At 64.9% G+C, this 57,671-nt stretch carries 43 protein-coding genes (2 of these 43 cut by a window edge); 23 read left to right on the top strand and 20 right to left on the bottom strand.

Annotated elements, in window-relative coordinates; translation table 11 throughout:
- Positions 1-300, top strand: partial view of a lysophospholipid acyltransferase family protein gene (locus ACRECX_RS06335; protein ID WP_431557975.1) — the end only. It extends 402 nt beyond the left edge of the window; only the last 300 of its 702 coding nucleotides appear in the window; its start codon lies off the left edge, out of view; it ends in the stop codon at positions 298-300.
- 167 nt (positions 301-467) lie between these two features.
- Positions 468-2,648 carry a DUF6600 domain-containing protein gene (locus ACRECX_RS06330; protein ID WP_431557974.1) on the top strand — a complete coding sequence of 727 codons (2,181 nt, stop codon included), beginning with the start codon at positions 468-470 and terminating at the stop codon, positions 2,646-2,648.
- 72 nt (positions 2,649-2,720) lie between these two features.
- Here ACRECX_RS06330 and ACRECX_RS06325 read toward each other — a convergent pair whose 3' ends face one another.
- Together ACRECX_RS06325 and ACRECX_RS06320 are read right to left on the bottom strand one after the other, a co-directional pair.
- Positions 2,721-3,587, bottom strand: coding sequence for a prephenate dehydratase (locus tag ACRECX_RS06325; protein WP_431557973.1), 867 nt, complete (start codon positions 3,585-3,587; stop codon positions 2,721-2,723).
- Between the two features lie 26 nt (positions 3,588-3,613).
- On the bottom strand, positions 3,614-4,354 hold the full coding sequence (locus ACRECX_RS06320) for a 3-deoxy-manno-octulosonate cytidylyltransferase (RefSeq protein ID WP_431557972.1): 741 nt from the start codon (positions 4,352-4,354) through the stop codon (positions 3,614-3,616).
- A 155-nt stretch (positions 4,355-4,509) separates the two neighbouring features.
- On the opposite strand from ACRECX_RS06320, the gene ACRECX_RS06315 reads away from it, so the two are divergent.
- From ACRECX_RS06315 to ACRECX_RS06305, 3 genes are all read left to right on the top strand, one after another.
- A complete protein-coding gene (locus ACRECX_RS06315) occupies positions 4,510-6,138 on the top strand; it encodes a c-type cytochrome (protein WP_431557971.1) in 1,629 nt (542 codons plus the stop codon).
- Positions 6,139-6,352: 214 nt separating this feature from the next.
- Positions 6,353-8,206, top strand: coding sequence for an extracellular solute-binding protein (locus tag ACRECX_RS06310; RefSeq protein WP_431557970.1), 1,854 nt, complete (start codon positions 6,353-6,355; stop codon positions 8,204-8,206).
- Positions 8,206-10,185: an extracellular solute-binding protein gene (locus ACRECX_RS06305; RefSeq protein ID WP_431557969.1), complete on the top strand. Its 1,980-nt coding sequence runs from the start codon at positions 8,206-8,208 to the stop codon at positions 10,183-10,185. The genes ACRECX_RS06310 and ACRECX_RS06305 overlap by 1 nt, the downstream gene beginning before the upstream one ends.
- 18 nt (positions 10,186-10,203) lie before the next feature.
- Here the strand turns inward: ACRECX_RS06305 and ACRECX_RS06300 are convergent, their stop codons facing one another.
- Positions 10,204-10,644: a cache domain-containing protein gene (locus ACRECX_RS06300; RefSeq protein WP_431557968.1), complete on the bottom strand. Its 441-nt coding sequence runs from the start codon at positions 10,642-10,644 to the stop codon at positions 10,204-10,206.
- A 247-nt stretch (positions 10,645-10,891) separates the two neighbouring features.
- On the opposite strand from ACRECX_RS06300, the gene ACRECX_RS06295 reads away from it, so the two are divergent.
- The 4 genes from ACRECX_RS06295 to ACRECX_RS06280 are packed head-to-tail and all read left to right on the top strand — an operon-like array spanning position 10,892 to position 15,732.
- Positions 10,892-12,007 carry a microcin C ABC transporter permease YejB gene (locus tag ACRECX_RS06295; protein ID WP_431557967.1) on the top strand — a complete coding sequence of 372 codons (1,116 nt, stop codon included), beginning with the start codon at positions 10,892-10,894 and terminating at the stop codon, positions 12,005-12,007.
- 4 nt (positions 12,008-12,011) lie between these two features.
- Positions 12,012-13,175, top strand: a complete 1,164-nt coding sequence (locus ACRECX_RS06290; RefSeq protein ID WP_431557966.1) for an ABC transporter permease — start codon at positions 12,012-12,014, stop codon at positions 13,173-13,175.
- An 8-nt stretch (positions 13,176-13,183) separates the two neighbouring features.
- On the top strand, positions 13,184-14,104 hold the full coding sequence (locus tag ACRECX_RS06285) for a cation diffusion facilitator family transporter (RefSeq protein WP_431557965.1): 921 nt from the start codon (positions 13,184-13,186) through the stop codon (positions 14,102-14,104).
- Positions 14,101-15,732, top strand: a complete 1,632-nt coding sequence (locus ACRECX_RS06280) for an ABC transporter ATP-binding protein (protein ID WP_431557964.1) — start codon at positions 14,101-14,103, stop codon at positions 15,730-15,732. The genes ACRECX_RS06285 and ACRECX_RS06280 overlap by 4 nt, the downstream gene beginning before the upstream one ends.
- A gap of 130 nt (positions 15,733-15,862) precedes the next feature.
- On the opposite strand, the gene ACRECX_RS06275 is transcribed toward ACRECX_RS06280, so the two are convergent.
- Together ACRECX_RS06275 and ACRECX_RS06270 are read right to left on the bottom strand one after the other, a co-directional pair.
- Positions 15,863-16,762: an NlpC/P60 family protein gene (locus ACRECX_RS06275; RefSeq protein ID WP_431557963.1), complete on the bottom strand. Its 900-nt coding sequence runs from the start codon at positions 16,760-16,762 to the stop codon at positions 15,863-15,865.
- The gene (locus ACRECX_RS06270; RefSeq protein ID WP_431557989.1) at positions 16,759-18,165 is read right to left on the bottom strand and encodes a leucyl aminopeptidase family protein; all 1,407 of its coding nucleotides are present in this window, start codon (positions 18,163-18,165) and stop codon (positions 16,759-16,761) included. Before ACRECX_RS06270 ends, ACRECX_RS06275 begins: the two co-directional genes overlap by 4 nt.
- A 71-nt stretch (positions 18,166-18,236) precedes the next feature.
- Here ACRECX_RS06270 and ACRECX_RS06265 point away from each other — a divergent pair, with 71 nt between their 5' ends.
- Positions 18,237-18,929: a glutathione S-transferase family protein gene (locus tag ACRECX_RS06265; RefSeq protein WP_431557962.1), complete on the top strand. Its 693-nt coding sequence runs from the start codon at positions 18,237-18,239 to the stop codon at positions 18,927-18,929.
- 121 nt (positions 18,930-19,050) lie between these two features.
- Positions 19,051-20,100 (top strand): tetratricopeptide repeat protein, encoded by a 1,050-nt coding sequence (locus tag ACRECX_RS06260; protein ID WP_431557961.1) that lies wholly within the window; start codon positions 19,051-19,053, stop codon positions 20,098-20,100.
- Between the two features lie 102 nt (positions 20,101-20,202).
- On the opposite strand, the gene ACRECX_RS06255 is transcribed toward ACRECX_RS06260, so the two are convergent.
- From ACRECX_RS06255 to ACRECX_RS06220, 8 genes are all read right to left on the bottom strand, one after another.
- Positions 20,203-21,180: a type II secretion system F family protein gene (locus ACRECX_RS06255; protein WP_431557960.1), complete on the bottom strand. Its 978-nt coding sequence runs from the start codon at positions 21,178-21,180 to the stop codon at positions 20,203-20,205.
- A 9-nt stretch (positions 21,181-21,189) separates the two neighbouring features.
- Complete coding sequence (locus tag ACRECX_RS06250) at positions 21,190-22,182, bottom strand: type II secretion system F family protein (protein WP_431557959.1); 993 nt, start codon at positions 22,180-22,182, stop codon at positions 21,190-21,192.
- Positions 22,169-23,704, bottom strand: a complete 1,536-nt coding sequence (locus ACRECX_RS06245) for a CpaF family protein (protein WP_431557958.1) — start codon at positions 23,702-23,704, stop codon at positions 22,169-22,171. Before ACRECX_RS06245 ends, ACRECX_RS06250 begins: the two co-directional genes overlap by 14 nt.
- A 9-nt stretch (positions 23,705-23,713) precedes the next feature.
- Entirely contained in the window at positions 23,714-25,024 is a 1,311-nt protein-coding gene (locus tag ACRECX_RS06240) for an AAA family ATPase (protein WP_431557957.1), read from the bottom strand.
- Positions 25,024-25,785 carry a CpaD family pilus assembly protein gene (locus ACRECX_RS06235; protein WP_431557956.1) on the bottom strand — a complete coding sequence of 254 codons (762 nt, stop codon included), beginning with the start codon at positions 25,783-25,785 and terminating at the stop codon, positions 25,024-25,026. Before ACRECX_RS06235 ends, ACRECX_RS06240 begins: the two co-directional genes overlap by 1 nt.
- A 21-nt stretch (positions 25,786-25,806) precedes the next feature.
- Complete coding sequence (locus ACRECX_RS06230; protein WP_431557955.1) at positions 25,807-27,393, bottom strand: type II and III secretion system protein family protein; 1,587 nt, start codon at positions 27,391-27,393, stop codon at positions 25,807-25,809.
- A 44-nt stretch (positions 27,394-27,437) separates the two neighbouring features.
- Positions 27,438-28,226 carry a Flp pilus assembly protein CpaB gene (cpaB, locus tag ACRECX_RS06225; protein WP_431557954.1) on the bottom strand — a complete coding sequence of 263 codons (789 nt, stop codon included), beginning with the start codon at positions 28,224-28,226 and terminating at the stop codon, positions 27,438-27,440.
- A 193-nt stretch (positions 28,227-28,419) separates the two neighbouring features.
- A complete protein-coding gene (locus ACRECX_RS06220; RefSeq protein ID WP_431557953.1) occupies positions 28,420-28,926 on the bottom strand; it encodes an A24 family peptidase in 507 nt (168 codons plus the stop codon).
- 243 nt (positions 28,927-29,169) lie between these two features.
- On the opposite strand from ACRECX_RS06220, the gene ACRECX_RS06215 reads away from it, so the two are divergent.
- Entirely contained in the window at positions 29,170-29,664 is a 495-nt protein-coding gene (locus ACRECX_RS06215) for a pilus assembly protein N-terminal domain-containing protein (RefSeq protein WP_431557952.1), read from the top strand.
- Between the two features lie 86 nt (positions 29,665-29,750).
- Here the strand turns inward: ACRECX_RS06215 and ACRECX_RS06210 are convergent, their stop codons facing one another.
- Complete coding sequence (locus ACRECX_RS06210) at positions 29,751-31,253, bottom strand: pilus assembly protein TadG-related protein (protein WP_431557951.1); 1,503 nt, start codon at positions 31,251-31,253, stop codon at positions 29,751-29,753.
- Positions 31,254-31,495: 242 nt separating this feature from the next.
- On the opposite strand from ACRECX_RS06210, the gene ACRECX_RS06205 reads away from it, so the two are divergent.
- Together ACRECX_RS06205 and ACRECX_RS06200 are read left to right on the top strand one after the other, a co-directional pair.
- Positions 31,496-32,107 carry a TadE/TadG family type IV pilus assembly protein gene (locus ACRECX_RS06205; protein ID WP_431557950.1) on the top strand — a complete coding sequence of 204 codons (612 nt, stop codon included), beginning with the start codon at positions 31,496-31,498 and terminating at the stop codon, positions 32,105-32,107.
- An 11-nt stretch (positions 32,108-32,118) separates the two neighbouring features.
- Entirely contained in the window at positions 32,119-32,688 is a 570-nt protein-coding gene (locus ACRECX_RS06200; RefSeq protein ID WP_431557949.1) for a TadE/TadG family type IV pilus assembly protein, read from the top strand.
- A gap of 167 nt (positions 32,689-32,855) precedes the next feature.
- On the opposite strand, the gene rimO is transcribed toward ACRECX_RS06200, so the two are convergent.
- Entirely contained in the window at positions 32,856-34,232 is a 1,377-nt protein-coding gene (rimO, locus tag ACRECX_RS06195; protein WP_431557948.1) for a 30S ribosomal protein S12 methylthiotransferase RimO, read from the bottom strand.
- A 167-nt stretch (positions 34,233-34,399) separates the two neighbouring features.
- Between rimO and ACRECX_RS06190 the strand changes: the two genes are divergently transcribed.
- From ACRECX_RS06190 to ACRECX_RS06180, 3 genes are all read left to right on the top strand, one after another.
- Positions 34,400-35,014 (top strand): invasion associated locus B family protein, encoded by a 615-nt coding sequence (locus ACRECX_RS06190; RefSeq protein ID WP_431557947.1) that lies wholly within the window; start codon positions 34,400-34,402, stop codon positions 35,012-35,014.
- A gap of 191 nt (positions 35,015-35,205) precedes the next feature.
- Positions 35,206-38,577 carry an autotransporter outer membrane beta-barrel domain-containing protein gene (locus tag ACRECX_RS06185; protein WP_431557946.1) on the top strand — a complete coding sequence of 1,124 codons (3,372 nt, stop codon included), beginning with the start codon at positions 35,206-35,208 and terminating at the stop codon, positions 38,575-38,577.
- Positions 38,578-38,799: 222 nt separating this feature from the next.
- Complete coding sequence (locus ACRECX_RS06180; protein ID WP_431557945.1) at positions 38,800-39,978, top strand: TIGR03032 family protein; 1,179 nt, start codon at positions 38,800-38,802, stop codon at positions 39,976-39,978.
- On the opposite strand, the gene ACRECX_RS06175 is transcribed toward ACRECX_RS06180, so the two are convergent.
- The 4 genes from ACRECX_RS06175 to ACRECX_RS06160 form a co-directional block, all read right to left on the bottom strand.
- Positions 39,975-42,383 carry an AsmA family protein gene (locus ACRECX_RS06175; RefSeq protein WP_431557944.1) on the bottom strand — a complete coding sequence of 803 codons (2,409 nt, stop codon included), beginning with the start codon at positions 42,381-42,383 and terminating at the stop codon, positions 39,975-39,977. The two genes, ACRECX_RS06180 and ACRECX_RS06175, sit on opposite strands and share 4 nt — an antisense overlap.
- 107 nt (positions 42,384-42,490) lie before the next feature.
- On the bottom strand, positions 42,491-43,903 hold the full coding sequence (locus ACRECX_RS06170) for a di-heme oxidoredictase family protein (protein WP_431557943.1): 1,413 nt from the start codon (positions 43,901-43,903) through the stop codon (positions 42,491-42,493).
- Between the two features lie 174 nt (positions 43,904-44,077).
- Positions 44,078-45,391, bottom strand: coding sequence for a carbohydrate porin (locus ACRECX_RS06165; protein ID WP_431557942.1), 1,314 nt, complete (start codon positions 45,389-45,391; stop codon positions 44,078-44,080).
- 218 nt (positions 45,392-45,609) lie between these two features.
- The gene (locus ACRECX_RS06160) at positions 45,610-46,899 is read right to left on the bottom strand and encodes an imelysin family protein (RefSeq protein ID WP_431557941.1); all 1,290 of its coding nucleotides are present in this window, start codon (positions 46,897-46,899) and stop codon (positions 45,610-45,612) included.
- Positions 46,900-47,167: 268 nt separating this feature from the next.
- Here ACRECX_RS06160 and ACRECX_RS06155 point away from each other — a divergent pair, with 268 nt between their 5' ends.
- The 3 genes from ACRECX_RS06155 (at position 47,168) to pbpC (ending at position 55,638) form a co-directional block, all read left to right on the top strand.
- On the top strand, positions 47,168-48,088 hold the full coding sequence (locus ACRECX_RS06155) for a LysR substrate-binding domain-containing protein (protein WP_431557988.1): 921 nt from the start codon (positions 47,168-47,170) through the stop codon (positions 48,086-48,088).
- A gap of 123 nt (positions 48,089-48,211) precedes the next feature.
- Positions 48,212-53,437, top strand: coding sequence for an alpha-2-macroglobulin family protein (locus ACRECX_RS06150; RefSeq protein WP_431557940.1), 5,226 nt, complete (start codon positions 48,212-48,214; stop codon positions 53,435-53,437).
- Positions 53,434-55,638: a penicillin-binding protein 1C gene (gene pbpC, locus ACRECX_RS06145; RefSeq protein ID WP_431557939.1), complete on the top strand. Its 2,205-nt coding sequence runs from the start codon at positions 53,434-53,436 to the stop codon at positions 55,636-55,638. The genes ACRECX_RS06150 and pbpC overlap by 4 nt, the downstream gene beginning before the upstream one ends.
- On the opposite strand, the gene ACRECX_RS06140 is transcribed toward pbpC, so the two are convergent.
- The gene (locus tag ACRECX_RS06140; RefSeq protein WP_431557938.1) at positions 55,639-55,863 is read right to left on the bottom strand and encodes a DUF3008 family protein; all 225 of its coding nucleotides are present in this window, start codon (positions 55,861-55,863) and stop codon (positions 55,639-55,641) included. It abuts the gene before it with no gap.
- A 98-nt stretch (positions 55,864-55,961) separates the two neighbouring features.
- Between ACRECX_RS06140 and ACRECX_RS06135 the strand changes: the two genes are divergently transcribed.
- The 3 genes from ACRECX_RS06135 to miaB form a co-directional block, all read left to right on the top strand.
- Positions 55,962-57,014 (top strand): ATP-dependent DNA ligase, encoded by a 1,053-nt coding sequence (locus tag ACRECX_RS06135; RefSeq protein ID WP_431557937.1) that lies wholly within the window; start codon positions 55,962-55,964, stop codon positions 57,012-57,014.
- Between the two features lie 82 nt (positions 57,015-57,096).
- Positions 57,097-57,309, top strand: a complete 213-nt coding sequence (locus tag ACRECX_RS06130) for a hypothetical protein (protein ID WP_431557936.1) — start codon at positions 57,097-57,099, stop codon at positions 57,307-57,309.
- A gap of 101 nt (positions 57,310-57,410) precedes the next feature.
- On the top strand, positions 57,411-57,671 hold the 5' portion of the coding sequence (miaB, locus tag ACRECX_RS06125) for a tRNA (N6-isopentenyl adenosine(37)-C2)-methylthiotransferase MiaB (protein WP_431557935.1). The gene runs 1,137 nt beyond the window's last position; the window shows 261 of its 1,398 coding nt (coding positions 1-261); its start codon is at positions 57,411-57,413; its stop codon lies off the right edge, out of view.

The following is a 57,671-nucleotide window of genomic DNA, read 5'->3' as shown; positions in this document are numbered from 1 at the left end:
TCGGGCCGGCCCATCGTCCCGTTCGCGGTCGCCACCTCGCGCTACCGGGCGGTGAACTCGTGGAGCCGCATGACCATCAACCTGCCTTTCTCCACGGTCGGCATCTGCATGGGCGACCCGATCTACGTGCCGCAGGACGCGCCGCGCGATGTCCTGGAGAAATACCGGGAGCGGGTCGAGCGCGAGCTGAACGAAGTGACCGCAAAGGCCTACGCCACAGCGGGCGCTGATCCGGCGCGGGCCACGCCGCCACCATTGGGATCTGCCGAGACAAAGGCAAGCGCATCGACGAGGTCATAGCGGTGGCGGCAACGTTCGGCGGAGGCCGACAGTGACCAGCCACCCTTGACGACACAATCGGTTGCGTCACACCGCGATGCCATCTTGGCTCGCAATAGGGAGATCGAACTCCACGGCCCACTGCGCGTTAGTCGCTTAGCCGATCAATAATCAAAGGGCCAAGAGTGATGCGTTCATACAGATTCGCGGTCTCCTGTTTTGTGGTTGTAGCGGCGGGATTTCTTGCAACGCCGGTAATTGCGCAGGAGCCAAACGGCTTTCCCATCACCAACGTGAATCTGCGCGCAGGTCCGGGGACCCAGTATCCCGTCATCGTGACCGTTCCGGCCGAGGCGCCGATCACCATTCTCGGCTGCCTGCCGGACTACACGTGGTGCGACACCGTCTTCCACGACAGTCGCGGCTGGATGAGCTCGATCTATCTCTCAGGCTATTACGAGGGCAGCTATTACTCGCTTGGCGACTATGCCCCGCGCCTCGGCTATCAAACCGTGACGTTCGACGTCGAAGCCTATTGGGATGCCTATTATCGCGACGAGCCGTTCTATGGCGAGCGCACGCGGTGGGGCGGTCCGCGCGATATCGGCTATGTTGACGATGCCGTGTTCTACGACCGGCTGTCGCCCCACGGACAGTGGACCTGGATCCAAGGCCGGTATGTCTGGGTGCCGGGCGGCGTCGACCGCGCCTGGCGTCCCTATACGCGCGGGCGCTGGGTCTATACCGAGCAAGGCTGGATGTGGGTCTCCAACGAGCCATTCGGCTGGGCCACGTATCACTATGGCCGCTGGGGCTTCTCCGACCGGATCGGCTGGTTCTGGGTGCCAGGCAATCGCTGGGCGCCGGCCTGGGTGTCATGGCGGCAGTCCGACGACTACCTCGCATGGGCCCCGCTGCCGCCATCCCACGACGATGGCATCAACATCACCATCTCGTTCGGCAGTGTGCCTAACTATTACTGGCAAGTCGTGCCGTCAGCCGATTTCCTTGCGGACGATCTTCCACGGCACGTCCTTTACGATCGCGATCGCTGGCGCCCGGCTCTCGAGCGCACCCGTCCCATCGGTCATACGACGATCATCAACAACAAGACGGTCGTGAACAAGGTCGTCAACGTCAAATATGTCGAGCAAAAGACGAACAAGAAGGTCGTCAAGCGGAAGGTCGTGAAGAAGGCCGACGAGGCGCAGCAGATTGCCAAGGTCGAGAACGATGTCGTCGAAGTGTACGAGCCAAAACCGGACGAAAAGCCCGCCAAGCTGGCGCCGCCCGAGCCGAAGGAGGTCGAAGAGGTAGCGAAGGCGAGCGAGACCAAAGAGCAAGCCGAAGGCGAGGCGACGACCGAGGAGATGCTCGCGCCGCCTGAGGTGAAGGAGGCGGTCACGCAGCGCAAGGGCAAGGGAAGGAAGGGCAAGACGGCCGAAGCAAAAGCGGATCTCGACCCATCGCTGCCGAAGGGCGGCGAGGCCGACGCGCCACCGCCTCTGGCCGACGCCCCCAAGCCTAAGCCCGTCCCGGCCGAGGATCTTACGCCGCCTGCGGCGGATAAAGGCGAGAAGGCCGCGACCGAGCCAAAGCCTAAAGAGGCTCCTGCGACCGCCAAGGAGACAACGCCTGATGAGACGCCGCCGCCGGCGGCGGCCGATACCGAGGCGAAGCCTCGGCCAGAGTCCAAGAAGGCTACCGCGGCTGGCGCGAAGGATAAGCCAGGCGGCAAGAAGTCAAAGACGTCCGAGAAAAAGGCCGGGGGCAAGAAGTCCGCGGCGCCTGAGGGCGAGGAAGCGGCCCCCGCCGAGGACACAGGCAGCATCCCTTCGGTCGAGGAGCCCGCGGCGGCAGCGCCTCCAGTCGAGGAGACTCCGCCTCAAGCAAAGCCTGAAGCGCCACCCGCCCCGGCAAAGCCTGCCGAGATGAAACCCGAGCCAGTCGAGCCGGACGCGAAACAGGAGGCGGAGGGTGAGCCAGAGCAGCCGGCCGGCGCGGCGAAGGGGCCCGCGGCGCTGCAAGATGAGGCAGCGCCTGAGCCAAAGGCGAAGGCAAAGGTGGAACGGTCAAAGAAGCCGCCCCGGGATAAACCTAAGGCCGAAAAGCCGCAGGGCCCGCCTGAAGCGAAGTCAAAGAAGCAAGGCGCGAAGGACCAGAAGCTGGATGATAAAGCGGCGGCTAAGAAGGCTCCCCCCAAACCAAAGGAGGCCGGCGGCCAGGGTGCCGAGCTAAAGCAGCGGCCCAAACCTGAGGAGCCTAAAGCCCCCGCCGAGGCGAAGGCCAAGCAAGGCGGGAAGAAGGCCGAGGCAAAGGACAAACGGGCTGAAAACTCGAAGGGGAAACCCGACAAGGGTCAGAACTGAGAGGATCGCCCTGCGCGATTGAAGTGCTCACTCGCTCTTGCCTACGCCAAGCTGTGAATTGACCTTGGCGGCTCAGCCTTCCAGAGCCTTGAGCTCGGCGCGGAACGGACTCGCAGGGTAAGAGCCGAGCACGATCACCTCGCTCGAGAAGAAGTGCAGCTCCTCCATGGCGAGTTTCACCGGGCGTTCGGCCGGGTGGCCTTCGATATCGGCATAGAACATGGTGGCGTTGAACGAGCCTTCGAGCTGGTAGGACTCCAGCTTGGTCATGTTGACGCCGTTGGTGGCGAAGCCACCGAGCGCCTTGTAGAGCGCCGCCGGCACATTTCGCACGCGAAACACGAACGTGGTGATGATGGGACCGTCGCCGGCCTTGGTCTTGATCGGCTTTGCGGCGAGCACGACGAAGCGCGTGGTGTTATGAGCCGCGTCCTCGATGTCCTTCTTGGCGATCCTGAGACCATAGATCTCGGCGGCGAGCTTGGAGGCGATGGCCGCGCGCGTCGGATCGCCCAGCGCGCGCACATGTTGGGCAGCACCAGCCGTGTCGGCCTCGACCACGGGGGTGAGCTTCAGCGCGGCGATCGCCTTGCGGCATTGGCCGAGCGCCATGATGTGGCTGTGCACGGTCTTGAGGCCGGTCAGCTTGGCGCCGGGCAGCGTCAGCAGCTGATGGCGCACCCGCTCGAAGTGCTCGGCGACGATATGGAGGCCAGAGTCCGGCAGGAGATGGTGGATGTCGGCGACCCTCCCGGCCACCGAGTTCTCGATGGGGATCATGGCAAGCTTCGCCTTGCCGCTCTTCACCGCGGCAAGCGCATCCTCGAAGGTGGCGCAAGCGAACGCCTCCACGGCGGGATAGGCGTCGCGCGCGGCCAAGTGCGAGTTGGCGCCAGGCTCGCCTTGGAAGGCGATTTTGTTCAAGCGTGATCTGGCCATGGTCTATTTGCGGGAAAGGACGCGTTTCAGCTGCGGGTCTCAAGAATTTCACGCGCCCGGGCAAGGTCGGCCGGAGTATCGACACCGAGCGGGACAGTGTCAACGAGGCCGACATGGATGTGCATGCCGGCCTCCAGCGCACGGAGCTGCTCAAGCCGCTCCCGGACCTCGAGCGGCGACGGCGGCAGTTTGATGAAGCGCTCGAGCGCGGCGCGGCGGTAGGCGTAGATGCCGATATGGTGGTAGAGCGGGCCGTCCCCGTAAGGGGCGGTCGCCCGCGTGAAGTAGAGCGCCTTGAGGATGCCGCCGCGGCCGAGCGGCGAGCCGATGACCTTCACCACGTTTGGGTCGGTGCGTTCCTCCTCGCGGGTGATGGTGGCGGCAATGGTGCCGATATCCGCCTCTCCCTCCTTGAGCGCGGCAATGCAGGCGCGCACCAGGCTCGGATCCAAGGTCGGTAGATCGCCTTGCAGATTGACGATCGTGTCCGCGCTCCGGTCCGGATCGAACTGCGTGACCGCCTCGTAGATGCGGTCGGAGCCGCTGGCGTGGTCGGGGCGGGTCATGAGCGCCTCGCCGCCGGCTCGCGCCACGGCATCGCGTACGGCGTCTGAGTCCGTGGCGACCAGCACTGGACCGCACTCCGCCTCGACCGCGCGGCGCCACACATGGACGATCATTGGCTCGCCCGCGATCACCGCCATGGGCTTATCCGGCAGCCTTGTCGCCTTCAATCTGGCAGGAATGACGATGAGGGAATCCGCCATGATTTTCCGCTGGTTAGCTCGGGAAGATTTCCCTGACGATGTGGCCATCCGCGACAATTCTCTGAGTTGCCACGGCCCGGCAGCCTCTATAGTCTCTCGCCCGCGTCGCAAGAGCTACAGAGAAGTAGCCTCTGCCTGGCTGGGGGACATCCATCATGAAGTATTACTACCTCAACAAAATCGCTATGGCGGTGCTTGTTGCACTGCTCCTCTTCTTCGGCACAAGAACCCTCATCAATATTGCCTTCGAAGAGCACCCCCCGGAGAAGCCAGGCTTCGAGGTCGCCGGAACCGAAGAGAAGACGGACGGCAAAGAGGAGGCGCCCGACGCCGCGGCGGAGTTCATCGCCGCGCTGCACAAGGCGGACCCGGCCGCTGGCGAGACCGACGCGGCGCTGTGCAAGGTCTGCCACACCTTCGACAAGGGCGGCGCCACGCTGATCGGTCCCAATCTCTACGGCATTGTCGGCGAGAAGATCGCCTCGCATGAAGGCTTCACCTACACGCCCGCGCTGAAAGCCAAGGAAGGCGATTGGACCTTCGAGAACCTCGATGCCTGGCTCACCAATCCGCAAGCCTTCGCATCCGGAACGACCATGGCGTTCCCCGGCATCCCCGAACTCCAAAAGCGCGCCAACGTGGTCGCCTACATGAACAAGAACAGCGACAACCCCTTGCCGCTGCCAGAGGTGCCCGAGGCGAAGGCGCCAGCCAAACAGGAGCCCGCCGCCGACGCCGGCGAGAAGCCTGCGGGCCAACCGGAGATCCTCACGCTGCTTGCCTCCGCCGATCCCGCCAAGGGCGCGGAAAGCGCGGCGCTGTGCAAAGTGTGCCATACGGTCGACAAGGGCGGCGCCACGCTCATTGGCCCGAACCTCTACAACGTGGTCGACGCGAACATCGCGGGGCACGCGGACTTCAGTTATTCGCCGGCGCTCAAGAGCAAGGACGGCAAGTGGACCTACGAGAACCTCGATGCGTGGCTCGCCAACCCGCAAGCCTTCGCGGCGGGAACGACGATGGCCTTCCCCGGCATTCCGGACGCCAAGACGCGCGCCGACGTGATTGCCTATCTCCGCTCGCTTAGCGACAGCCCGGCGCCGATTCCGGAAGCGGCCGACAAGCCGGCGGAAGAGGCACCGGCGGCCGCCGAGGAACCTGCGCCCGCAGAGGAACCCGCGCCCGCCGAAGAGCCGGCGGCTGAAGAGCCTGCCGCAGAAGAGCCGGCGGCAGAGGAGCCCGCCCCTGCAGCGGAAGAGCCTGCGGCGGAAGAGCCCGCGGCAGAGGAACCGGCGGCCGAGGAGCCCGCCGCAGAGGAGCCGGCCGCTGAAGAGCCTGCTGCCGAGGAGCCCGCAGCCGGGGAAGCGCCGGAGGAGACGACCGATGAGACCATCGTCGATCCACCCTCGGCCTCGGAGGACGCGCCGTCCGAGCCACATATGGGAGAGCCCGCCTCGGAGTCGCAGCCGCAGCCGGTTTATCCAGACGGCGAGCCGGGAGCGGCGCCGGCGGAGGAGCCCGCCGCCGAAGGCACCACGGGAGACGCCACGGACGAGACCATCGTCAGCCCGCCGACGGTCTCCGAGGATGCGCCGTCGGAGCCTTCCGCGGGCGAGCCGGCATCGGAGTCGCAGCCGCAGCCCGTCTACCCGGACGGCGAACCCGGCATGGACGACAGTTCAGATGACAAGGATAGCACCGGATCGATCGAACCCTCAGACGATGGCTATCTCTCCTCGCAGCCGCAGCCGGTCTATCCCGACGGACCGCCCGAGGGCCTATAGGCCTCAAAGCTCTCTAGTAGAGCCCGCTGAACTTGGGGAATTTCGGGCGATTTTCCCGTCGAATCCCGTCGGTCGGCCGTAGCCGACATGACCGATATTTCATTTGGTCATCGGGGCTACCGTGCTAGCTTTCCTTGGCCTTTTATGGCGCTTTTGGCGCTTCTTGCGCTGTGGCGACAGGCCAATTCACCAAACCGGAGCCCAATCCCCGCCCATGACCTTGCTTCGCGTTGCGTTCGCCGCCGCCCTCACGGGCCTCTTCCTCGGCCCCGCCGCGGCCGCGAACGCAGCCACCTGCCATCATGCGTTGTCGCTGATCGGCGAGCCGAAATATCCAGCCGGCTTCACCCATTTCGACTATGCAAATCCCGACGCGCCGAAGGGCGGCATGGCGCGCCTTGCCGATATCGGCGGCTTCGACAGCCTCAACCCGGTTCTCTACCGGGGCGAGCAGGCGTCGGGGCTCGGCCTCGTTTATGAGAGTCTAATGAGCGACAGCATCGACGAGCCGTCGACCTCATATGGACTGATCGCCGAATGTGCGACTTACCCCGATGATTATTCCTCGGTCACCTTCAAGCTTCGCGACGAAGGGCGCTGGCACGACGGCAAGCCGATCACCACGGACGACGTGATTTACAGCCTCGAAGTGAACAAGGCCGCCAATCCGCGCATGGGGCTCTACTACAAGAACGTCACCCGCGCCGAGGCAACCGGCGACAACGAAGTCACCTTCTATTTCGACACCAAGGGCAACCGCGAGCTGCCCATGATCATGGGCCAGCTCACCATCCTGCCCAAGCATTACTGGACGGGGAAGGACGCAAGCGGCGCGGCGCGCGACCCCATGAAGACGACGCTCGAGCCGCCGCTCGGTTCAGGCCCCTACCGCATCAAGAACGCCAAACCCGGGCGCTCGATCTCTTACGAACGCGTGCCCGACTATTGGGGCAAGGACTTGTCCGTAAACAAGGGGCAATGGAACTACGACGAGATCCGCTTCGACTACTACCGCGATGAGACGGTCGCGTTCGAGAGCTTCAAGGCCGGCAATCTCGACTATTGGCAGGAGACGAGCGCCAAGAACTGGGCGACGTCCTACGACTTTCCAGCGGTACGCAACGGCTATGTCAAGCGGCAGGAAGTCGAGATCAAGCGCACGCAGCCGATGCAGGCCTTCGTGTTCAACCTGCGACGCCCGCAATTCCAGGACCGCCGCGTGCGCCAGGCGCTCAGCCTCGCCTTCGACTTCGAGTGGGCCAACAAGAACCTGTTCTACGGACAGTATGAGCGGGTCGGCAGCTACTTCGAGGGCAGCGAACTTGCCGCGCCGAAAGATTTGCCGACAGGGCGCGAGCTCGAAATCCTGAGCGAGGTGAAGGACCAGGTGCCGCCCGAAGTGTTCACCGAGGTGCATCAGAACCCGGTGAACGACAGTCAGGACGACATGCGCAGCAACCTTCGCAAAGCAGTGACGCTGCTCAAAGAGGCCGGCTGGGAGGTCAAGGGCGGCGCCCTCACCAATGTGAAGACCGGCCAGCACATGAGGATCGAGTTCCTGCTCGTGTCGCCGCTGTTCGAGCGGATCGTTCAGCCGTATTTGCGCAATCTTGAGCGGCTCGGCGTCAAAGGCACCATCCGCCTGGTCGATTCGGCACAGTATACGCGCCGCCTCAACGTGTTCGACTACGACATCATCGTGTCGAGCTTCGCGCAGTCGGATTCTCCCGGCAACGAGCAGCGCGACTTCTGGGGCACCGAGGCGGCCGACCACGAAGGCAGCATGAACCTGATCGGCATCAAGGACCCGGCGATCGACAAGCTGGTGGATCAGATCATCTTCGCCAAGGACCGGGACGAGCTTGTCGCCGCCACCCGCGCGCTCGACCGCGTGTTGCTGTGGCACGAATTCGTGGTGCCGCAGTGGTACTCGCCCACGGTGCGCATCGCCTATTGGGACCGCTACGGCCAGCCTAAGACACTGCCGGGGTTGACGCCGGGCTTCCTCCAGGTGTGGTGGTACGATCAGAAGATGGCCGAGCGGCTGCCGGCGCCGTCGAAGCTTTGATGAGCGGCGTGAGTGGGTTCTTCGCGCGAGCCGGGTGCGGTTCCCTTGTTCTCTTGGCGCTGCTGGTGGCGCCCGTCGCCGCGGCGGAGCGCAGGCACGGGCTCTCCGCTTTCGACGACCTCGCCTATCCGGCGGATTTCCAGCACTTCGCCTATGCGAATCCCGACGCACCGAAAGGCGGCACGTTCTCGCTGGTGGGCTGGGGCGGCGTCACCACGTTCAACAGCCTCAACAACTACATTCTCAAGGGCGACGCCGCGCAAGGCCTCGAGCTTCTGTTCGACTCGTTGATGACCCGGGCGGTCGACGAGCCCGACGCGGTCTACGGGCTCGTGGCGGAAAGCGCCGGGGTCGCCGATGACGGAATGTCGGTGACGTTTCATCTCCGCCCCGAGGCGCGCTTCAACGACGGCAGCGCGCTCACCGCCGAAGATGTCGTGTTCTCGTTCGACACGCTGAAGGAGAAGGGCCACCCGATCTTTCACCAAATGCTGCGTGACGTGGTGAAGGCGGAAGCGCTCGATCCCGCCACGGTGCGCTACACGTTCCAAGGCGAGCTGGTGCGCGATCTGCCGCTCACCGTGGCCGCGCTGCCGATCTTTTCCAAGGCTTACTACGCGACAAAAAAATTCGACGAGACGACGCTCGAGCCGCCGCTCGGCTCAGGCCCCTACCTCGTGGACAGCTTCGCCCAGGGACGCACCATCGTCTATCGCCGCAATCCCGGCTATTGGGCGAAGGACCTGCCCGCGAGTCGCGGGAGGTTTAACTTCGACAAGATCCGCTACGAGTATTTCCGCGACCGCACGGCGGGCATGGAGGCGTTCAAGGCCGGCTTTTACGATTTCCGCGAGGAATTCACGTCGAAAGTGTGGGCGACCGAATACGACTTTCCGGCGATCCGTGACGGACGGGTGAAAAAGGACGTGCTGCCAGACGAAACGCCGTCGGGCACGCAAGGCTTCTTCATCAATACGCGGCGTGAGGCGTTCAAAGACCCGCGGGTGCGCGAAGCGCTGGCGCTCGCTTTCGACTTCGAGTGGACCAACCGCAATCTGTTCTACGGCCTCTACGACCGCACGCAGAGCTTCTTCGAGAACTCGCCGATGAAGGCGGAGGGCGAGCCTTCGCCGGAGGAGCGCGCGCTGCTGGAAGGGCTTGACGCCGACGTCTCGGAAGCCGCGCTCGGGCCGGCGGTGCTGCCGCCGGTCAGCGATGGCTCGGGTCAAGACCGCAAACTCCTGCGCCAGGCGGGCCAACTGCTCGATGACGCCGGCTGGCGGGTCAAGAACGGGGTCCGCGTCAACGACAAGGGCGAGCAACTCAAGGTCGAGTTCCTCACCTTCGAGCCATCGTTCGAGCGCATCATCGCCCCCTACGTGAAGAGTCTGAAGCTGCTCGGCATCGCCGCCCGCATCCGCATGGTCGACCCCGCGCAGTATCAGCAGAGGCTCAAGGACTTCGACTTCGACATCACCACCCAGCGCTATGTCATGCGCAGCACGCCGGGCATGGAGCTCCGGAGCTATTTCGGCTCGGCTGCGGCGGACCTCGACGGCTCGCTCAACCTCGCCGGCATCAAAGATCCTGGGGTCGACGTGCTCATCGAGCGGGTGGTCGCGGCGAAAACCCGCGATGAAATGACCACCGCGGCGCGCGCGCTCGATCGCGCGCTTCGCGCGGGGCATTACTGGGTGCCCCATTGGTACAAGGCCTCGAACCACGTCGCCTATTGGAACAAGTTCTCGCAGCCGGAGACGAAGCCGAAGTTCGACCGCGGCATTCTCGACACGTGGTGGTTCGACGAGGCCAAGGCGGCTCAGACCGCGGTCAAAAAGTCATCGGCCGGCGCGGCCGCCGCCACTGGCGAGGAGACGGAGGATCGCGGCTCGCGGACCTGGCTGATCCTCGGCGGAATCGTGCTCGCCCTTTTGGCCGTCACGCTGTTCCTGCGCGGGCGCCGCAAGGCACTGCGTTAGGCGAGGCGCCTCCAGCACTCACTTGTAGTAGCCGACGCCGCAAATCTGATTGCCGACCTTTGTGATGTAGGACGCTTTCGGGGATGCGTCCTTTTCGCCGGGGCGCGGCCAGGCATACTCGACGACGTTGAATGCGCCCTCCTCGGCCACGGCGTAGAACTCCTCGCCGTACGGTTTGCCGTTCACGTCGACCTGCTCGCGCAAGCTAGCCTTTCCAGCGCGCCAGGGCTCCACCCCATGGGCGCTCGACATGCCGTCGTCTACGTTGCCGCAGAACACATAGAGATCCTTCTCCTTGAAGCCGTCGGCGCCGGCACTGAAGGCGGCAAGGGCTGCCGCCTCGTCCCGCTGAAGCGCGGCTACGGCCCGCTCCAGCATGGCTCTGGCCTCCTCGGGCGTGGCGTGTTCGGCCGCCGACGCCGGCGTGGCGGCAAGAAGTCCAAGCAAAACGAGACACAAGACTGCCCCGCAGAAGCGTCTCCACGATCCCATCATGGTCCAATCCATTGTTCGCCTGGGGGGAGCCTAGCAATGTCGCCTTCCGGCCACAATCGACACGAGCCGCGCTACCTTTCCGATTTGCAATGAACCGGAGGACCTGTGTCGGGTTCCCCATATGGCCAGAATCCAGTAAGCATCAGGGGTAATCCGGACCGCAAGGCGGGAAAGCGGCCCCGGGACCCTCAACGACAGGAATTCGCACGACTTGGCCGCCTATATTCTTCGCCGCCTTCTGCTGATCATTCCCACCATGCTTGGCATCATGCTGGTGACGTTCGCCATCGTGCAGTTCGCGCCGGGCGGACCGGTGGAGCGGCTGATCGCGCAGCTTGCCGGCACCGATCCCGGCGCCACCGCCAAGTTCAGCGGCGGCGGCGATTTCGCCGGCGGCGCCGGCGGGCAACAGGGCATGCCGGGCGACGTGTCGGCGGCGCCGTCCAAATATCGCGGCGCGCAAGGCCTCGATCCGGAGTTCATCGCCAGCCTCGAAAAGCAGTTCGGCTTCGACAAACCGGCCTATGAGCGCTTCGGCCTGATGATCTGGAACTACCTCCGCTTCGATTTCGGTGAGAGCTATTTCCGCGACACGAGCGTGCTCACGCTGATCGTCGAGCGCATGCCGGTGTCGATCTCGCTCGGGCTATGGATGACACTGATCGCCTACGCCATCTCCATTCCGCTCGGCATCCGCAAGGCGGTGCGCGACGGCTCGCGCTTCGACGTGTGGACGTCGAGCGTCATCGTCATCGGCTACGCCATTCCCGGCTTCCTCGTCGCCGTGTTCCTGATCGTGTTGTTCGCCGGCGGCTCGTTCTTCCAGATCTTCCCGTTGCGCGGGCTCGTCTCGGAGAATTTCTGGTCGCTGCCATGGTATGAGAAGATCTTGGATTACTTTTGGCACTTGGTGCTGCCGCTTACGGCCATGGCGCTGTCGGCGTTCGCCACCACGACCTTCCTTACCAAGAACTCGTTCCTCGAGGAGATCAGGAAGCAATATGTGACGACGGCGCGGGCAAAGGGACTGACCGAGCACCAAGTGCTCTACGGTCACGTGTTCCGCAACGCCATGCTGATCGTCATCGCCGGCTTTCCCGGCGCGTTCATCGGCGCGTTCTTCGCCGGGTCGCTCCTGATCGAGACGATTTTCACGCTCGACGGGCTCGGGCTGCTCGGCTTCGAGGCGATCGTGAACCGCGACTACCCCGTGGTGTTCGCGACGGTCTACATCTTCTCGCTGCTCGGCCTCTTCATCAATCTCCTCTCCGACCTCACCTATACGTGGGTCGATCCGCGCATCGACTTCGAAACGCGGGAGGTGTGACGCCATGGACGCCCCCACCGACGTCAGCGTCGTCGAGGAAGTCGCCGCCCACGGTATCCCGAAGCCGCGGGCACGATTCTCGGTGCTCAACCGGCGGCGATGGGAGACGTTCAAGGCCAACAAGCGTGGCTTCTGGTCGTTGTGGATCTTTCTGATCCTGTTCGGCATCAGCCTGTGCGCCGAATTCATTGCCAACGACAAGCCAATCCTGATCGAATATGAGGGCCGATACTATTGGCCGATCTTCCAGTCCTACCCGGAGACCGATTTCGGCGGCGTGTTCGAGACCGAGGCTGACTATCGCGATCCCGTGGTGCAGGACTTGATCACCTCGAAGGGCGGCTGGATGCTGTGGCCGCCGATCAGGTTCTCCTACAACACGCAGAACAAGAACCCGCCGATGGCCTTCCCGGTGAAGCCAACCTGGCTCCTCACCGACAAGGACTGCGAGCTTGCGGTGGAGCGCGGGTTTCACCCGTGCGACGCAAGCCTAGAGTGGAACTGGCTCGGCACCGACGACCAAGGCCGCGACGTGGTGGCCCGCATCATCTATGGCTTCCGTATCTCCGTCTTGTTCGGGCTGGCGCTCACTCTCTTCGCTTCGATCATCGGCGTCGCCGCCGGCGCGGTGCAGGGGTATTTTGGCGGCTGGACCGACCTCCTGTTTCAGCGCTTCATCGAGATCTGGACCAGCGTGCCGCAGCTCTATCTGCTCATTATCGTGGCCGCGGTGATCGAGCCGAATTTCTGGATCCTGCTCGGCATTCTGCTCGCCTTCTCCTGGGTGGCGCTGGTGGGCGTGGTGCGCGCCGAGTTCCTGCGGGCGCGCAATTTCGAGTATGTCACCGCCGCCCGTGCGCTCGGTCTTTCCAACATGCGCATCATCTTCAAGCACCTCCTACCCAACGCCATGGTGGCGACACTGACCTTCATGCCGTTCATCCTGAACGGCTCCATCACGACTTTGACCTCGCTCGACTTTCTCGGCTTCGGCTTGCCGCCGGGATCGCCGTCGCTCGGCGAGCTCCTGGCGCAAGGCAAGGACAATCTGCAGGCGCCGTGGCTCGGCCTGACCGCGTTCTTCGTCATTGCTGTCATGCTCTCCCTGCTCATCTTCGTCGGCGAGGCGGTGCGCGACGCGCTCGACCCGCGCAAGACCATGGCCTGAGGTTAAGGATGCACGGTTCGCACGACCATAGTAGCGGCTCCGACGAAGTCCACGCCAACAACGAACGGCGCATGGGGCTCGCGGCACTGCTCACCGGCGGCTTCATGTTCGCCGAGGTGGTGGGTGGGATTATTGCAGGGTCGCTGGCGCTGCTCGCCGACGCCGGCCATATGCTCACGGACTTTGCGTCGCTGGCGCTCGCCTGGTTCGCCTTCCGCCTGGCGCGGCGCCCGGCGGACTGGAAACGCACCTATGGCTTCGACCGCTTCCAGGTGCTGGTCGCCTTCGCCAATGGGCTGACGTTGTTCGCCATCGCCGCGTGGATCGTCTACGAGGCGATCGAACGGCTCGGGGCCGGCGCGCCGCATGTCTCGGGCGGCATCATGGTGGTCGTGGCGAGCGCCGGTCTGCTGGTGAATATCGCCGCGTTCTGGCTGCTCCGGGGCGCCGACCGGGAGAACCTCAATGTGCGCGGCGCCGCCATCCATGTGCTCGGCGACCTTCTGGGGTCCGTGGCAGCGCTCGTCGCCGGCGCGGTGATCCTGCTCACCGGCTGGACGCCCATCGATCCCCTGCTGTCGCTCGTGGTCGCCGCGATCATCGTGCGGAGCGGCTGGCAGGTGGTGACGGCCTCGAGCCATATCCTCCTCGAAGGCGCGCCGCAGGAGCTCGACACGCGGGAGATCGGTCCCGATCTGATCGCCAACGTGAGCGGCGTGGAAGGGGTTCACCACGTGCATGTGTGGTCGATCACGCAGTCGCGGCGCATGGTGACCTTGCACGCCAAGGTCTGCGATACCGAAGATTCCGATCTGATGGTGCAGGGCATAAAGGCTCGGCTCAAGGAGCGTTTTGGCCTCGATCACGCCACGATCGAGATCGAGCGCGCTGCTTGCGCCGACGAACCGGCTAAACGGGCCAAGGCATGACCGATCAACCCCTCGTCTCCGTCGAAGATTTGTCCGTCGATTTCGGCGCGGGCGACAGTGCCGTCCACGCGGTCAAGAAGGTGTCATTCGACATCGGCGAGGCCGAGACCGTGGCGCTCGTCGGCGAGTCCGGGTCGGGCAAGACGGTCACGGCGCTGTCGATCCTGAAGCTCCTGCCCTACCCCGCGGCATCGCACCCGTCAGGCGCGATAAGATTCAAGGGCGAGAATTTGCTCGCGCTGCCGCTCGACGGTCTGCGGCACGTGCGCGGCAACAAGATCTCGATGATCTTCCAGGAGCCGATGACTTCGCTCAACCCGCTGCACACCATCGAGCAGCAAATCACCGAGGTGCTGAAGATCCACATGGGCCTGTCGGGCGCGCCTGCCCGGGCCCGGGTGATCGATCTTCTCACCAAGGTCGGCATCGACGATCCCAAGGGCCGGCTCGCCTCCTATCCGCACCAGCTCTCCGGCGGCCAGCGGCAGCGCGTGATGATCGCCATGGCGCTCGCCAACGAGCCGGACCTGCTCATCGCCGACGAGCCGACCACGGCGCTCGACGTCACCATCCAGGCGCAGATCCTCCAGCTCCTGCTCGACCTCAAGGCCGAATTCAACATGGCGATGCTGCTGATCACCCACGATCTCGGCATCGTGCGCAAGATGGCCGACCGGGTGTGCGTCATGAACAGCGGCGAGATCGTCGAGCGTGGGCAGACGCGCGAGGTGTTCGCCAAGCCACAGCACCCCTACACGAAGCATCTGATCGCGTCCGAGCCAAAGGGCTCGCCGCCGCCGGCCAACGCCGGCGCCAAGGTCATCCTCAAAACCGACGATCTGCGCGTGTGGTTTCCTATCAAACGCGGCTTCTTGCGCAGCACCGTCGGCTACATCAAGGCGGTCGACGGTATCGATCTCGAAGTCAAAGAAGGACAAACGCTCGGCGTAGTGGGCGAGTCAGGGTCCGGCAAGACGACGCTCGGGCTGGCGCTGCTCAGACTAATCTCGAGCGAGGGACCTATCGTTTATCTCGGCAACCGAATCGACGGCTACGATTCGAAGCGCATGCGCCCCTTGCGCCGTGACTTGCAGATCGTGTTCCAGGATCCTTACGGCTCGCTCAGCCCACGCCTCTCGGTCGGCCAGATCATCGAGGAGGGACTGAATATCCAGAACCCCGGGCTTCCCCGGGCCGAACGCGAGGCGCGGGTGGCCCGGGCGCTGAAGGAGGTTGGGCTCGATCCCTTAGCCCGCGACCGCTACCCGCACGAATTCTCCGGCGGCCAGCGCCAGCGTATCGCTATCGCCAGGGCGCTCGTGCTCGAGCCGAAGTTTCTCATTCTCGATGAGCCGACGTCGGCGCTCGATGTGTCGGTGCAGGCGCAAATCGTCGATCTCCTGCGCGAGCTACAGCGCCGCCACAAGCTCGCTTATCTCTTCATCAGCCACGATCTCAAGGTGGTGCGCGCGCTCGCCAATTCCATCATCGTGCTTAGGCACGGCAAGGTGGTGGAGCAAGGCACGGCGCAAACCGTGTTCGCCAAGCCGAAGACCGACTACACCAAGGCGCTGCTCGCCGCCGCCTTCGAGCTCGAGGCGACAGACGGGTCCGTGGTCTCGACGTAAAGCCCGCCGCTGCGAGTGGTTGGAACCAAGCGCCGGTCCTCACGTTTGTACCTTGCACAATGGAGGACAGGACGATGCGAGGCGTTCTTTTGTGGCTGATTGGGATTCCGATTCCCATTATCATTCTGCTCTACCTTTTTGGCGTCCTCTGACCTGATCGCGCCGACGCCGAGATTCGCGGCAAGCGCCGCACACTAGTCACCTCAAAACCGGCCACCTTGATGCGCTCCTTCGCTTCGGCGAAGGGCTCGCGCTGGACGGCCATATGGTGGGCATTGGCATGGAGGATGGTCCTCGGACTCGTCATGATGCCGACATGGCCTTCCCAGAACACGAGGTCGCCGCGCCGTAACGCCGCTCCCTCGCGCCAGGCGACGACGCGGCCTGCCTCAATCGCCTGCATATCGGCGTCGCGCGGCAGGCGATGGCCGGTCGCCTCGGCGGCGAGTTGGACGAGCCCCGAGCAATCGAGACCGACGCTGGTGCGCCCGCCCCACAGATACGGCGTGCCGAGAAAAGCCTCCGCAACGGCGACGAAGTCGGATGCAACCTCCCCGACGGGCCGCGCGTGTTGGGCGTAGAGGAAGCCGCCGTTTTGCAGTTGGAGGAACCTTCCCTGCTCCTCGGCCATGGCGACGCCGGCGTTCAGACTGAGCATCGCCAGCGGCGGGGATTTGGTGTCCGGCTCGGGAAACACATAGGTGCGCAGCACAGAGACGCGATGGGTCAGCGGCGTGATGACCGGGACCAGCCCATCGCTCGGCATGTACCCAACATAGGAATCGCGGTCGAGCTGCACCCAGGCCCACCCTTCCCGCTCCTCATAGACCGTCAAGGTCTCACCGAGCAGCGCTTCGGTATCGAGCGTCGAATCGAAACGCGGCTCGCGCCGCAACGGCAGCGACGGCGCCGCTACCTGACGCGGCTCGCCCTCTGCGTAGCGCTCGGCCTTGATGATGCCACGCAAAGCCTCGGCGGCGAGATCGGGCCGATAGGCATGGCGGCGCGGGTCGAGCTTGGATTTGGTCACGTCGAGCCGAGCTCTTGCCGAAAGAACTGGTAGAGCGCGCGGGCAGCTTGCGGCTCGCCGCCTTGCGGGCGGCCGGGCTGGTCGCGCGGCACCCAGGCATAGATGTCAAGATGGGCGAAGCGCTTGGCGTCCTTGACGAAGCGCTTGAGGAACAAGGCCGCCGTCACCGACCCGGCGAAAGGGCCGTCGGAAATGTGGCTGAGGTCGGCGACAGAACTCTTGAGCAGCTTGTCGTACGGTGCCCAGAACGGCATGCGCCACAAATGATCGCCGACGGCGCTCGCGCAGGTGAGGAGCTTCGCGGCGAAATCCTCGTCGTCGGTATAGAGCGGCGGCAGCTCGGGGCCGAGGGCCACCCTGGCGGCGCCGGTCAACGTGGCGAGCGTGATGAGATAGTCCGGCGCCTCCTCGTCGGCGAGGCTGATGGCGTCGGCGAGCACGAGGCGACCTTCGGCATCGGTGTTGCCGATCTCGACCGTCATGCCGTTGCGGCTCGCCAGCACGTCGCCAGGCCGGAACGAATTCCCGGAGATGGCATTCTCGGCGGCGGGAATCAGCACGCGGAGCCGCAACGGCAGCTTTGCCCGCATGACGAGAAGTGCGAAAGCGAGCGCCGAGGCCGCGCCCCCCATGTCCTTCTTCATCAGCCCCATGGCACTCGACGACTTGATGTCGAGGCCGCCGGTGTCGAAGCAGATGCCCTTGCCGACCACGGTCACCTTCGGGGCGTGATCGGAGCCCCAGCGTAGATCGATGAGGCGCGGCGGCCGGTCGCTCGCGCGGCCTACCGCATGGATCATGGGAAAGTTGTCCGATAGCAGGCTCGAACCCTCGGTGACCTTGACGCTCGCGCCGAACGTATTGGCAAGCTCGCGCGCGGCGGCCTCGAGCTCGGCGGGCCCGAGGTCGTTGGCCGGCGTGTTGATGAGATCACGGCCGAAGTAAAGCGCCTCGGCGAGCGCCAGGACCTGCTCCCGGCTTGCGCCTTCGGGCAGAACGAGGCGTCGCACCTCCTTGTCGTCGTTGGACTTGTAGCGGCTGAAGCGATAGGAGCCGGCGAGGAAGCCGAGCGCAGCGAGCTCGGGGTCGGGAGGCGGCGAGGAGAAGCGATAATCGCCAGGCGGTAGCGCGCCAGGCAGAGCGCCGGTAAGCAAAGCCGCTTCTGTCATCCCTCCCACCCCACCGGTGGCGAGCAGCACCTCGGCGATGCCCGCTTCCGCATCGGGCAGGATGAGGACGGCTCCCTGCTTCGGCTTCCAGCCGCGTACCTCGACGAACCGCCGCGACATGTCGTCGAGTCCGGCAAGGTCATTCTCCGTGGCAATAAGCCTGATGGGAACGGTTTCGGCGGCAGGTCCGAGGAGGAGGCCGTCGAGATGGCGGCGCGTGGTCTCGAGCGTCATCGCTTTGGTGGGCATGGAGAATCCGGGAGCTTCTTGATGCGACCGCGCATTAATGGCAGGGGAGCAGAAGCATGACAATGGCGGAAGGCGCTACGATGGCGAACACGGACTACATCATCGTGATCGGCGACAAGAACTACTCGTCGTGGAGCTTGCGGCCGTGGCTCGCGCTCAAGCACTGCGGCGTGCCCTTCACCGAGGAACGCATCAGGCTCCGCCAGCCGGATAGCAAGGCGGAGATATTGCGCAACTCGCCGTCCGGCAAGGTGCCCGTGCTCAAGACGAAGGCCGGCCTCGTTTGGGACAGCCTCGCTATCTTTGAGTACCTCGCCGAGCAGCACCCTGAAGCCGGTCTTTGGCCCTCGGATCAGGAAGCGCGCGCCGCCGCGCGGTCGATCTCGGCCGAGATGCATGCGGGCTTCGTCACCTTGCGTAACGACATGCCTATGGACCTCTTGTCGCGGCTCCCGGCGCCTCCTCTGAGCCCGGCGCTTGAAGCCGATATTGCGCGCGTCGTGGCGATCTGGACGGAGGCGAGACACCGAGCGGCCGATCGAGGCCCATTCCTGTTCGGTGCCTTCTCCAACGCGGACGCCATGTACGCGCCGGTGGCGACCCGGTTCCGCACCTATGGGGTCGATCTTGGCCCCTTCGGCGACGACGGCTCGGCGGCGGCCTATGTCGACACCATCTTCGCCATGCCGGCCATGGCCGAATGGACGAGGGGCGCCGAGGCCGAGATGCGGGCACGAGCCGGCACCTGAGCGGCCGCAGGTTAAGAGCCTATCCATCATGGTTAATACTTTTTTGACGCCTGTCTCACATCATGACGGCAATGAAACCCGGACAGCCGGCCGCTCGCGCCGGTTAAGGATTGCTTAAGGTATGGCACACGCTTTCCGCCCACGCCGTTCCATGGTCCTTGCCCTACTCGCCACCACGGCGGCGGCGTCGCTGCTTGGCGCGTGCAGCCAGACGGGAAAGCTGTTCTCGCGCGACAGCGGCTCCGAGGCAGTCCAGATGACCGCCGCGGAGGCGGCAGGCGCCACCTCGAAATGGGCGGCCGCCTACTCCAAGAACCCGCAAGACCCGGAAATGGCCCTCGGCTACGCCAAGACCTTGCGAGCAATCGGCTCCAAGGACCGGTCGCTTGAAATTCTGAAAACGGCTTACCGGGCCAACCCCAACAATGGCGAGGTCGCGGCTGAGCTCGGCCGCGTCGCCCTCGACATGGGGCGGCTCGACATCGCCGCGCACGCGCTGAAATCAGCCGAGTCGCAAAGCGTCACCGACTGGAAGACGCTGTCGGCGCAAGGCACTTTGCACGCCAGAAAGGGGCAGCATGGCGAGGCCCAGCAATATTTCCTCGCGGCGTTGCAACAGAAACCGGACTCGGTCTCCGTGATCAACAATTTGGCGCTCTCCTACGCGCTCGACGGCAAGGCGGCGGAGTCCGAGGAGCTGTTGAAGAAAGCGGTCGCGAGCGGAAACGAGGACCAGCGGGTCCGCCAGAACCTCGCCCTCGTGCTTGGCCTACAGGGCAAGTTCGACGAGGCGCGGCAGGTCGCCGCCGTCGACATGACGGAAGCTCAGGCGAAATCAAGCATGGCGTATTTGCGCAACATGCTGTCCTCGCCGACGCAGGTCGCAGAGGCCGCGTCCGCGACGCCAAGCAACGCACAGGCTTCCGCTGAGGATTGGTCGCCGTTCGCTTCCAACGCGGCCGATAAAGAGGCGCCCAAGGTCCAGACCGCCGCTAACGCCGCGCCGGCCCCGCAGCCGCCGAAGGTGCAAATGGTGACGCCGGTCGACGAAATCGAACCCGCCAAAATCGCCCAAGCGCAGACGGCGAAGGCGCCCGGGCAAAAGTCCTCGGCCAAGCCTGCCGCGCCGACTCAGATCGCGCCCGCCAATCTGCTCAGAGCAGGCCAGTAGTCGCCGGAAATGAGAAGTCAGAAGTCGGATAAGCGTTCCGACTTTCCGATTTGACTTCCGATTTGACTTCCGATTTCTGACTTCCGACTTCTTATTTTCCGATCAGCCGCGCATGGCCATAAACTGCATCGCCGCCGGTCCAAGGATGACGATGAACAGCACGGGCAGAAAGAACAGGATCATTGGCACGGTGAGCTTGGGCGGCAGCGCCGCAGCCTTCTTCTCGGCCTCCGCCATGCGCATGTCGCGGCTTTCTTTCGCCAGTACCCGCAAGGCCTGGCTGATCGCCGTGCCATAGCGCTCTGCCTGGATGAGGCTCGTGCCGACGGCTTTCACCACCGCAATCCCGGTGCGCTTGCCGAGGTTCTCGTACGCCTGCCGCCGCTCCTGAAGATAGGACAGTTCGGCCGTGGTGAGGCTGAATTCCTCTGCGAGCTCGATCGAGCGGGAACCGATCTCGCTCGCCACCTTGTTCATCGCTGCTTCGACCGACATGCCTGCCTGGACGCAGATCAGGAGCAGGTCGAGCGCGTCGGGGAAGACCCGCTTGATGGACTTCTGCCGGCGCTGAATGAGATTCGAAATGAAGATATTGGGAAAATAGAAGCCGAGATAGGCGCCGCCGATGGACAGGCCGAGGCGCACGATGGGCGCCAGCCCGAAGTCATCGATGAAGAACAGATAAAAGAAGACGATGGCGAAGCCGAACGGCGGCAGGATGGCCCGGAAAAAGAGGAAGGCCACGACCGGCGCCTGGCCGCGGAAGCCGGCCATCTTAAGGCGCTCGCGCGTGCCCTCGGTCTCCAGGGCCTTGCGCAGATTGAGCTGCTCGACCACCTGCTTCATGAAGCTCTTCGGCTCCCGCCTAAGCTTCGCCTGACGCTGTTCCTCGGCGAAGTTGGCCAAGCGCTCGGCGCGCAGGCGCTCGCGTTCGCTCGCCACATATTTCATGCGTGCGTCGAGACGGTTGCCGGTCAAGAGCGGCAGCACGAAGGAGGCAACGGTGGCGAACGCGGCGACCGCCGCCAACACCATGACCACGAATTGCGGGTCGAGCAGATACTGGATGAGTGTGGACATGGGAGGCGCCTAGTAGTCGAAGTTGATCATCTTGCGCATGACGAGGATGCCGAGGAGCATCCAGGCCGCGCCCGCGGCGAGCATCATCTGGCCGAGCTTTTCGGTCCACAGCAGCGAGATGTAGTCGGGTGAGGTGACATAGACGATGCCCATCACGAGAGGGGGCAACGCGCCGATGATCATGGCGGAGGCCTTGGCCTCGGCGCTGAACGACTTCACCTTGGCCTGCAGGCGATACCGGTCGCGCAGGACTTGCGACAGATTGGACAGCGCCTCGGCCAGGTTACCGCCGGTCTGCGCCTGGATCGCCACGACGATGGCGAAGAAGTTCACTTCTTGTAGCGGCATGCGGTCCGACATGCGCTCGAAGGCGCGCGACAGCGGCACGCCGACCTTTTGCTGTTCAACCAGATCGACGAACTCGCTACGGACGGGCTCCGGTGTTTCGCTTGCGATCACCTGGAGGCAATCGGTGAGCGGCAGACCGGACTTGATGCCGCGCACAATGATGTCGATGGCATTGGCGAACTCGGTGAGGAACTTGGCTTGGCGTAACTTGAGTCGCCGCGACACGTACCAGCGCGGCAGGCCGAAGCCGCACGCGATGGCGGCGAGCAGCGAGATCAGCGGCGAGGAGCCGGTCGCGAGCACGATGAAGCCGCCGAGAAGGCCGGTGGCCGCGCAAAGCATGTAATAGACACGCGGCCTGATGTTGATGCCGGCGCGCATGAGCTTGGTCCGGAGCGAGATGCGCTTTTTCGCCTTTTGCTTCGCCTCGATGTCGCGGATGGTGTCCTGCACCTGCTTGCGGCGCATCTGCAGGGGTTGCGGCACGCCGATCCTGGTGCGCGCCCGCGTCTGGCCCTGAGCGACGGTGGCGACCCGCTTGCTCACTTTGCGCTCGTCGCTGAGATACGGCATGACCAGCACGTAGACGATGCCGCCGACGGACAGAGCGGCGAGCGCGATGGCGGCCAGCTGGACGATTTCAGGGCTGAGCATAGCGTTCTCCCAGTGGGCGCCCATGCTCGTCTTGCACTTCGCCCGCCGATAGAACCTCGGTCAGCCGCTTGTCCTCGCCAAAATAGCGCGCCTTCTCGTAGAAATAGGGCCGCGCGATGCCGGTGGTACGATGCCGGCCGCTAACGCGGCCGTTGGCATCCTCGCCGAACACATCGTAGACGAAGAGATCTTGCAAGGTGACGACGTCGCCCTCGAGACCGACCACCTCGGTGACGTGGGTGATTTTGCGCGTGCCGTCACGCATGCGCGCGGCCTGAATGATGATGTCCACCGACGAGGTGATCATTTCCCGGATGGTCTTGCCGGGAAGGTTGTAGCCGCCCATGAGGATCATGCTCTCGAGACGGCTGAGGCACTCGCGCGGCGAGTTGGAGTGCAGCGTACCCATCGAGCCGTCGTGACCAGTGTTCATGGCCTGAAGCAGATCGAAGGCCTCAGGTCCGCGCACTTCGCCGACGATGATACGGTCAGGACGCATACGCAGGCAGTTCCTGACGAGATCGCGCATGGTGACCTCGCCCTCGCCCTCGAGGTTCGGCGGTCGCGTCTCCAAACGCACGACATGCGGCTGCTGGAGTTGCAGCTCGGCGGAGTCCTCGCAGGTGATGACGCGCTCGTCGGGCTCGATGTAGGCAGTCATGCAGTTCAGCAGGGTCGTCTTGCCCGAGCCCGTGCCGCCGGAGATGACGACGTTGCACCGGACACGGCCGATGATGGCGAGAAGCGTACGGCCCTCAGGGCTGACCGAGCCCATCTTGACCAGCTGATCGAGCGTGAGCCGGTCCTTCTTGAATTTGCGGATGGTGAGCGTGGGGCCGTCGATGGCGAGCGGCGGCGCAATTACGTTGACGCGGCTGCCGTCGGGAAGGCGCGCATCGCAGATCGGGCTCGACTCGTCGACGCGGCGGCCGACCTGGCTGACGATGCGCTGGCAGATATTCATCAACTGCGCGTTGTCGGCAAAGCGGATCGGCGCTGGCTCCACCTTGCCGTTCACCTCGATATAGGTGATGTCGGCGCCGTTGACCATGATGTCGGCGATGTCGTCGCGGGCGAGCAGAGGCTCAAGCGGCCCGTATCCGAGCACGTCGTTGCAGATATCCTCGAGCAGCTCTTCCTGCTCGGCGATCGACATCACCACGTTCTTGATGGCGACGATCTCGCCGACGATGTCGCGGATCTCTTCGCGCGCCGCGTCGGGATCGAGCTTGGCGAGCTGTGTCAGGTCGATCGTGTCGATGAGCGCGTTAAAGACGGTCGTCTTGACGTCGTAGTACTCCTCCGAGCGGACGCGCTCGACGGGCTTGCGCTCGGTCTTAACCGTTGGCGGCGGCGGGGGCTGCGGCGCCGCGCGGGGCGCGGGCGGCGAACCTTCGGCTTGGCCGTTTTGGTGCGAAGCCGACGCCGCACCGTGCCCGTCGAGGCGCGGCGGCTCCGGCGCCGGCCCCGGCTCGGGACGCGGGGCGGGTGCAGGTGAAGTCGTACTCCGTTTGCCGAACATGGTCCTTCGCTAAGCGCGCGCTTTGGTTAGCCTGAGCCGGCCAAGAAGGGGGCCGAGCAGCGACTGGCGCTCATTCTTCTGCTCGGATCGGTCGGTGAGCAAATTGACCAAGCTACGAAAGGCGTCCGCCGCCTTCGACTTGTCCGAGACTTCCTCGATCATCTGGCCGTTATTGGCCGCCGCGCCGAACAGCTGTGCATCGAAGTCGATGACGATCTTCGGCTCCAGTTCGATGGCGTGGCCGAAATCCTTGACGGAGATCTCTGGCCGCTTCGGCAGGCCGACTTGGTTGAGCACGAGGAGCGGCGGGCGATCGTTGGGGCGCGCGGCCTTGAGTTGATCGACCATGTTCTTGGTGTTGCGCAGGCTGGCGAGGTCGGGCATCGCCGTGAGCACGACATGGTCGGCCTTGAGTACGGCCTCCTTGGCCCAGGCGGTCCACAGATGCGGGACGTCGACGGCGACCCACGGCACGTTCTCCCGCACGACATCGAGCACCGTCTCGCAGGCGCTTGGATCGACGTCATAGGGCCGGTCGAGCGAGGTCGGCGCGGCGAACAAGCTCAAATGATCGGAGCACCGCGACAGCAGCCGGTCGAGCAGAACCTCGTCGAGGCGCTGAGGCGAGGCCAAGGCGTCGGCGATCCCTTGTAACGGGTCCTGATTGAAATCGAGCCCTGCAGTGCCGAACGGCAGGTCGAGATCGGCGATGACAACGTCGCTCTGCAGCATGCCGGCGATGGTGAATGCCGTGTTGTGACAGACCGTGCTGGACCCGGCGCCGCCCTTGGCGCCGACAAAGGCGATGACCTGGCCCACGGGTCCCGTTTCCGGATCGGTATAGATCGTCGAAATGCTCTCGATGACCTGCAACACCTTCACCGGCGCCACCACATACTCGCTGACGCCGCGGCGCAGCAGCTCACGGTAGAGCAGCACGTCGTTGACGTGGCCAATGGCGATCACCTTGGTGCCTGCGTCGCAGACCTCGGCGAGCCGCTCGAGGTCGGAGAGCATCTCCTTTCGGTCGAGCAGGGACTCGATGATGATCAGGTTTGGCGTCTGCGCGTTGCGGTAGAAGGCAGTCGCGGCTTCCACGCCGCCCATCTGCACCGTGACGTGGGCCTTGGCGAGACGCCGGTCCTCGGACGCCTTTTGGATGATCGCGGCGGTCTCCTGGTCCTCGCAGAAGGCCTGGATGTTGACGCGCGGGATCGGCCGCGCGCGCGGCTCCTCGGCTGCTGCGGGCTCGTGCTCACGCCCGCCGGGTGCATCGCTCTCGGCAGTCGAGACTCGCGAGTATGCCGCGTCGCCGATCATCAATTTGCTCCTTCTGGAGCGATTTCGCTGGCGGTGGCACGCTCAGGCAGAGGCCGATCGTCCGGAGACCATTTGGACCCGGTCGACTCGCCGGCAACGTACTTCTTCCACACCACGTCGCGGCGCTCGCTCGGGCGCGGGCTTTCGCCCCGTGGCCCCAGGAAATCCTGAGGATCGGCGACCATGGCGGCAAGGTTCTTCTGCATGGCGCAGCCCATATTCGGCCACGGCAAGTTCTGCGGATCGCGGGCGAGGTTCTCCGACCAATCGGGGCAGTCCGGGCCTTCGGCGACATATTCCAGATAGGACAGCCGGAGCGGCGCCGCCGGATCCCACTTGGCGAAGTAGGGCTCGAGCAGAACTTCGTTCGGGCTAATGCCGACGCGGCGCATGGCGTGGCGTACGTCCTCATAGGCGCGCTTGGCGGCTTTCTCGTTGGCGCTGCCCGTCGGCACCCTGATGATCAGGCTCGCGGAGGCGCGCTCCCGATAGCCGGTGAGATAGGCGTAGAGTTGGCCCCATTGCTCGCGGCTCAGGCCCTGCGAGCGGCTCGACACGGCAAGGTCGAGCAACGCCTCGCCCTGCTTGACGGCAATCGGATGTCGTTCATAGCCGTTGGAAAGGGTAAACGGCGCCTGCATCCGCGGGCTGCTTTGCCAACACCCCCCTGCCGGCACCGCGATCATCAGCACCGCGAGCAGACTGATCGCGGGCCGCGCGGCGCGCACGAGGATCGGCGATCCTTGTAGTGCTGATGCCATGATACTCTTCCCCTCCATCCCCTACTCGACGATAAAGCCGACGTCCCCGGTGAAGTTGCCAATCGGGGCACGCTCGGGGTCGCGGCCGTAAATGCGGTTCATCTGTCCCATCAGGTCCGAGTTCACGTCGGAAGCCCAGGCGAAGCCATCATCGGGCAGCGCCAGTTGCTGGCGCGCCGCAGGCTTGACGACATAGGGCGTGACCAGGACGACGAGCTCGGTTTCATTCTTCAAGAAGTCGCGGCTGCGGAACAGGGTGCCGATGACAGGGAGGTTCTTGAGCCCCGGGTAGCCGCTCATGGCCTGCTTCGATTGATCCGAGAGCAGGCCGGCGATCACCAGGGAGCCGCCGCTCGGAAGCTCGACCACGGTCTCGGCGCGGCGCACTTTCAGCGCCGGGATGGTGATGAAGTTCAACACGACGGCGCCTTCGTTGGTGAGCTCGCTCACCTCGGTGGAAATCTTGAGGCTGATGAGCCCCTCCGACATGACCACCGGCGTAAACGCCAGGCCGATGCCGAACTTCTTGAACTCGACCGAGATCTGGAAGTTGTCCTGGGAGACCGGGATCGGGAACTCGCCGCCAGCGAGGAAATTCGCCGTCTCGCCGGAGATGGCGGTGAGGTTCGGCTCGGCGAGCGTGTGGATCAAGCCGTCCTGCTCGAGCGCACGCAGCACGCTCTGGACGCGGTTGTTCTCTGTTTGCCAATTCACACCGAGGACGGCGTTGCTGCCCGCTGCACCCGGTGGGAAGAAACCACTGTTAAGCCCCGGACTGTTCGGCAGAAATGGCGCGGCTTCGCCGATCGCGCCCGCGGCGGAGCTGAACGGGAAGGGCAGGCTCGACAGCGCCGCGAAGGCGAAGTTGCCCGAGTTCACCAGCGCGGCGAGATCGACACCGAATTGCTTGATGATGTTGCGCTGCATCTCCACCACCGAGACCTTGAGCAGGACCTGCTCGCGGCCCTCCACCGTGATCATGTTGATGATCTTGCCGCCTTCGGTCGCGCCGACAGGGGTGGTAGTCGAGCTGCTTTGAGTCGCGCCACCAGCGCCTGCGGTGCTGCTCCCTTGGGTCACGCTCCCCGCCGGTCGCCCCTCGGCCACGAAGGCTTCGGCGATCTCCGCCGCCCGCGTGGCGTCGATCGGCGTTGGGACGCGCCCGGTGAGGACGATGCTCCCATTGATCGACTCGACGTGAACCTGAGCGCCGGGAACGAGCCGGGCGATGAGGCCGCTCAATGCAGAGAAGTCGCGCTCGATCATGACTTCTAGGATGGCGATGTGTTCGCCGTTTTGATCAATGAACAGGATATTTGCCTCGCCGGCCTCCTTGCCGATCAGAAAGGCGCGCCTGGCGCTCTGCATCACGGCGTCGACCTGCTTCGGGTTGGATACCATCACCTCGCGCACGTCGCGCGGCAGCTCGACGATCATCGACTTGTTGAGACCGAGCTTGATCTGGCGCGGGCCGCCCTCGTTCGGCGCCACGCGCAGGAGCGAGTAGTGCTGCGCCAGGCCCGTTCCCGGCGCGACGGCGGAGAAGCCGAAGGCTAGGACGGCAAGCGCGACCAGCGCGGCCAGGGTTTGAAGGAGAGAGCGACGCATCCAGTTGCCTTTTCGATTATGGAGCCTGCCATCGGTTCGCATCTTCAGTTGACGCCAAAGGTACGAGACGGCACGCCGTATTTGAGAATCTTGACCGAACCTGAATTATTGTCGCCGATGTTCGCCGTCGGCTCCTGTCCAGGGACGGAGTCGGCGAGGCTGCGCAAGGAGAGCGAGATCTCGCCCATGGATTGGGCGAGCGCCAGGACCTCCGCCTGACGCGGGGTCAGCTCGAGCGTGGCGGTCTTGCCGGTGGCGACCTTCTCGCCGTCCTTGTTCTCGAGCGCCTGACCGATGGCGAGCACGCGCACATTGCGCAGCACCGCCTCGCTGACGGGCTCTTCCTTGTCGCCGATGCGCATTTTGTAGGAGAGAATGACGTCGACCCGGTCGTTGGGGAGAATGAAGCCGCCGGCCGCGGTCTCCTCGCGGATCGGAGTCGAGATGGCGCGCATGCCCGAAGGCAGGATGGCGGCCATCACGCCGCCCTCGGAAATCTTGATCAGCTTCTGTTCCTTGATGGGCTCGCCGACGATGAACGGCGCGCGGGCGACGGCGCCGGACAGATCGGCCGCCGCGTTGGGTTGGGCGTCCTTGGTGATCAAGCCCGGGGTGACGCCTTCGACCGGCCATTGCTGCCACTTGAAGTCCTCGGCGCGGACGGAATCGCCGAGATTGATGTCCGTGGCGGCGACCAGAACGTCCGTCGCGCCTACGGTTTTCTCGACTTGTTGGACCTCTCGGGGACCCGAGACGATCGCCCGCGCGATCCACGCCGCGGCCAAAGCTGCGGTGATAGCGATGGCGAGGACGATCACTCTTGCTCGCTTCATGACGGATTTCTCTCTTTTGAACGCCCCACGTCCCGCGAAGTTGAGATTCACTGTGACGGCGAAATCTCAACGCGAAGTTAATGGACGTGCCAAATTGGCTGTCGGCCGGGCCTTTCGTGGCCGAAAAAGCACAGTCGCGGGAGCCCCCGGGGAGGCCGGCCCAGGGCTTAACAAATAGCGAAAAGGGGGACGATCAGGCGCCGAGCGCCGCCATGAACGGCGTCTTGGGATAGACGAGGAGCCCGGCCGCCGCCAGGGCGATGCCGTAGGGCACCCCCTCCTTGGCGTCATGCAGCCTGACGAGCCAGCCCTGCGAGTTGAGCATGGCCGGGAGCGGTACGCCCCGCAAGAACAGGATCAGCAGCGTGAGCGCCCCGCCGATCAGGGCGGCGTAGATGGCGTAGACCAGGATCCCTCCTGGCCCGAGCCAGAGGCACGTGGCGGCGAACAGCTTGGCGTCGCCGCCGCCGATCCAACCGAAGGAGAACATGGCGAAAGTGACCACGAGGGCGCCGATGGCGAGCGCGACGTGTAGCCCGATATCGGCCCAGCCGAGGCCGACCAGTGGCGCCAGTACGGCGAAGCCCACAACCAGGAGGAGCGCGATGCGGTTCGGCACCGTCATGGTGAAAAGGTCGGTCGCCGCGGCGAGCGCCATGCCGGCCGGAAAGATCGTGACGATGAGAAGATCGGTGATCATCTGCCCTTTGCCTCCCCCGCCCCGCCCTTCTCCGGGCAAGTTCTGAACGCGCGCGTTACCTTGAGGCGCCGTTGCTATCAGCCGCGGAGCGGCCACGTCCTGAAGGGTAGCCGAGGCGGCGTTACGCGCGGGTTAAACCCGCAGCGCCGAACCCCGCCGATTTGCCAATCCTTCATCTTTTGCGGGTGAGATGAAGCGGACGGACTTCCTCGCATTCAGTTCAGCGTAAGGGGTAGGGCGCCAATGGTTTTCCGGTTCCGCCCGGAGCGGCCGCGCCGCGGGCTCATTCTGGCTACGGTTCTTGCCGCCGGCGCAAGCCAGACTGCGGCAGCCGCAGATAAAGACATCCAAGTCCTGATGGATCAGGCCACACTGGTGCGCCTCGAGCGGCCGATCGCGGAGATCGTGGTCGGCAATCCCTCCATCGCCGATGTCGCCGTGCAGAACAGCACCGGGCTCGTGCTCACCGGCAAGTCGTTCGGCGAGACAAATCTCATTGTGCTGGACGCGGAGGGCAAGGTGATCATCAGCCGGCGGGTCGTCGTGGCGGAGCCAAGCGGCGGATATGTAACGGTTTACCGTGGTGCGGAGCGTCAGACCCTGCACTGCTCCCCGAACTGCGAGACGCCGCTGGTGATTGGCGACTCGCCCGGCTATTTCGAGACGTTGGCCAAGGAAATCAAAAGCAAGCAGGCGATTGGCCAGTCCTCTGCCGAAGGCGACAAGCAGACCGAATAACGCGCAATTTGGCGCATTCGGCGCGGGATTTGGCGCGTTCGGCGCGGGATTTGGCGCGCCCGGGCGAGTTTCTGCGCGCCATCCTCCTATTGCGCGATGCGCAGCTCGCCGAGGCCTTGGGCGATGTCCGAGAAAACCGTCGCCAGCTGCTCGTTGGACGGCGAGTTGTAGTACATGTCCGGCTTGGTGGCGCAGTTCTTCAAAAGGTTCTGCGTCGTCGAGCTGTTGAGCTGGAAGCCGATCGTATAGATCTGGATACCCTTCGCCTTCACGTTGCTGCACACGGTGGCGAGCTTGCTGTTCAGAGTCGATGTGGCGTTGCTGCCGCTCTTGTTGCCGAGATGATCCTCGCTGGCGTAGCCGAAGGCGCTATAAGACGATCCGTTGTGGTTGCCGTTGCCGCCGCCGACGTAGTTTTCGCCGTCGGTGAGCAACACGATCGCCTTGACCCATTTTTCGTCGTCATAAGGCTTGCCGCCGGTGAACGGCTCATTGGGCGACAACACCCGCCAGCCCCATAGCAGCCCTGCCGGGATCACCGTGTTGCCCTTGGGCTGCAATTCCTCGATCGCCGAGATCACCTGACCCTGATTGTTGGTCAGGGGCGTGATGGCACGAGGCGGACAGTTCAGGTCAGGTCCCTTCGAGGAGCTGTTGACAGTGGCGTTGTCGTATTTGCCGGTAAAGCGCTGGCACGCGTTTGGCTTCCTCTTCCACGACTGACTCGTACCGCAATCACCATCGTCGATATAGTTGTTGCCGTAATAATCGCCGTCGTCGTGGTCGTCGTCGGGCTCATCCGGCGCGAGATAGGGCGCAAACAGCGAGTCCCCCGAGCTCGGCGTGGCGTCGGTGAGCTCGTAGGCGCTGCCGTCCCGCTCGCGCACGCATCCTTCCCATTTGCGGTTCTTCAGATCGTCGTAGAGATCGAAGACCTTAACCCCGGACTTGAAATCCTCCCAGGCGACATCCGACTTCGCGTTCTTGTCGATCCAGCTCTCGTTCTTTTTGTCGGAACCGACATTCACGGCCGCGGCGAAGGGCACCACAGAGATCTTCAAGCTGTCGGAGGTCGACTTACCCTTGAACAGATCTTGTACCATCTTCTTGGCCGCGTTCTGCATCGCCGACATCTTGCCGCCGGAATCCATCGAGCCCGTGGTATCGAGCACGAGCGCGAGCTCGATGTTGCGTTCTCTCTTGGTGACCTTGGTGGTGGCGCCGACATCGACCGAGTTGATGTTGGCGAGCTTCATGAAGGTGGTCGGCACCGATCCGGAAACGGAGACGAAGATGTCGTCGCCGGAAAGGCTCACATTGATCGCACCCGCACTGCCAAGCTCGGACGGTGGATAATTGGCGGTGAAGAACTGCTGGGCCTTCACCTTCAACTCCGCCTCGCTGAGCCCCGGCCACGAGCCGATGGCAAGCGCGGCGGCATCAGCCGCGTCCCCCATGTGGCTGCGCACGGTGAGCGCCCGCCCGTAGTCGATGGCGACGCCGACACCAAGGACGATGGGAATGATGGCAAGCCCGAACAGGACCGCGACATTGCCCTTCTCGTTCCGGCAAAGAAGCCGAACACCCAACCTCATTGCTTGAAGCATGCGACACCTTCCGCCTGTTGCCGGGAGGCCCGTCCTTCGGACGTGTACCCCTATCCCGGCCCTGGACTTTAGTAGAGTAGAAAGTTCTTACGTTTCGTAGCCCGATTTATTCAAATGAGTTCTTGATTTTAATAAAATAGTATTACCTAAATCTTTACCCTATTTCAGTTTGACATGAAGTATTAAGGAGTTATTAAGCTAGAGGTCTATAAAGCCTATAGGTCATGAAATCAGGCGCAGCCATACAAAGACTTGTAAACAAGGCGGCGCGCCGCCTGACCTGCACCATGAATTTCAGCCGTTTCTTCAAAGACCAATCCGGGGCCTCCGCCCTCGAGTTTGCCCTGGTTGCGACGCCTCTGATCCTCCTCCTGCTCGCCGTCCTGCAAGTCGGCATCGTCTATTTCTCCAATTTCACGCTGGAGGGCGCGACCGAGCGCGGTGCGCGGTTGATCCGCACCGGGCAGGCGCAGAACCAGGGTTTCGACGCGGCGAAGTTCAAGAGCGAAGTCTGCAAGCACTTGAGCGCGCCGCTCACTTGCGCCGACCTCAAGCTCGACGTGCGCAGTTACCCAAGTTTCGCCGGCGCGGCCTCGGACCTGACCGACCCGATGGGGTCGGACGGTCAGATGAAGTCGGACTTCAGCTACAATCCGGGCAACGGCGGCGACGTCGTCGTCGTCAGAGCGTTCTATCCCCTCGACATCGGATCGGTGCTGCCGGCGGAGATCAGCCTCTCCAACATGGACAGCGGCGGCCGGCTTCTGGTCGCCACCGCTGCGTTCCGCAACGAGCCCTTCGCCGGCACCGGCTCCTCCGGCAGATCGAGCAACTAGGCGGCAGAACCGTGCCCTTGCATCGAACACCGAACGTGTCGTCACTCGGCCGCCTGCTGCGCGACAAGCGCGGCGTGTCAGCGCTCGAATTCGCCCTGATTCTCCCCGCGCTGCTCATGCTTTACGTCGGCGCCGTGGAGATCGGCAACGCGCTCACCATCTACCGGCGCACCTCGCAAGTGGCTGCGACGGCGGCGGACCTCACCGCTCAGGTGAAGCAAGTCACCAAGTCAGACGTTAAGGACATTCAGGCTGCGGCGGGCAGCATCCTCACGCCTTACTCGACGGAACCGCTCAAGATCGTCCTCACCAGCGTGGTCGCCGACAGCAACAATCAAGGCAAGGTGGACTGGAGCTGTGCGAACAAGGGCGGCGGCTACGCCAAGAATTCGTCTTACGCGCTGCCGGCCGGTTTGACCGAGCCGGACTCCAGCGTGGTCGTCGCCGAGATCACCTATTCCTTCACGCCGCTGCTCGGGCTGACCTCGATCTTCAGTCCCGGCGCGTTCGACATGGAGCGCACGTTCTACACACGGCCGCGCCGGAGCCTGAAAGTCGAGAAGACCGACACCGGGTGTTAGGCTGCTCGCGCTTGCACATTCGCCTTGTCATGCCCGCGAAAGCGGGCATCCAGTAATCACAGTCGTTCGTGACATCGGGTGGTGGTGATTACTGGATCGCCCGGCCCTTCGCCCGCCGAAGGCTCGTCGCAGAGTCATCCCGCTTGATGCTTCGGGCCGCAGGCGGGTCAAGCCGGGCGATGACAAGTGTTGGTGAGTGAGGACTCAGCAATGCCGACAGGGGTGGCCCAGAGGTCGTATTCGCTCGCGGCGTCGACGGCGACCATCAGGCGGTCGCCGGGCTCAAGTCCATCGACGTAGTTTAGAAAGACATTGCCGTCGATCTCCGGCGCGTCCCAGTGGGAGCGGGCGATCGCGCCCTCCGCGTCGACCTTGTCCACCATCACCTCGATGGTCTTGCCGACGCGCGTGGCGAGCACTTGTTCGCTGATCGCCTGCTGATGCGCCATGAGCCGCGCGTAGCGCTCCGCCTTCACCTCCTCGGGCACCTGGCCGGCAAGCGCGTTGGCGGGAGCGCCGTCGACATCTTCGTATTTGAAGCAGCCGACCCGGGCGAGCCTCGCCTCGCTCAGCCAGTCGAGCAGATGGGCGAAATCGTCCCCGGTCTCGCCGGGGAAGCCGACGATGAAGGTCGAGCGGATGGCAAGGTCAGGACACACCTCGCGCCATTTGGCGATGCGTTGCAGGGTCTTCTCCTGCTGGGCCGGACGGCGCATGGCCTTTAGCACCGTTGGGCTCGCATGCTGGAAGGGAACATCGAGATAAGGCAGCACGCGTCCCTCGGCCATCAGCGGCAGCACGCGGTCGACGTGCGGATAGGGATAGACATAATGGAGCCGCACCCACACGCCCAAGCTGCCGAGCGCTGCGGCGAGATCGGCGAAGCGCGCTTCGTAACCGCGGCCACGCCACTCGCTTGCCGCGTGGCCGAGATCGAGCCCATAGGCACTCGTGTCCTGAGAGATGACGAGAAGCTCCTGCACGCCGGCGGCGACCAGGCGCTCCGCCTCGCGCATCACGTCGGCGAGGGGCCGGCTCGCAAGCGGGCCGCGCAAATGCGGAATGATGCAGAAGCTGCAGGCGTGATTGCAGCCTTCGGAGATCTTCAGATAGGCGTAGTGGCGCGGCGTCAGGCGCACGCCTTGCGGCGGCACGAGATCGAGGAAGGGATCGTGCAGCCGCGGCACGGCCTTGTGCACCTCCTCGACCACCGCTTCGTATTGCTGCGGCCCGGTGATGGCGAGCACACCGGGATGACGCGCTCTGATGCGGTCGGCCTCGACGCCCAGACAGCCGGTGACGATAACCTTGCCGTTCTCCGCCAACGCCTCGCCGATGGCCTGGAGCGATTCCTCCTTGGCGCTGTTGAGGAAGCCGCAGGTATTGACCACGACCGCGTCGGCGCCGGCGTAGTTGGGCGACAGTTCGTAGCCCTCGGCGCGCAGCCGCGTGATGATGCGCTCTGAATCGACGAGCGCCTTGGGGCAGCCAAGGCTGACAAAGCCGATTTTCGGCGCGGCGGTCTTTGCGGGAACGTCGCTCATGGACGCCGCTTATAGGCGAGAGAAGGCTTGGGTGGCAAACCGCCGCAGCTTGGCCGCCCCTCACCCGGTTTGCCCGAGCAGGCTCGGGCGAACCAACCCTCTCCCACGGGGGAGAGGGGAAAAGGCGGCGCTTTGCCGAAACACGCGTGCGGCTCTATAGAGGGGGCATGCGTTCAGCCCGCGTTTTCAGGACCTGCGTCCTCGCCCTCTGTCTTGCCGCCTTCACCCAAGGCGCGCTCGCGCAGGAGGGCGGCAATTCGAGCGCGGCGAAGAAGAAGGCCCCGGCGCCTGCCGCGCAAGGGACTACAGCCGCTGCGCCTCAAGCCGCCAAGCCGCCGGCGGCAAAGGTGGCGGGAAGCTTCGGCGGTTGGACGCTGCTCTGCGGCAAGGAAGGCGAGGACACCGAGGAGCGCTGCTCGCTGGTGATGCCGCTTGTCGAGAAGGAAACGCAAAAGCTCGTATTCCGGGTGATCGTCACTTACGGGCCGCAAGGCAATCTCGTGCTCAGGGTCGACGGCCCGACCGGGGTGGCGCTCCAGCGCGGCGTCGAATTCTCCCCCGATACCAAGAAGATCTACCGCATGGCGTTCCAGACCTGCCTGCCCATGGGCTGCAAGGCGCTGCTGCTCATTTCCGACGACCTCAAGAAGGAACTGGCGGCGGCGACGCAGGGCGCCATCACAGTCTATGCGCTGAACGGCACCCCGGTGCAGACGGTCGCCGCGCTAGACGGCTTCGCCCAGGCCCTGGCCGCCCTCGACAAGCATCGCGCCGGCCAGTAACGGCCAAGTCTTGGGGGAGTTTTTCGCGTATTTTGGCTGTTTTGCAGGCACTGTTGCCCGCCTGCACTAGTGCATCCCCGATCCGGCCTGCGAAACTATGATTGCAAACTTCGGGAGCGTGGCCGCTCCACTCAATGGGGGCTGTTTTGGCAGGGGGCCGGCATAAACCGGGACGACCCTTCATTACCCGTGTGGCCGGGAGGCCCAAACGCGCGCACGGAACTCAACCCCAGTCCCTCCCCCGCCTCGCTCGCGCCGACCGCAAGGCGCTGCTGCTCGGCACGGCGCTCGCCTCGACCTTGCTTGTCGGCAGCCTGCTCGCGCCCACGCCGGCGGCTGCCGTGGTGAACTGTCCGGTCGGGACGTTTCCGCCACCGGGCCCGATCGCCATCGTCAACCCCGGGGACAGCATCGTCTGTGTCAATGTCGTGAACCGCAACGACGGCGGCACCGGCGCCGTCATCGACCTGGAAACGAACGGTAACGGCGAATTCATCGATCTCTTCAACAGCGGCAGGCTGACCGCCAACGACGCTGGCGATGCCTTCGGTATCTTGACGGTTACTCAGGGCGCCAGCAGCCCCACCCGGATCGAGAACAGCGCCGGCATCACGGCGACCTCCACCGGTGACAGGGCCTTTGGCATTCTCTCCGATAGTTACGGCAGCTCCAGCCCGACCACGATCATCAACAGCGGCGATGTCAGGGCAAGAGGCGCCGAGGAGAGTTACGGTCTCCGGATCTATACGGGCGGCACATCGAGCCCTATCAGCATCGTCAACAGCGGCGATCTTTCGGCAATCAGCGCCAACGATTTCGCCTACGGTATTTTCGCCCACACCATGGGGACGAATAGCTTTCTGAGCATCAAGAACAGCGGCGATATCGACGCCGAGGGGATTCTTGCTTACGGCATCCTCGCCCGCACCACCGACGACGGCAGCGCCATCGAGATCGTGGAGAAGGCAGCCATCACGGCGACCGGCATTTTTATCGCCGATGGAATCCTCGCGCAAAGCTACGGCGACAACAGCAGCATCTCGATCAAGAATGCGAGCCACATTACGGCGACTGCAGGATCTTCCGCCTACGGGATCTCCGCGCGTACCTTTGGCGACAGCAGCAGCATCTCGATCAACAATTCGAGCCACATTACGGCAACCGCGGGCGGTCTCTATGCCGCCGGCATCCAGGCGATTGCCTTCGGCGGCAACAGCAGCATCTCGATCGTGAACAAGGGCGACATCGCCGCCGAGACGGCTTTCCTGGCCTACGGCATCAGGGCGCTCACCTTCAGTCCCGGCAGCGGCATCGACATCGTGAGCGGCGGCAACGTCACGGCGACGTCCTACCTTGCCGCAGGCATCGTCAGCGAGACGTACGCCGCCAACAGCCCCATCAACCTCACCAATAAGGGCAACGTCACCTCAACGGGCACGCTCAACGCCGACGGCCTCGGCGCCCGCACCTACGGAACCAACAGTCCGATCAGCATCAAGAACAGCGGCGACGTCGTGGTCACCGCGCCGGTCGAGGCGCGCGGTATCGTCGCGGCGGGCGCTTTCTTGCCGGTGTATAACGCGGTGACGATCAACAACAGCGGCAACGTGGTCACCAAGGGGCGGTATTCGTACGGCGTCTTCGCCTTCACCGCCGGGACGCCGAACAACCCGATCACCATCGTCAATAGCGGGCGGATCAACGCCAAGGGCCGGGGCAACGGCGCTGCTTTCGGTATATTTGCCGGCACGTACACGCCCGGGAGCCCGATCCTCATCCAGAACTCGGGCAAGATCACCGGCAGGGACGCCGGCCTGCACATCCACGCCTATAGCAACGCCGGGGCGACCATCGTCAATTCGGGCCAGCTCACCGCCAAGTCGCTGCGGGCGATCGACGCCCACGGCCCTGGCGACATCAGCATTTTCAATACCGGCACGATCACCGGCTTCGTCGTCCTTGACGCCGACGACAAATTCATCAACCAGGCGGGGGGCACCTTCGAGGCGCGGCGGAGGAGCAATTTCGGCGATGGCGACGGCTTGGGCGACAACGATCTATTCCGCAACGAGCGCGGCGGCACGGTGCACACCGCCGACAATCCCAATTCGACCGCCTTCACGCGGTTCGTGAATTTGGAGCGGTTCGAGAACAAGGGGCTGATCTCGCTGGTCGACGGCGGGACTGGCGATGTGTTCCAGATCTCGAACACGGTGGGGGGCACCGATCTCGACTTCGCTGCGTCCGGCGCTTCGACCTTGGCGGTCGATGCGTTTCTCGGCGGGCCAGGCTCGACGGCCGACAATTTCATCATCGAGGGCAATGTCTCGGGCACGACGGCCGTCCAAGTGAACAATCTCAACACCGGACCGGGCGTGTTCAACCCGGACGGCATTCCGGTGGTGTTCGTCACCGGCAAGACACCCAACCCGGACGCATTCTTCCTGCCGGAGCCGATCAGCACTGGCTTCTTCGACTACGATCTGTTCTTCGAGCCCACCGGAAGCGGCTTCTGGGATTTGCGCAGCTTCCCGGGTGGCGGCGCGCTGCTCCTACCGCAGCTCGTCACCGCGGCGCAGGACATCTGGCACCAGGGCTCGTCCACCTGGTTCGACCGCACCGCCGATTTGCGGGTGCTGCTCGCCGGCGGCGTGGCGCCGGCCTACGACCCGAGCGCCAAATATGCCGACTATGCCGGCGCGCCGCCTGGTCCAGGCATAACTCCGGCGACTTGGGTGCGCGGCTCAGGCGCCTGGCTCGATCGCGACGATACCGAGACGACGACGGCGTTCGGCCGCACTTATCGCTTCGATCTATCCCGCGACCTCGAGATCATGGACTTCCAGATGGGGCTCGATCTCGGCAAGCGGGATCTTCTGTCTCCGGGCGACATTCTCGTGTTCGGGGTGCTCGGCGGGTTCGTCGAGGCGAGCCTCGACTATAATTCAATCGTGCGCGAGTTCGACTTCAACGGCGGCCAGGTCGGCGCTTACGCGACGTATCTCAAGGGCGGACTGTTCGTCGACACCTTGCTGAACGCACATCTCTACGAGCTTGACGCCAACGGCACCTTAGGCTTCCCGAACAGCGACCTCGACGCCTCGACCATCGGCCTCAGGACCGACACGGGCTACCGGTTCGGCTCGTTCAGCGGCGGCGCCTTCCTTGAGCCGCTCGCCACCATCGAGGTGCTGTGGGCCGACATCGACGGGTTCTCCTTCGCCGGCAACACCGTCTCCTTCGACGACGAGGCCAATGTGCGCGGCCGCTTAGGCCTTCGCGCCGGCACCACTATGCAGGCGTGGGAGGGCACGATCATGGAGCCGTTCGTCATCGGCAGTGTGTGGGGCAATTTCACGGACGACAATCAGGCGACGCTTGTCTCCACCGGCACCACGTTCCGCTTCCAAGACGATCTCGACGATGTCTGGGGCGAGGTGTCCGCCGGCGTGAACTTCTTCAATCCCTCGGCCACCACGGCGGTGTTCGCCAAGGTCGACGTGACGTTCGGCGACGACGTCGAGGGCGTCGGCGGCAAAGCCGGCATGCGGGTCGCCTGGTAGCTCTTCTCCCTCCCCCTGAAAGGGGGAGGTCGGCGCGCTCCTTGCGCGCCGGGTGGGGGTTCCCTTAACAGCACCCGACCCTTGACCCCCACCCTGCCTGTTCCGCTTCGCGCGACAGGCGTCCCTCCCCCTTGCAGGGGGAGGGAGATCACCGCCGCCTATCTTGAGCCGCAACTTCCCGACTATACTCGGCGCTTAGTGTGAAGCGGGGCGGGGAGCGGCGTGATCAAGCGTAGAGTAGCGGAAGGTAGGGGCACGAAGCCCGTTGAAGCGCCAGCGCCCGAAGCGCCCGGCGAGCCGCAGGCCGCGCCGCAAGAGGACCAACAGACCGCCATCTCGACGTCGCGCGGCTTCGTGGACTTCCTCGCGTCGAACCGCCTAAGCCTCGCCCTCACCTCGTACCAAACCGGACAGCTGATGCTGATCGGGCCCTTGCTCGACGGCAGGTTGTCGGTGTTCCAGCGGAACTTCGTGCGCGCCATGGGGCTCGCGGCGAGCCCGCAGCGCATCCACCTTGCGTCGATTGCGCAAATCTGGCGGCTCGATAACGTACTCGGTCCTGGCCAGCTCGCCAACCAGGACGATTTGCACTACGAGCGGCTCTATGTGCCGCGCGTGTCCTACACCACGGGCGACATCGACGTGCACGAGATCGCGGTGGACCGCGGCGGGGAGCTGATCTTCGTCAACACCAAATATTCCTGCCTCGCAACGACAGACGAGACGCACAGCTTCAAGCCGGTGTGGCAGCCGGACTTTATTACCAAGATCGCGCCGGAGGACCGCTGCCATCTGAACGGCCTCGCCATGAAGGACGGCAAGCCGAAATACGTGACCGCCGTGTCGCGCTGCGACGTGGTGGATGGGTGGCGCGAACGGCGCCACGAGGGCGGCATCCTGATCGACGTGGAGACCGGCCGAGTCATCACCGAGGACCTGTCCATGCCGCATTCGCCACGATGGAACGCCGGCAATTTGTGGGTGCTCGACTCCGGGCGCGGGTATCTTTGCCGCGTGGACGCGAAGACCGGCAAGGCGGAGCAGGTGGTGTTCTGTCCCGGCTTCGCCCGCGGGCTGTCCTTCTGGCGCGGCTACGCGCTGTTCGGCACGTCGCTGCCGCGCGACGGCGCCTTCAAGGGGCTCGAGCTCGAGGACAACGTCAAGGCGCGGGACGGCGAACCGCGCTGCGGCGCCTATATCGTCGACACGCGCCAGGGCGATATTCTGCACTGGATCCGCTTCGAGGGCGGCGTGCGCGAGCTGTTCGACGCGGCGTTCATTCCGGGCGTTGGCGCGCCGATGTGCGTTGGGCTGGGGAGCCCGGAGATGCGCACACTCGTTAAATTCGACGGCGAAGCCTCAGGCTCGACGGCGGAGGCGGTCGTCTCACAAGGCATCTAGCGCAGGATTTCTTCGAGCTCGGGATCCATCGCGTCATCGTCGCTGTCGCCCTGCTCGGGATCGCCCGCCTGAGGTTGGCCTAGCGCTTGTGGGGCAGCGCGGCGCGGGCCGATCTGCACATTGCCGAGGAAGCGCCCAAGCGCCTCGCCCACGGGCCGGCCCTTGAACTTCTTTTGCAGCGCCTCGCCGATCTTGTTCACGGCCTCCGACGCGCCGTCGGGATTGGCGAAAACCGCCTTGAGCTCGGGCTTGATGCGCGGATCGTCGAGCGGGCCTTCGATGCGCACCGGGACCGTCAAGCCGGCGAGGTCGTTGGCCCCGTTCTTTCCTTCAGGCCCCTCCACGATTTGAGGATGCGCCAGGATGTCGATATTGCTCCGCGCGAGGTCCACGGTGCCCTCCGCCGTGACCTTGAGCAGCGGGCTGTTCATCTTCAGGTTCTTCGTCTCGGCGACGCCATCGGCGATCGTGAAGCTGCCGCCGAGATCGCTGAAGGCCGTCTTGGCGTCGGGCCCCTGGCGCAGATCGAACTCGCCTTGTCCAAGACCGCCGATCAAGGCGGTGATGTCGATACCTTCGATGGCACCGTTGCTCACCACGACGCTGCCGTCGCCACGCAGCGACGATTTGAGCGCACCGGCATCCACGCCTTCGCCACTCAGCTTGAGGGCAAGCTTGGTGCGGCCGGAAATCATGTCGAACTGGGCGGCGTCGCTGAGGAGCGGCTTCGCCTCCACGCCCTCGAGGCGGAAGTCGCCGCTAAACGCGGGCACGGGCTTCGATGCGTCGAAAACGAGCGTGCCGCTGGCATGCCCGTCGTAAAGCTCCATGCCGCCAAGCGTCGCGTTCATCACGCCATCGCGGAACACGACACTGAGCGAGCTCGGGCCGATGTCGAGGTGTCCGACACGGGTCTTGCGGACGTTGAGATTGAGGTCGGCATCGAAGGCGGCGGGGGGCGATGCGCGCGTCGCAGCAATCTCGATGTCAGAAACGGCGGTGGGCGGCGCCGCCACACGCTTCGGCGGTGGCGCAATCTCCTGCACAGGCTGTGCCGCAGCCCCTGGCGCCTGCATAGTCCGCGGCGGCGGCGCGACCTTTTGCACCACCACCTCGGTGGGCTTGGCGAACCAATCCTTCGGCGCCGCGGCGGGCGCCGGCGATGGCTCAGGCGCGTCCGTCTTGACCTTGGGGTTCTCGGCCCGCTTGCGCTTGCTAGCCAGGAACGGGTTGAGGTCGAGCTGATCGAGGGCAAGGGCTGCACGCACATGGGGACGCGGGCTCTTCAGCGCGATTACCGCCTGGGCCTGGCCGCTGGCATGCTCGAGCGCGAAGCGCGCATTGCTGAAGGTGATCTCGCCCTCGGACCAGGAAACTTCGCTCTCAAGCTCGCCGTCGCCGATGGCGGTCGCCATCGGCGGCGACTCGCGCATCAAGGCGAGCACCGAGGGGATCGAGCTTGCCTTGGCCGAAAGCCGGCCCTTGCCGGCAAGATGCGGCTCGGTCGCGAGGCTGCCGTCGAACCGCGCGGCGATCGCCTTGGTATCGAGCGCGAGGAGGAGCCGCGCCGACCGCTTCGCTCTAAGTTCGGCAGGCGTCTTCAGCTCGAAGCTGTAGTGGACCCTCTCGCCCTTCCAGTCGAGCTTGCCGCGGCCGACGAACGGGCGCGCGAGCGCCGGCAGGCTGAGCTCGGCGTCGATATGCTCGATGCGCTTCTCGGCATTCTCGTCCTTGTCGTCATAGATAATGACGACGGTGCCGTCCTCGATGCGCACGTCCTTGAGGCGCACGTCGCGGGATTTGGCGGGCATGCCGCCGGTCTCCGCCTTCGCGAAACGGATCTTGTGCGGCGTTCTGTCCTCATTGCCAAAGCGCAGTCGCGGCTCACCGCCGAGGCGCACGGTCAGCACGGGACGCACCAGGACGACGCGCTCGGCGTCGACCTGGCGGCCGAGGAGCTCGGCGAAGTTGAGATCGAGGGTGAGTTTCGCCACGGAAAGATCGGCGGTGCCGGCTTGCGCATTCGGATCGGTGATCCTGGCGTCGGTGATGACGACATGAGGGCCTGGCGTGAACAGCAGCATGGTCGAGCCGTCGACCACGAGGTCGCGCCCCGTCTGCTCCTTGATGCGGGCGGCGACGCGCGCCTCGACCCAGTCCGCCGAGATGATGAGGTTGACGGCGACGAGCAAGGCCACGAGCACGCCGACGACCGCGCCGCCGATGATCAGGACGCGCCGCCGGAGGCCGAGCGACCCGCTTAGCGAGAGGACGTGGCTCCACGCGCCCTGCGTCATGGCGCCGAGCGTCGTCCTCAGCTTCGCGTGCCAGGGCTGCGCCAACTGCGGCGGCAGGGGCGGAGGGTGCTGCGGCTGTCGGCGGTTCTGGTTGTTCTGGTTGTGCATTGGCGTCCCGAGCGGGCGCGAGATTAACCCGACAATTGAGGTAACAATAGGAACTGGGCGGCCAAGTGTCAGCCGGGTGCGGCGGAGCGTCCCGCTTAGTCAAGAGCTCATAGCGAATTTACAAAGGCGAGGAGGCGGTCTCGGTCTTCCTTGGAGAGTTGCGCGAAGGCATCGCGGGCGGCTTGCGCCTCGCCGCCATGCCACAGGATGGCCTCGGTGAGGTTACGCGCGCGGCCGTCATGCAGAAAGAGCGTGTGACCGCTCACGGTCTCGGTGAGGCCGATACCCCAAAGCGGCGCCGTGCGCCATTCGGTGCCGCTTGCTTCGCCCTCGGGACGGTTGTCGGCGAGCCCCTCGCCCATGTCATGCAGCAGCATGTCGGTATAGGGATAGATTAGCTGATGCGACAGATGCGGCTGATCGGGGACGTCACCGGTCATGAATTTCGGCCGGTGACAACTCGCGCAGCCGATGCCGTAGAATAGCGCCTTGCCCTTCAGCACCTCCGGATCGTTGGGGTTGCGCCGCTTGGGCACGGCGAGGTTCTGCGAATAGAAGGTGACGAGGTTGAACAGCTCATCACCCACCTCGACGTTCTGATATTTCGGCGAAGCGCCACTCGGTGCGTTGAGGCACTCCGGCTGATTCTCGGTGCAATCGCCAGATCCGTACGGCATCATCGTGGTGGAGATGCCGATGTCGCCGGCGAAGGCCTCCGCTGCCTGCTGGGCGATGGTCGGCACCCCGGCCTTCCAGCCAAAGCGGCCGAGCATCACCTTCTCACGCTCGCGCGACCACACGCGGTTCGGCTTGCCGGAGATGCCATCGCCATCGGCGTCTTCGGGATCCGCGTATGCCAGGATTTGTTCCTCGGGCACCGCCTCGAGAAGGCCAAGGCCGATCATTTGCGGGGCGATGCGCGGGCTGAACATGATGTCGGGGCTCATCGGGCCGTATCCCAGATCGGCGATCTCGTAGGTTGGGTCGCGCAGGCTCATCGTCTCGCCGCCCGCGAGCGTCACTGGCTTTTCCTTGTAGTCGATGTTGAGCTTGCCTTCGGACTTGAAACCCTGGATGGCAAAGTCCTGAAGTTGCCCGCCATAGGTCGGGTCGGGCAGCGAGTTGACGCTGTGCGCCGCGAGCCTGTCCTTCTCCTCTTCGGTGGCGGCGGGTACCGAGAGCCTGACCAGCATGGAGCCCGAGTCGTCAGGGACCTCGGAGGAAAGCGGCGGATGGCCGCGGCCATCCTTGAGATGGCAGTTCTGGCAGCCGCGCGAGTTGAACAGCGGGCCGAGCCCGTCGGAGGCGTCCGTGGAGGCCGGCGCCGAGACCCACAGCCGGCGAAAGATTGCATTGCCGATCTTGAAATCGAGCTCGCGCCGGAACCCCATATTGCCGGAGGAGAGCGAGAAGGCGTTGGCCGTGTCAGTCGAACCTCGCGAGGTGGCATCGCCGCCAGGCTTGTCCTCGCCAGGCTCCAGCTTGGTGAAGTCCGTGGTGGGCGCGAGCAGGGACGTCATCCCGTCCTCCTTGCTCGTGGCGTAGGTTGTCACCGCTCCGGCCAACAACGGCAGACACGCGCCCACGACGAGGGCACCGCTGAGCCAGGCTCTTGATGCCTGTCTCGACGGCGCTCGGTGGGTCAGCTGTGGTACTAGCTTTGCCTTTGAACGCGGTTTGGGCACTCGGCTCCGTCAGAAAGTGAATGTACTGCGTGCCCCCACGACTGTCGCATCGTCCAGGCCAGGATCGCCGGACGGATTCCAAATATATTGGAAGTCAGGCTGAAGAACCCACCAGTCATTGACCTGGAAGGTGTACGCAATTTCGATAAGCGACTCCTCCCTGCGCGGCCCTGGCTCACCTAGAGTGATATCATTCGCCGTCACGTCGCTGGAGATACCCGTATAGGCAAAGCCGATCGCGAGCGCATCATTGGGCCGGCCACGCATCATGCCGGTAAAGGTGAAGCCTGCGTCGAAGTAGAAGTCGACGAGGTTGCGGTCTTCCGGAGCGCCAGCGAAGCGGGCGAAGATTGCGACGCCTTGCGGATCCTCGCTGTTGGGAACACGCCAAATCAGCTGGTCGACAATGGCATACAGCGCCCAATCGTTGTCGAGCGGCCGCCCGTCGTTGCCGGTGATGACGATCAGATTGCCACCGACGTCGACGCGGTTGTCCGCGAACTCGCCGAAATGGTTCCAGCCGCCGATCCTGAGCACACCAGGAAGCCGTCCGCCAGCGAGCTCATAGCCGTAAGTGGCTTCGGCCATGAGCAGCGGATCGTCGTCCAGCTCGAAATCGAGGCCGTGGTCGTTGCAGCGCTGCGGATCGCCGCCGGCCTTGTTACATTGCGGTGCCGGGTCGCCGTTATAGACGCCGAGCTTAAGGTTGAGCCTGTCAGTCGCATCCCAGGATACCCGAACGCCGGGCGTGGCCAGCGGATAGGCGGGGCCACCATTCGGGTTGTTCTCGGCCGCGATCGGGGACCATCCCCAGGTGCCGTTGATGAAGTATCCGCCACCATCGGCGGCAAAGAATTCCTCGTCCGCGGCAAGCTGGCCAATGCGCACGGACACCCTGTCGTTGAACATGGACTGTTCGAACCACATCTCGAACAGCCTTGTGGCATCCACCGCTTCGAGGCTCGTGACCGGCATCAGGCCGCCGATATTGGCGCCCGTGATGGAGTTGCCGTGGATCTGATAGCCATTGGCGTGGAAACAGAGGCCGCGCCAAAGGCCGAGCTTCTTCATGTCCGCGTTGACGTAGATCTCGAGCACGCCTTGATATTCGCCGCCTTCATCGAAGCCACCCCAGTTGTAGAACGGCTCGGCATAGTACGCGCCACCAATGTCGATGCCGCCTCTGTTGAGGCTTGAGCGCATGTTGCCAATTTCGAACGGCGAGTACGGGTTTACCGGAAGATCGGATACCTCGGGTATCTCGCAATCGGCGTAGGCGATGCCCGGGACAGCCATGAGCGACAGCACGACCGCCGCTGCCACGCCTGCTGCTTTGGCGCCGCGCGGCGAAAGCCTAAGACTGCGGCCTCGCTTGCGAACAGCGGTGAGAAGTCCTGTGGCTAGGCAGCCTGGCCTGCTCCGGCTCTTGGTCATGTCTACAGCCCCCCAAGGCTTGCATTATCGAATAGTGCGCTTGTTATGTTATAACGTCTAACCGGCTCTACCCTCAGCGTCAACGCGGTTTCGGATATTTCGCTCGCTTATTGACCCTCGCCCGCCACCTTCTCCGGCGCATCGAGGCTGTTGGAGCCTTCGAATTCGATGGCCTTAAGGTCGAGCGCGGCAACCGCACGCTCGATAGCCTTGGTCTGGGCGAGAAGCGCATCGACCACGTTCTGCACCACTTTGTTACCTTCCTCGTTCCCCTCGCCGATCATCTGATCGTAGGACTCGGTGGCGAGGGCGCGCAGATAGAGCGCGTTCACGGCATCCATGGTGGCATCGAGCTTGGCGCGTACCTCCGCATCGATGTCGGGCGCCTTGGCCTTCACGAGGTCGGACACGCTCGGCCCGCCGACGAACGACCCGTCGGCGCGGCGATAGCGGCCGAGATAGACATTGCGAATGCCGAGCGCGTCGAAGAAGTGCGAGGCGTGGGTGTTGTCGGAGAAGCAATCGTGCTCCTCCTCGGGATCGTGGATCATGAGGCCGAGCTTGATGCGCTCGCCGGCGAGCTCGCCGTAGGACAGGCTGCCGAGACCGGTCATGATGGCGGTCAGGCCCTCTTCCTCGCTGCCGTCCTTGATGACCTTGCGCGCTTCGCCGCCGGCCGCCCACGCTTCCGCCATCCAGGCGAGGTCGTCGATGAGAAGATCGGTGACGGTGCTGAGATAGGCGGCGCGCCGCTCGCAGTTGCCACTGGTGCAGTTCTTCGGGTCGAAATCGGTGGCGGGCCGCGCGCCGGCACCAGGACCGGTGCCGTTCAGATCTTGGCCCCATAGCAGGAACTCGACGGCATGGTAGCCGGTGGCCACGTTGGCCTCGACGCCGCCGGCCTCTTGTAGGTCGTCGGCTAGCACCTCCTTGGTGATCTCGGTCACGTCGAGCTTCTTACCGCCGATGACAAGCGAGACATTCTTGATGACGTTGGCGGTGTAAAGCTCGTTCTCGGGCGACTCGGCGCCGTACGCCTCGGCGACGTAATCTATGAGTCCTTCGTCGAGGGGCCAGGCGTTCACCTTGCCCTCCCAGTCGTCGACGATGGCGTTACCGAAGCGGTAGGCTTCGGTCTGCATGTAGGGAATGCGCGCGGCGATCCAGGCGGCGCGAGCGGCGCGCAAATTCGCCTCGGTCGGCTCGGCGAGCAGCGCGTTCACCGCGAGCTTCAGTGTGTTGGCCGTATCGAGCGAATCCTCGTAGCCGGCTTGTGCAATGTCCGCATAAATCTTCAACACGTCCTTGGCCGTATCGGCGCCGGCGGGCGTAAAGCAAACGCCGAGCGCCAGGGTGGCAGCCGGCAAAGCAATCAACGATCCTCTGAGCATTGTCATCCCTTCACACTAGCCGGGCCACGACACCTTGGTCATTGGGCCCTATTCCCGGTTTGCACCGGCAAATCCGCCCAGGGGGAGGCGGAAGAATGCGACGGTCCGCCGGCCGGGACCATTGGACCGTCGCAAGGTTGAGATGAGGAAGCGTCCAGGCGATGGCTCAGACGCTTCAGACATTCGGGCTGGGCGGCCGAACGTCTTGTCAAAACACTAGCTCACCGCCTAACATGAACGTAGTGAACTCTTTTCAGCAGAATAGTTGAGCGCTATGCACTTAAAGGAAGTCGACGCCAATCTTCTGGTCACCCTCGACGCGCTTCTGGTCGACGCGAGCGTCACCCGCGCCGCCGAGCGGCTCGGCCGCAGCGCCTCGGCCATCAGCCACGCATTGGCCAAACTCCGCGAAATTTTCGCCGACGAGCTGTTCGTCCGCGCCGGCCAGCGCCTCGTGCCCACTGCCAAGGCGCTGGAGCTTGCACCAACGGTTCACGTCATCCTGGCGGGCATGGAAAGTCTGCTCAGGCCGAGCAAGCCGTTCGATCCGTCGCTATCCGTGCGCGACTTTGCCGCAGCGTCGAGCGAGGCGGGCGAGCTGATCCTGGTTGAGCCCTTGCGGCAGCGGCTCCAGTCGCTGGCGCCGAGCGTCCAGGTGACCTGGACGCCCTCGCACCGCGACGAGACCATCGATTCTCTCCGCAACGCGCGCAGCCACTTCGTCATCGACATGGAAGGGGCTCAAGTCGCGGCGCCCGACGTGCGTGTGGCGAAGCTGTTCGACGACACGCTCGCCACCTTGGGGCGCCCCGGTCATCCCTTTGCCGCGCGGAAGCCGAAAGCAGCCGCCTTCGCCGCTGCCGACCATATCGCGGTGAACACGCTGCCCACGCTCGAGCTGATCGACCGCGCGCTCGCCAAGCAGAGACTGTCCTGCAACGTCTCCTCGCACGTGTCGTCGGCCCTGGTCGGCATGCTGGTGGCGCTCAACAGCGACGCGCTGCTCACCCTGCCGTCGTCGCTCGCGGCGATCTTGGAAAAGCAGTTCAGGCTTGCCCGCATCGCCCAGCCGCTTCCGCCGGTCGCCCTGCCGTTACGGCTGATGTGGCACTCGAGCTACGACCGCGACGAGTGCCACCAATGGGTGCGCGGGGAGCTTGCCAAGATCGCGCAGGAGATTGCCGGCGCTGCTTAGGGACGCGGTGCCGCCTGGTTGTGCCGGTTGTGCCAGCCGACCCTCTGGTTTCCGTCACGATGCTCCATTACCATAGGCGCCATCGCCCGCCTGCCGCCGAGGGCGGGCGCCCGGAGGACGTCTATGGTTGCATGGTTTCGCGCCGGCCTCGCTGCCGCGCTGTTCGTTTTCGTCTCCACTTCCGCTCCTGCCGCCGACAAGACCTTTCAAGACGACGCGCTCGACGAGGCCGCCATTACGCTCGAGGCGAACCTCGCGAATGACGCGGGCACCGTCGAGCTGCCGGTCATCAAGCTGAAAGAGCAGGCCGCCGTCCAATTGCGGGCGCAGGATCTCGCGGCCGCAGCGCAAACCTATGTGCAGATCGTCGCGGTCGCGCCCGAGGATTCGGCTGCGTGGCGGAGGCTCGCCGATATCTGGCTCGCCATTCCCACGAGCGAGACCGACGACGGCAGCGTGCGCTACGACAACGCGCGCACGGCGGCGTATATCGCTTATCAACGGGCGACCACGCCGCAAGAGGATGCGGCGGCGCTGACGACGCTCGCCTCCGCCTTCGGCAAGCACGACGAGTGGCGCCAGGCGCTGAACGCGCTCCACCTTGCCCTTAAGCTCGACCCAAACCCGGGTCTACAGGCGAATTACGACCTGCTGCGGGAGAAATACGGCTTCCGCGTCTCCAATTTCACCGTCGATTCCGACGCGGCCTCCCCGCGCGCCTGCTTCCAGTTCAGCGAGCCGCTGCTCAAGCGCGCCGACTTCTCGCCCTACGTCGCGGTCGTCGGAGAAGACAAGCCCGCGCTCTCCGTCGACGATCAGCAGCTTTGCGTCGAAGGGCTGAAGCATGGCGAGACCTACGCCATCACCTTGCGGCAAGGCCTGCCGTCCTCGGTGGACGAAAGTCTGCTCAAGGACGCCGAGTTCAATATCTATGTGCGCGACCGCAGCCCGTCGGTGAGGCTCTCCGGCAAGGCCTATGTGCTGCCCAAGACCGGCCAGCAGGGTATTCCACTTATCTCCGTCAACACCGCGCTGCTCAAGGTCACGATCTACCGGATCGGCGACCGCAATCTGATCGACAAGGTGCTGGGCTACGAGTTCGAGCGCAATCTCTACCGCTACGATCTCGAGGACATTGCTGATCAGACGGGACAGCAAGCGTGGACCGGCGAGCTCGAGGTCGAGAAGCAGCTCAACGCGGAGATCACCACCGCCTTCCCCATCGGCGAGGCGGTGCCTGACATGGAGCCGGGCGTCTACATTCTCGCCGCCGCGCCCGCCGACGTGCCGGGCGACTCCTATAGCGAGCGCACCACCCAGTGGTTCATCGTGTCGGACTACGGCCTCACGGCGTTCTCCGGCAGCGACGGCATCCACGCCTTCGTCAATTCGCTCGCCACCACGGCGCCCATCGAAGGCGTCAAGGTGCGGCTGATCGCGCGCAACAACGAGGTGCTCGCCACGGCGACCACGGACGCGAACGGCAAGGCGAACTTCGCCCCCGGGCTGGCGCGCGGCGAAGGCGGACTGGCGCCGGCGCTCCTTGTCGCCTCAAGCAAGACGGGCGGCGACTACGCGTTCCTCAACCTTGTTCAGTCCGCCTTCGATCTCACCGACCGCGGCGTCGCCGGACGTGATCCGCCCAAGGGGCTCGATGCCTTCGTGTTCACCGAGCGCGGCGTCTACCGCACGGGCGAGACGGTGCACGTCACCAGCTTGCTGCGGAACGCCGAGGGCGTGGCGGTGCCCGACGTCAATCTGACCGTGGTGATCGAGCGGCCGGACGGCATCGAGTACCGGCGCACCGTGGTGCCAGACGAAGGCATCGGCGGCAGATCGCTCGACGTGCCGCTGATCGCCTCGGCGCCCACCGGCACGTGGCGGGTGGCGGTCTACTCCGACCCGAAGCAATCGGCGATCGGCACTACGAGCTTCCTGGTGGAGGACTATGTGCCGGATCGGCTCGAGTTCGACATCACCACCGACGCCACCGAACTTTCGCCGTCTCAGCCCGCCGAGATCGCGCTTGACGGTCACTTCCTCTATGGCGCGCCAGCGGCGGGACTAGTGATCGACGGCAATTTGCGAATCACCGAGGCCAAGGAGCGGCCAGGCTTCCCCGGCTATGCGTTCGGCATCAACGATCCGGACTCGGAGGATCGTTTCAGCGCCGAGAGCTACCCGCTCGTCGATCTGCCCGACACGGACGAGGCCGGCAAGGCGACGTTCGAGGTCGCGCTCGACGAGGCGCCGGTCGCGACCAAGCCGCTCTCGGCCGCCATCGTCGTGCGTCTCGCCGAGCCTGGTGGCAGGGCGATCGAGCGGACGCTCGACCTGCCCATCGTGCCGTCACAGACGATGATCGGCGTGAAGCCGCTGTTCAAGGGCGCATCGCTCGGCGATCAGGACACCGCCAAGTTCGACGTGGTCATGGCCGCGCCGGACGGCAAGGAGGTGGAGGCCAAGGGACTCAAGTGGCAGTTGCTCAGCATCGAGTCCAAATATCAGTGGTACCGGCAATACGGCTATTGGAGCTACGAGCCCATCAAGATCACTCGCCGCGTCGCTGACGGCACCATTGACGTGGCGCCAGGCCAGCCGGGCCAGATTTCCGTGCCGGTGACTTGGGGCCGCTACCGGCTCGAGATCGAGAGCGCCGACCCGCAAGGACCGCTCACCACCTACGGCTTCGACTCCGGCTGGTATGCCGACGCCTCCGCCGACACGCCGGACCTGCTCGAGATTGCGCTCGATAAGCCAGAGTACACGACGGGCGACACCATGACCGTCGCCATCACCGCGCGGAGCGCCGGCACGGTGACCTTGTCGGTGATCGGCGACCGGCTGATCACCCAAACCACGGCCGAAGTCGAGCCGGGTCTCGTCAAATTGCCGATTACCGTCGGCGACGACTGGGGCACCGGCGCCTATGTGCTCGCCACGCTGCGGCGGCCGCTCGACGAGGCCGAGAAGCGCATGCCGGGCCGCGCCATCGGTGTGCAATGGTTCAGCATCGACAAGGCAGAGAACACGATCGGCGTCGCGCTCGACCTGCCCGACCTGATCCGCCCGGAGACCAAGCTCCGCGTGCCGGTCAAGCTTGCCGGCCTTGCGGGCGAGGAGGCGCGCATCGTCGTCTCCGCCGTCGATGTCGGCATTCTCAACCTCACCGGCTACGAGCCGCCGGCGCCGGACGAGTACTATCTCGGCCAGCGCAAGCTCTCGGCCGAGATCCGCGACCTTTACGGCGACCTGATCGACGGCATGCAGGGCACCAAGGGCCAAATTCGCACCGGCGGCGATGGCGGCATGGGTGAGCTGCAAGGCAGCCCGCCGACCCAGCCTCCTTTGGCGCTTTACTCCGGCATCGTCACCGTCGGGCCCGACGGCACCGCCGAGGTCGAGTTCGCCATCCCCGCCTTCACCGGCACGGTGCGCGTCATGGCCGTCGCCTGGAGCAAGGACAAAGTCGGCCACGGCTCGGGCGACGTCGTGGTGCGGGACCCCGTGGTGGTGACCGCCACGCTGCCGCGCTTCCTGCTCAGCGGCGACAAGTCGACGCTTCGTCTCGATCTCGACAATGTCGAGGGCGCGACTGGCACCTACGCGATTGCCGTGTCGACGGCAGGCCCGCTCAGCGTCGAGAACCCCGACAAGTCGATCGAACTCGACGCCAAGAAGCGCGGCGCCGTGATGTTGCCGATTTCGGCCGCAGGCGTCGGCACCGGCACCGTGGACGTCGCGGTCACCGGACCTGAAGGCTTCTCCGTCGCCCGGCGATATGCGCTCACGGTCAATCCGGCCACGCAGATCCTGGCGCGGCGGACGGTGAAGCCGCTCGAACCAGGCCAAAGCATCACGCTCACCAACGACGTGTTCGCCGACCTCGTGCCCGGGACGGGCAGTGTGGCGCTGTCGGTGACGCCGTCGGCGGCGCTCGACGTGGCGAGCCTGCTCGCCGCCCTCGACCGCTATCCGCTCGGCTGTACCGAGCAGATCGTGAGCCGGGCGCTGCCGCTGCTCTACGTCAACGAGATGGCGCTCGACGCGAAGCTCGCCGTCGACACCAATATCGACGAGCGCGTGACCAAGGCGATCGAGATCGTGCTGGCGCGCCAGGGCTACGAAGGCGCGTTCGGACTATGGTCGCCGGGCGGCGACGACGCGTGGCTCGACGGTTACGTCACCGACTTCCTTACGCGCGCCCGCGCCCGCGGCTTCGCCGTTCCAGACGATCGCTTCAAACTCGCGCTCAGCCGCTTGCGGAACTATGTGAGCACGGCGCCGGACGTCGCTACCGACGGCGGTCTTGCGCTGTCCTACGCACTCTACGTGCTGGCGCGGAACGGCCAGGCGCCGGTGGGCGACCTCCGCTACATCGCCGACGTCAAGCTGGACAAGCTCGGCACGCCGACCGCTCAGGCAGAAATCGGCGCGGCGCTCGCCATGCTCGGCGACAAAGTGCGGGCGGAGAAGGCATTCAGCGCCGCGGCCGGCGGTCTCCCCCTGGAGCCCAAGTTCGCAGGCGGGCGCCCAGACTACGGCTCGGTGCTTCGCGATGCGGCCGTGGTGGTGACGCTCGCCGCCGAAGGCGATGCGCCGAAGGTGATCCTGGTCAGCGCCACGCAGCAGATCGACAAGGCGCGCGACCTCGTCACCTACACCTCGACGCAAGAAGACGCGTGGCTCGTGCTTGCCGCCCGCGCGCTGGGCAAGCAGGGCGTGAGCCTTAGCATCGAGGAAGGCGCCGGCGGCGAAGGCGGCCAAGAGGGGCCGCTCTACCGCACCTTCGATGAGGAGGAAATCGGCATTAACCCGCTGACCGTGACCAACAGAGGCGACACGCCGCTCGACGCGGTCATCTCGGTCTCCGGCGCGCCGACCTCGCCGGAACCAGCGGCCGATCACGGCTTCAAGCTGGAGCGCACATTCCACACGCTCGACGGCGAAGAGGTCGACATCGCCGCGGCGAAGCAGAATCAGCGCTTCGTGGTCCTGCTGACGGTCACCGAGGCGCAACCGCAGTTTGCGCGCGTCGCGCTCACCGACTACGTACCGGCCGGCTTCGAGATCGACAACCCGCGGCTCGTCTCCTCCGCCGACACCGGCGGCCTCGACTGGATCGAGGGCGCGGCCGATCCCGTACACACGGAGTTCCGCGACAACCGGTTCGTGGCGGCGTTCGAGCGCAGGAGCGACAGCCCGGTGGTCTACACCGTGGCCTATATCGTGCGCGCGGTGTCGCCGGGAAGCTATGTGCTGCCGCAGGCCGTGGTCGAGGACATGTACCGCCCCGACCGTTTCGGCCGCACCGGCACCGGCGCCGTCACGGTGACCTCGGCGAGATGAACAAGGACGCAGAGACCCCCTCTCCCCAGTGGGGAGAGGTCGGCGCGCGAAGCGCGCCGGGTGAGGGAGCCGAAGACTCGACGACTCGCTCTAATCCCCCTCACCCCGGCCCTCTCCCCACAGGGGAGAGGGAGAAGTGGAAGCGCAGTGCCCGTTATGCCGGCGTTGCGGCCGTCTGGATCGCCGCTGCCGTCGCCGGCGGGGTAGCCGGCTTGATGCAGGCGTTCGGGCCGGCGCCGCTCGGGCGCAATCTCGAACTGTCGAGCACGGTGCTCGATCGCAACGGCAAGCTGCTTCGGGCTTACCTCACCAGCGAAGGCCGCTGGCGGCTGCCGGCTTCCGCCACTGACGTCGATCCGCATTTTCTCGACGCGCTGTTCGCCTACGAGGATAAGCGGTTCCTGTCGCACAACGGCGTCGATCCCCTGGCCATGATGCGCGCCGCCTATCAGCTCGCGAGTCAAGGGCGCATCGTGTCGGGCGGCTCGACCCTCTCCATGCAGGTGGCGCGGCTACTCGAACCGCGGCGCGAGCGCTCGCTCCACACCAAGCTCAGGCAGGCGCTGCGCGCGCTCCAGCTCGAATGGGCGCTGAGCAAGGACGAGATCCTGAGCCTCTACCTTACGCTCGCGCCGTACGGCGGCAATCTCGAAGGCATCCGCGCCGCGTCACTCGCCTATTTCGGCAAGGAGCCGCGCCGGCTCACGGTCGGTGAGCTCGCCCTGCTCGTCGCGTTGCCGCAATCGCCTGAGTATCGCCGGCCTGACCGCTATCCCGAGCGGGCACGGCTCGCACGCGATCGCGTGCTCGACCGCATCGCGGACCAAGGCCTGTTCAGCACGGCCGAAATCGCCAAGGCCAAGACCGAGCCGGTGCCGGATGCCCGCAAACCCCTGCCGCTGATCGCGCCGCACGCGGCGGACGAGGCGAGGGCGGGGTCGCCCAAAGACGAGATCATCGAGCTCACCATCGACGGCCGGCTGCAGCGGCGGCTCGAAATGCTGGCGCGCGAGCGGGTGGCCGCTCTCGGCGAGGCGATGTCGGCGGCGATCGTCGTGGTGGACCACGCCACCGGCGAGATCCTGGCCCGGGTCGGCTCGCCCAACTATTTCGACGAGCGGCGCGCCGGCCAGGTGGACCTGACGCGCGCGGTGCGCTCGCCGGGCTCCGCGCTAAAGCCCTTTATTTATGGGCTCGGCTTCGAGGATGGGTTGATCCACCCAGAAACCCTGATCGAGGACCGGCCGATCCGCTACGGCGACTACGCGCCGGAGAATTTCGATCAAAGCTTCCAAGGCACGGTCACCGTGCGCCGCGCGCTACAACAGTCGCTCAACGTGCCGGCCGTCGCCGTGCTCGAAGAGGTGGGGCCGAGCCGGCTGATCGCTCGCCTCGGCGAAGCGGGCGGCGCGCTCGTGCTGCCGAAGCAGGAGACGCCGGGGCTCGCGCTCGGCCTCGGCGGCATCGGTGTGCGGCTGCTCGACCTCACCGCGCTCTATGCCGGACTCGCGCGGCAAGGGACCTTGCTGCCGCTTCACGAGCGGCTCGACGCCTCGCCTGCGCCCCTCAAACGCCTGCTCGACCCGGTCGCCGCCTGGTACGTCGCCGACGTACTGCGCGGCGCGCCGCCGCCACCCAACGCGCTTGGCGGACGCATCGCCTTCAAGACCGGCACGAGCTACGGCTATCGCGACGCCTGGGCGCTCGGCTTCGACGGCAAGTATACGATCGGGGTGTGGGCCGGGCGGCCGGACGGCGCGCCGGTCAGCGGCCTTGTGGGGCGGACCGCGGCGGCGCCGATCCTGTTCGAAGCCTTTGCGCGCCTTGCCGAGAAGCCGAAGGTCCTGAAGCGGGCGCCAAAGGGGGCACTCGTCGCGACCACGGCGAAACTGCCGCCGCCGCTTCGCCGCTTCACCTCCCGCGCCAATGCCGGCGAGGCGATGACGCCGAAAGTGCGTATCGTGTTCCCGCCGCACGGCGCGAGCCTCGCACTCTCCGGCGAGGGCGCCGAGCTCGATCCCATCGCCATCAAGATCGCCGGCGGTGCGCCGCCACTCAACGTGCTAATCAACGGCCTGCCGCTCAAGTCGACCAATACGGCGCGCACTCTATTCTTCGCGCCGGACGGGCCGGGCTTCGTGCGGCTCACGGTGACCGACGCGAACGGCACGGCCGACAGCGTCGTGGTGCGGCTGCAATAGTCATTTCGACTTGCGCGACCGCGACTTTCTGGAGCTCGACTTCTTTCTCGCGCGCTCGGGCTTATCCTTGCGCTTGGTGGACGCCATCTTGTCGAGCTCCTTCTCGCTCATCGACTTGTACATGCTCTTCGATGCGCCCTTGAGCTTCTTCACGGGCGTCTTGCCGCGCTTGGCCGACAGCGCCGCGCCGGCAGCCTTTTGCTGCGCTCCGGACTTTGCTGGCATGGGACCTGCTCCAGTGTTGAGATTGCCGCACGAGCAACGCGGCGCGGGCGATCCGCGTTCCCGATTGGCTTGACCACAGTTTGGCGGTAACCACGGTCATGGCCGCACCGCGCTCGCTTGCCGACCTCGCCCTTCCCTTGGACCTCGAGCCCATGGAGGCAAAGCTCGTCACCGAGCTGCCTGAGGATCCCGGCTGGCAGTACGAGCCCAAATGGGACGGCTTCCGCTGCCTCGCGTTCCGGGCGGGCGACGAAATCGATCTTCGGGCAAAATCCGGCAAGCCGCTGGCGCGGTATTTCCCCGAGGTCGTCGCGTTCCTGAAGCGCTTGCGGCCGAAATGCTTCGTGCTCGACGGCGAGCTGGCGATACCTCTCGGCGGCAGTCTCTCCTTCGACGCGCTGCAACAGCGCGTGCATCCGGCCGAGGGCCGCATCAAGAGACTCGCGGCAGAGACGCCGGCGGTCTTCATTCTGTTCGACATGCTGCTCGATACGAAGAACAAGAGCCTCATCGAGGCGCCGCTGACGAAGCGACGCGCGGCGCTCGAAGCATTCTATAAGTCGGCGGGCAAGACCGAGAGCCTCAAGCTTTCGCCCACCACGCGCGACCGCAAAAAGGCGGAAGCCTGGCTGCGCGACGCGCGCGGCGCGCTCGACGGGGTCATCGCCAAGCAGAGCGACGGCCCTTATTTGCCGGGAGCGCGCGCGATGCTGAAGGTGAAGCATCTGCGCACCGCAGACTGCGTGGTCGGCGGGTTCCGCTATGCGGCAAACAGCAATGACGTCGGCTCGCTGCTGATCGGGCTCTACAACGCCGACGGCAAGCTCGACCACGTCGGCTTCACCGCCACCATTACCGACAAGGAGCGCCCGGCGCTGACCAAGCAGCTCGAAGCGTTGATCGAGCCGCCCGGCTTCACCGGCAAGGCACCGGGAGGTCCGAGCCGCTGGTCGACAGAGCGCTCGAGCGAATGGGAACCGGTGAAGCCGAAGATCGTCGTCGAAGTGCGCTACGATCACGTGACCGGCGGGCGCTTTCGCCACGGCACCAAGCTCGTGCGCTTCCGCCCCGACAAGGCGCCGCGGCAATGCACATTCGAGCAGTTGAAGGCGGCAACGACCCCCGAAAATGCCAAGCTTTTGCTAAAGTGACGGCGCGCTGCGGCCAAGCTTGAGCCAGATTGCGGTTGAACCATCCGAGCTTGGGAGGGCGGTCAACGAAAGGAGACCACCCATGTACAAGTACGTCATCGCAACCGCTCTCACGCTCGGCGTGGCGACATCCGCCATCGCCGCCGAGTTCTACGTCGGGATCGACCAGGCGACCAAGCAGTGCCGCGTCACGTCGCAAGAGCCGGACGGCACGGTAATGAAGCAGGTAGGCACGCCCTACGAATCGATGGATGAGGCCCAGCAGGCAATCACCACCCTGCCAGAGTGCTCATAGTCCAGAGTTCAGACGCCCGGCCCCAACGGCCGGGCGTTTCGGCCCTCCTTTTGCCGCTTCCAGCCCTTGACGAGGAGCCGCCTCCGGCCCAACAACAGGGTATGGCGCAAACCCCCCATAAGCCTTCGCCCAAGAAGCTGCATATCAAGACCTTCGGCTGCCAGATGAATGCGTACGATTCCGAGCGCATGGCCGAAGCGCTCGAGCCTGCCGGGTTTGAGCTCACCGAGAGCCTCGCCGACGCCGACCTGGTCATTCTCAACACCTGCCACATCCGCGAGAAAGCGGCGGAGAAAGTCTATTCGGAGCTCGGCAGGGTGCGACTTGCCAAGGAGGCGCGGAGAGCGCGCGGCCGCGACACG

This window comes from Methyloceanibacter sp. (assembly GCF_050726195.1).
Classification (GTDB): domain Bacteria; phylum Pseudomonadota; class Alphaproteobacteria; order Rhizobiales; family Methyloligellaceae; genus Methyloceanibacter.
Note: the sequence above shows the minus strand (reverse complement) of the source record. Positions and strands in the feature narration are given on the sequence as shown.

What these genes read in the sequence shown, in the direction of transcription:
- ACRECX_RS06205 (WP_431557950.1), top strand. Translation starts at nt 31,496, where the DNA reads ATGAAATCAGGCGCAGCCATACAAAGACTTGTAAACAAGGCGGCGCGC.
- ACRECX_RS06150 (WP_431557940.1), top strand. Translation starts at nt 48,212, where the DNA reads ATGGTTGCATGGTTTCGCGCCGGCCTCGCTGCCGCGCTGTTCGTTTTC.
- ACRECX_RS06305 (WP_431557969.1), top strand. Translation starts at nt 8,206, where the DNA reads ATGAGCGGCGTGAGTGGGTTCTTCGCGCGAGCCGGGTGCGGTTCCCTT.
- ACRECX_RS06215 (WP_431557952.1), top strand. Translation starts at nt 29,170, where the DNA reads ATGGTTTTCCGGTTCCGCCCGGAGCGGCCGCGCCGCGGGCTCATTCTG.
- ACRECX_RS06160 (WP_431557941.1), bottom strand. Translation starts at nt 46,899, where the DNA reads ATGACAATGCTCAGAGGATCGTTGATTGCTTTGCCGGCTGCCACCCTG.
- rimO (WP_431557948.1), bottom strand. Translation starts at nt 34,232, where the DNA reads ATGAGCGACGTTCCCGCAAAGACCGCCGCGCCGAAAATCGGCTTTGTC.
- ACRECX_RS06285 (WP_431557965.1), top strand. Translation starts at nt 13,184, where the DNA reads ATGCACGGTTCGCACGACCATAGTAGCGGCTCCGACGAAGTCCACGCC.
- ACRECX_RS06320 (WP_431557972.1), bottom strand. Translation starts at nt 4,354, where the DNA reads ATGGCGGATTCCCTCATCGTCATTCCTGCCAGATTGAAGGCGACAAGG.
- ACRECX_RS06135 (WP_431557937.1), top strand. Translation starts at nt 55,962, where the DNA reads ATGGCCGCACCGCGCTCGCTTGCCGACCTCGCCCTTCCCTTGGACCTC.
- ACRECX_RS06250 (WP_431557959.1), bottom strand. Translation starts at nt 22,182, where the DNA reads ATGCTCAGCCCTGAAATCGTCCAGCTGGCCGCCATCGCGCTCGCCGCT.
- ACRECX_RS06245 (WP_431557958.1), bottom strand. Translation starts at nt 23,704, where the DNA reads ATGTTCGGCAAACGGAGTACGACTTCACCTGCACCCGCCCCGCGTCCC.
- ACRECX_RS06240 (WP_431557957.1), bottom strand. Translation starts at nt 25,024, where the DNA reads ATGATCGGCGACGCGGCATACTCGCGAGTCTCGACTGCCGAGAGCGAT.
- ACRECX_RS06290 (WP_431557966.1), top strand. Translation starts at nt 12,012, where the DNA reads ATGGACGCCCCCACCGACGTCAGCGTCGTCGAGGAAGTCGCCGCCCAC.
- ACRECX_RS06140 (WP_431557938.1), bottom strand. Translation starts at nt 55,863, where the DNA reads ATGCCAGCAAAGTCCGGAGCGCAGCAAAAGGCTGCCGGCGCGGCGCTG.
- ACRECX_RS06270 (WP_431557989.1), bottom strand. Translation starts at nt 18,165, where the DNA reads ATGACGCTCGAGACCACGCGCCGCCATCTCGACGGCCTCCTCCTCGGA.
- ACRECX_RS06130 (WP_431557936.1), top strand. Translation starts at nt 57,097, where the DNA reads ATGTACAAGTACGTCATCGCAACCGCTCTCACGCTCGGCGTGGCGACA.
- ACRECX_RS06315 (WP_431557971.1), top strand. Translation starts at nt 4,510, where the DNA reads ATGAAGTATTACTACCTCAACAAAATCGCTATGGCGGTGCTTGTTGCA.
- ACRECX_RS06330 (WP_431557974.1), top strand. Translation starts at nt 468, where the DNA reads ATGCGTTCATACAGATTCGCGGTCTCCTGTTTTGTGGTTGTAGCGGCG.
- pbpC (WP_431557939.1), top strand. Translation starts at nt 53,434, where the DNA reads ATGAACAAGGACGCAGAGACCCCCTCTCCCCAGTGGGGAGAGGTCGGC.
- ACRECX_RS06230 (WP_431557955.1), bottom strand. Translation starts at nt 27,393, where the DNA reads ATGCGTCGCTCTCTCCTTCAAACCCTGGCCGCGCTGGTCGCGCTTGCC.
- ACRECX_RS06235 (WP_431557956.1), bottom strand. Translation starts at nt 25,785, where the DNA reads ATGGCATCAGCACTACAAGGATCGCCGATCCTCGTGCGCGCCGCGCGG.
- ACRECX_RS06265 (WP_431557962.1), top strand. Translation starts at nt 18,237, where the DNA reads ATGACAATGGCGGAAGGCGCTACGATGGCGAACACGGACTACATCATC.
- ACRECX_RS06175 (WP_431557944.1), bottom strand. Translation starts at nt 42,383, where the DNA reads ATGCACAACCAGAACAACCAGAACCGCCGACAGCCGCAGCACCCTCCG.
- ACRECX_RS06155 (WP_431557988.1), top strand. Translation starts at nt 47,168, where the DNA reads ATGCACTTAAAGGAAGTCGACGCCAATCTTCTGGTCACCCTCGACGCG.
- ACRECX_RS06170 (WP_431557943.1), bottom strand. Translation starts at nt 43,903, where the DNA reads ATGACGTCCCTGCTCGCGCCCACCACGGACTTCACCAAGCTGGAGCCT.
- ACRECX_RS06280 (WP_431557964.1), top strand. Translation starts at nt 14,101, where the DNA reads ATGACCGATCAACCCCTCGTCTCCGTCGAAGATTTGTCCGTCGATTTC.
- ACRECX_RS06310 (WP_431557970.1), top strand. Translation starts at nt 6,353, where the DNA reads ATGACCTTGCTTCGCGTTGCGTTCGCCGCCGCCCTCACGGGCCTCTTC.
- ACRECX_RS06220 (WP_431557953.1), bottom strand. Translation starts at nt 28,926, where the DNA reads ATGATCACCGATCTTCTCATCGTCACGATCTTTCCGGCCGGCATGGCG.
- ACRECX_RS06255 (WP_431557960.1), bottom strand. Translation starts at nt 21,180, where the DNA reads ATGTCCACACTCATCCAGTATCTGCTCGACCCGCAATTCGTGGTCATG.
- ACRECX_RS06260 (WP_431557961.1), top strand. Translation starts at nt 19,051, where the DNA reads ATGGCACACGCTTTCCGCCCACGCCGTTCCATGGTCCTTGCCCTACTC.
- cpaB (WP_431557954.1), bottom strand. Translation starts at nt 28,226, where the DNA reads ATGAAGCGAGCAAGAGTGATCGTCCTCGCCATCGCTATCACCGCAGCT.
- ACRECX_RS06190 (WP_431557947.1), top strand. Translation starts at nt 34,400, where the DNA reads ATGCGTTCAGCCCGCGTTTTCAGGACCTGCGTCCTCGCCCTCTGTCTT.
- ACRECX_RS06325 (WP_431557973.1), bottom strand. Translation starts at nt 3,587, where the DNA reads ATGGCCAGATCACGCTTGAACAAAATCGCCTTCCAAGGCGAGCCTGGC.